The following is a 57,671-nucleotide window of genomic DNA, read 5'->3' on the forward strand; positions in this document are numbered from 1 at the left end:
GTCCCAAGGGTTGGGCTGTTCGCCCATTAAAGCGGTACGCGAGCTGGGTTTAGAACGTCGCGAGACAGTTCGGTCCCTATCCGCTGCGCGCGCAGGAGACTTGAGAGAGGCTGTCCCTAGTACGAGAGGACCGGGACGGACGAACCTCTGGTGTGCCAGTTGTTCTGCCAAGGGCACGGCTGGTTGGCTACGTTCGGAAGGGATAACCGCTGAAAGCATCTAAGCGGGAAGCTCGTCTTGAGATGAGGTCTCCCACCCTTTGTTGGGGTAAGGCCCCCGGTAGACGACCGGGTTGATAGGCCGGGAGTGGAAGCACAGTAATGTGTGGAGCTGACCGGTACTAATAGGCCGAGGACTTGACCATAAATGTTCGCGTCGACTATGCAACTCTCGAACCACAAGCAGGTTCGCTAGAGTTACGGCGGTTATGGCGGAGGGGAAACACCCGGTTACATTCCGAACCCGGAAGTTAAGCCCTCCAGCGCCGATGGTACTGCACCGGGGACGGTGTGGGAGAGTAGGACACCGCCGGACAATCTTTATACCGAAGGCCCCAGCCAGTGATGGTTGGGGCCTTCGACGTTTCAGTGGTTGTCTATTTAGCCCGGCCAGGATTGGCCGGGCTTTCTTCGTTCCGGGGGAGTGGGTTGAGCCCGGCTACTGCGGCCGGGCTTTCGCCGTTCCCTGGGTGGCGTTCTCGGGCCGGTGCTGGTGGTGGTTCCGCGGGGGCGCATTGCCTGCCAGCTGTGCGGCTGGCCTCCGCCGTTTCGAGGGGTTGTGGGATGAGCTCGGCTGGCATGGCTGGGCTTCTGCCGTCTCCGGGGTGTTCGCGGGCTTGCGCGAGTGGTAGGCGAGGTTCCGCCACGGCGCGTTCTTGGCTCGGCCATGTGGTCGGGCGTCACTACTTCACGGGTTGTGGAGCGAGTCCGGCCGCTGTGGCCGCGCACTCGATGTTTCCGGGCTGTTCTGCGAGTCTGCGCCAGTGGTGGCGCTTCCGCGTGAGCGTTGTCTGCCCAGCTTTGCGGCCGGCCTTCGCAGTTGTGGGGTGAGCCCGGCTGGCATGGCTGGGCTTTCGTTGTTTCCGAGCTGTTCTGCTGGCCTGCGTCGGTGACGGAAGCCGGGCTCTCCAGAGGTGTGTCCTACTCGCTGCGTGACCGGGCTTTCAAGCGCTTTGGGTTTCCGTGGACCTGGCGTTGGTGGGTGGTGGCGGGCTCCGCGCGCATGTGCTTGGCTGACCGGCCACGTGGCCAAACTTTATCGTTTCACGGGTTGTGGATTAGACCCAGCTACGGTGGTCGAGCTTTCGTCCTGTCCGGTGTGGTGTCTGCGGGGCTTGCACTGGTGGGTTCTGTGCAGGCGCTTTTTGCCCAGCCACTGCGGCCGGGCTTTCTACATGTCATGAGTGATCACAGGCGGCGCAAGCGCGCTGGCAGTCCAGCCGGGGAGCAGGCGCAGACCCTCCGTCCAGGCAGGACGGCCTCGTGCGATCTGGGGCGATGCTGAGGCTTAGGCGCATGGCCGAGGGGCTGGCCTGCTGAGGGGAAGACATCGAGATCTCGGCCCATCCCTTGCGGTCGGGCTTGCGTCGTTGGCGGTGTGGAGCAGCGCTGGTGGTGGTGCCGGGGTTCGGGGTGTAGGTGTACTTCCTGCCCACCATGTGGCGAGGTTCGTCGTTCTGCGGAGGTGTCTGTGGCACTGAGCCGGTGGTAGTCGGGCTCCGCGGAGGTGCGCCTTGTCTGGCCACCGCGCCCAGGCTTTCGCCGTTTGAGGTGTCCGCCGGCCTGGATCTGGTGGTGGCGTCGGGTACCCATAGCGTGCTTGTCTGCCTGGCCATGAGGCTGAGCTTTCATCCTTTTCATGGGCCTTCGGACTGAAGTCGGCCACGGCAGCCGGGTTTTCTGGGGCGGTTCAGGCGAGGATCGGGCGCAGTCTTCCTGCCAAGGCGGGCCGGTCTCGGATGCGACTGTGTTCAGGGTCGGAGTCGCCAGGGCAGGCGGCGGTTCTTGGCCGCTGAGGTCAGGTTGCCGGCACGCCATCGGTGTGAGCTGAGCATCAGCTGTGAGGGTCGGCTTGCGGGATCGTGTGTTTCAGCCCGGCCATACAGCCGGGCTTTGTGCGTTCTGCGGCTGATCTCCGAGCTGGGGCGATCTGTTCAAGGAAACTCCGGCATACAGCCAGGAGTAGGCCCCTGCAGACTTCGACTGTTGGTCCTGCCTGGGATCTTCTGAGGCCACACTCCCTCGCAGGCTGATCAGATGCTCACCCGTCCCGGGCCAGCTGCAGTAGTTGTTCGAGCGTGTCGCTTACCTTGCCTCCTGCGAGTCCAGCTACGGCCAGGTCTCCCGCTCGATGGCTCCCGGCTATCGACCTTAGACGCTCGCCTCCGCGGCCAGCTTCAGCACATGGTTCGCCGCAGTCCTCGCCCCGTCGGTTCGGATCTCCTCCGCCAGCCCGGCAGCGTTGTTCGCGATGTCAGGCCACAACGCTTCGCTCAGCGCCACCGTCAGAGACTCGGCCGTCGGGACACCAGGAGGATGCGCGATGCCCACGTTCAACCGGTGCACCCGCTGCGCCCAGTAGTACTGGTCATACACCTGCGGAACCACGACCTGCGGTGCCCCGGCCAGTGCGGCCGCCGTCGTCGTCCCGGCGCCGCCGTGGTGGACGACCGCCGCCACGCGGGGGAAGAGGGCCTGCTGGTTCACTTCGCTGATCGACAGCACATCTGGGCCGGGTGAGTCGGGCAGCAGGTCGGCCCAGCCTCGGGAGAGGATGGCTCGCCGTCCGGTCGCCCTGGCCGCTTCGAGCATCGCTTCGGCCACCCCGTGAGGGGCACGGATGCTGCCGAAGCCGAAGTACACCGGTGGGTCGCCGGCGTCCAGGAACGCCGACAGCTCGGCCGGCAGGGGGCGGTCGTCGCGCAGGATCCAGGCCCCGGTCTGCACTACCCCGACGGCAGGCTCGGGCCACGGGCCCAGGGTCGGGTCGGCGGCCAGTAGAGGGTGGTCGGCGAAGATGTGGGCGCGTACGTCCGTCACGGGGCTCAGGCCCAGGGTCGTGCGGTGGTGGTTGAGGGCGGCGCCGAAGGTCGACGTGAAGCGGGCGGCGTCTTCGGCCCACAACGTGCGGTTGTCGCCGTCGACCGGGGGTCGACCGGGCGGGGTGTGATGGGCGGAGGGCAGCACGATCGGGCAGAAGGCCGTGAAGACGTACGGGATCTTGAGGACCTCGGCGACCGAGCGGGCGGCCACCTGGATGGCGGTGGCGGCCACGATCAGGTCGCAGTCCTTCGCCGCCGTCATGACCGTCTCGAACTGGGTCGTCACCGAGGCTTCGGTCAGGCGGCGGAGTTGCTCCGGGGTCGGTGGGGTGGTGCCGGCGGTCAGGGTGCGGAGTTCGGGGCCGATCGGGGTGACCGTCAGGCCGAGGCCTTCGAGCCAGTCGCGGAAGTCGGGTGGGACGCACAGGTGCACGTCCTGGCCGAGGGCGCGGAGTTCCGTGGCCAGTGCCGCCAGCGGCTGGACGTCGCCCCGTGAGCCGATGGTGGACAGCAGTACGCGCATGGGTTTTCCCCCTGGAAGTGGTTCGGGCCACCGATTGTGCGGGGTCAGGGGGGTCTTGCGGCAAGCCCGGGAGTCGGCTATAGGTTGAAAGTGGCGGGGAGTGTGAGGTGCCCCCGCAGTCTTCGCCTTCGGTGCCCGACGGGCATTCCCGCATATATGGCGCTCCGGTGGGCACGGGTAGTTCCCATGTTCTGTGCAATTCGTCCGGGGGATCCGGTTGGTCACGCTCTGTGGTCGGAGTTCGTTGTCCAGCGAATTGATTCGGCACTCGAATAATCTGTTTAGCGAATGCCGCATTTCCGCCACAATGGTGCTCATCGTCGATCTGGTTATCTGACCTTCCAGCAGGCGGAAGCTCGTCGGGTTACCCTTGAATGGCTGGTCGGTAAACGAATCTACGGTGCAGGCGCGCATGTCACGGGGCTACTGACGACCCGCGACAAAGAGAATCCCATGTATAGGCGTGTCGAGTCGCCATAAGAGAATGGTCGGTTAGCGTCCCTTGTGTCGGGACAAACCCGGAAAGGACGAAGCCGATGGGGGCAGTGCGCAAGGTAGCGACCTACCTTGGCCTGGGCGGAGCCGAGCAATATTCGGAAGAGCCCTATGGGGAAGAGGAATACGACGACGATTGGATGCCGGCCTCCGAAAGGGCGGCAAAACGCTGGCAGCCGGCGGGCGAACCGTCGCGAATCGTGATGGTACGTCCGAGGAAGTACGACGACGCGCTCACCGTGGGCCGTCACTTCCGCGAGGGCCACACGATCGTGATGGACGTCGCGACGATGTCGACCCTGGAGGCGACCAGAATGGTCGACTTCGCGGCCGGCCTCGCCTATGGCTGTGAGGGTCGCATCGAGCGGATCGCCGACAAGGTGTTCCTGCTCACGCCGTCGAACGTCGAGGTGACCACCGCTTAACGGTCACTTCGCCGAGCGGGTGGAGAGGCGACGCCGAGGCCTCTCACCACCCACCCCTGCCGGCCCCTCCGCCGGCCGCACACGTGACACCGTCCGACACTCAGGGGAATGTTCCGACCAGCCCCGACCGACCAATTCGACCCGGCTTGCGATGGGATTCCGCAGGCCGGGTCTCTCGTTTCTCCGGCCTTTCAGCCGGCGCGTGGCCCCCGCTTCAGCAGGCGTCCTACTTCTGCTACGTCGGCGATGGCCTGATCTCTCCGGGTTTTGGCTTCTCGTGCGTATTCGTGCAGGGCCCAGACCGCCGACGTGGCGAGTTCGTGGAGTTCGGCCACCTGTGCGTTGACCAGGGCGAGATCGGCTTTCTCGCGGGCGCGGAAACGCCACAACAACCACGCCCCGAAAGCACCCATTCCGACTCCGACGACCGCCAGAATCATCGAGAAGACGAAACCGAGCGTGAAGACGACCAGGCCGCCGAGCGCCGCCAGATAACCGGGCATGGGCGACGGACGCCGCGGAATGTAGCCGGCCATGATGCGGCGTTCGGCGTCGGCCATCGCGTCGACGTCGGGGCCGTCGGGACGCAGCGTGATCGAGTGGCCGAGGATCGGCAGGACCAGCGTCTCGGGCTGCTCGGCGTCGGTGCGGTCGGACAGGTGGGCGGCGGCGGTGCTGATCGCGGGCGCGGCGACGTGGAGCGCGAGCGCGGCGAGGTAGGGGTCGGCGCCGGGCTTCAGGTCGTCGAGCAGGTGGCCGTGCAGGGAACTCAGCGGGCCCTCGGGCTCGGGGGAGCCGACGAGGGCCGACAACACCGCCATCGGTTCGGTGTCGGGCCACACCGCACGGCTCTGCGGCAGCGCGCCCGTGGGCGGCGGTACGGAGGTGATCTCCTCGCACCGGTGGCGGAGCTTGGCCAGCCGGGCGGCGGCCTGCACGGGGCCGCCCAGCGCCGGGATCTGGGCCAGCTCGGGGAAGTCGTTCAGCGACGGCGGGACCACCAGGCCGGGTTCGGCCGGGACGAGCGCCTTGAGCCACACGTCGTCGTCGCGGAGCACCTCGACCGCGTCGAGCTTGCGCAGCACGAAGATCTTGCCGGCCGGGCCGTAGGCCCCCCGGGCGGCGGCCAGCCACAGGGCGCGCTGGCCCGCGGTCACGGGGTGTTCGGCGGACAGGTCGCCGAAGGCGGTGCCGAGCCACGAGGCGTGGATGCGGTCGCCGTGGCCGCAGACGGCTAAGGCCAGGCACAGGAACAGCGCCGTCTTGGCGCCGTCGAGCTGGGCCGCCTCAGACAGCGGCTCCATCGCGTCGTCGCCGCTGAGGATCAGCGCCAGGGCGCGCACGGCCGGGGAGAGCCAGTAGCCCGGGACGTCGATCGCCCCGGGCGGTGACGGGGGCGGGCCGCCGTCGGCGGTGAGGTGGACGAGTAGCGCTTCGGCGTAGCGGTGCAGCTCAGTGGTGTCGGCGCTACCGGACGACCCCGGCCGGGCTGTTACATCCATGCTCACGCGCTGACTCCCCCACGGCAGGTGGACGTCCGCTTTACGCACCGCAGACGCTCCCTTGACCGCGCCCACACTAGACGGCCGTGACCTGTTCGTGTTCTGAGGCGCGCCGATCCGTGGATTTACATCCGCTCGGGCGCCGTGATCCCCAGGAGGTCGAGGCCCTGGACGAGCACCCGCATGGTCAGCTGCGACAGCGCGAGCCGGGACTGGCGCGCCTCGTCGGAGTCGGCCTTGAGGACCGGGTTGTTGTCGTAGAAGGTGGTGAACGCGCTGGCCAGGTCGAACAGGTAGGCGCACAGGCGGTGGGGCTCGTTGCGCGCGCCCACCTCGGCGACGATCGGGCCGAAGCCGAGCAGTTCGAGGGCCAGGGCGCGTTCGGCCGGGTGGGTGATGACGATCGGCCCGTAGGAGCCTGCCGGGTCGAGATCGCCGCGCCGGAAGATGGAGCGGATGCGCGCGGCGGCGTACTGGAGGTAGGGGCCGGTGTTGCCGGTCAGGGCGAGCATGCGGTCGAAGTCGAAGACGTATTCGCTGTCGTGGCTGACCGACAGGTCGGCGTACTTGACCGCACCCATGGCGACGGCGTGGGCGATCTCGGTGCGGGTGGCGTCGTCGTAGTCGCGCTCGGCCAGGACGGCGGTGGCCCGGGTCTCGGCCTCGTCGAGGAGTTCGAGCAGCTTGATGGACTTGCCGGCCCTGGTCTTGAACATCTTGCCGTCGCTGCCGAGCACGCTGCCGATCTGGATGTGCTCGGCCGAGACGTGCTCGGGCAACCAGCCGGCCAGCTTCGCCGAGGCGAACAGCATCTGCATGTGCAGCGACTGGGTGACGCCGATGACGTAGAGGATGCGGTCGGCCTTCAGGTCCTGGACCCGGTAGCGCATGGTGGCCAGGTCGGTGGTCGCGTATCCGTACCCGCCATCGGATTTTCTGATCATGAACGGGAGCGGAGCGCCCTCGCGCCCGGTGAAGCCGGGCGGGAAGACGCACAACGCGCCGTCGCTGATCTCGGCGATGCCGCGCTCCTGCAGGTCGTCGCAGACCTGGGCGAGGGCGTGGTTGTACATGCTCTCGCCGGCGATGTCGTCGTCGGTCAGGGTGACGCCGAGCTGGACGTAGACCTTGTTGAAGTAGCGGACCGTGGCGTCCATGAAGATGCGCCACAGGCGCATCGTCTCGGGGTCTTCGGCCTGGAGGGTCACCACGCGGGCGCGGGCCCTGCGGTTGAACTCGGCGTCGCCGTCGAACTTGGCGCGGGCGGCCTGGTAGTAGTCGTTGCCGTTGCCCGCTTCGAGCTGGGCGACCGCCGCCTCCTCGCCCATGTCGAGGAGGTGCTCGATGAGCATGCCGAACGGGGTGCCCCAGTCGCCGAGGTGGTTCTGCCTGACGACGCGGTTCCCGAGATGCTCCTGTACGCGGACCAGCGCGTCGCCCACGACAGTGGTGCGCAGGTGGCCGACGTGCATCTCCTTGGCGGCGTTGGGCGCGGAGTAGTCGACCACGACCGTCTTCGACGGGAGTTCGCGGGCCACCCCGAGCCGGTCGTCGGCCAGCACGGCGGCGGCCTCGGCGGCGATCCAGGCGTCGTCGAAGCGCAGGTTGAGGAAGCCGGGGCCGCTCACCTCGACGGTGCCGGGCAGGTCGAGGTTGGCGGCGATCTCCTGGGCCACATCTCGCGGCGCGCGCCGGAGTCGCTTGGCCAGGCTCATCGCGACGTTCGCCTGGTAGTCGGCGAACTGGGAGGGCCTGATCAGCGGATCCTCGGCGGCGTATTCCTGGCCGAACGCGGTGGCCAGCGCCTGCTGGACACGCTCGGCGAGCACGAGTTGTGGGTCGGTCATACACCAAAGCCTAGCGACGCGAAACCGTCGTCGTCGCCAGGGTTACCGCCGGTCGGAGAACCACAACCGGTGCGACCGGGGGATGGCCGCGATGCGCTCGCCGACCTTGCCGACGACGCTCTCGGCGGCCAGCCGGGAGGCCAGTTCGCAGGCCGCCGCGACGCCCTTGGCGCGGGAGGAACCGTGGGCGATCACGACGCAGCCGTTGAGGCCGAGCAGCACCGCCCCGCCGTGGGCCTCGGGGTCGAGACGCTCGTAGAGGCCGCGCAGGCGGGGCCGCTGGAGGAGGCCGCCGATCTTGGCGACCGCGCTGCCGTCGACGGCCTGGCGGATCTGGCCGAAGGCGTAGCGCACGCTGCCCTCCATGGTCTTGAGCGCCACGTTGCCGGTGAAGCCGTCGGCGACGATGACCTCGACGCGGCCCGTCAGCAGGTCGTGGCCCTCGACGTTGCCGGCGAAGCGGATGCCGGGGGCGGTCTCCAGCAGCTCGTGGGCGCGTTTGACGACCTTGTTGCCCTTCTCGGCCTCGGCGCCGATGGTGAGCAGGCCGACGCGGGGGTTGTCGTGGCCGAGGGCGGTCGCGACGTAGGCGACGCCCAGGTGGGCGAACTGGACCAGCATCTCGGGCTTGGCGTCGGCGTTGGCGCCCGCGTCGAGCAGGATCGTCGGGTTGGGCACGGTCGGCAGCGCGACCGCGATGGCGGGGCGCAGCACGCCGGGCTGGGTCTTGAGGCGCAGTTTGGCGGTGGCGACGACGCCGCCCGTCGAGCCCGCCGACACGACCGCCGACGCGTCGCCCCTGCGGACGAGGTGGCAGGCGACGGCGATGCTGGACCGGGGGCGGCGGAGGCTGGCGAGCGCCCCCTCGTCCATGGAGATCGCCTCTTCGGCGCGGACGATGGGGATCTCGGACGCGGCCCCGTAGCGGGACAGGAGGTCGTGGAGCGGCCGGGGCTGGCCGACCAGTACGACCGGGATCCCGAGCTCCCTGACGGCCACGACGGCCCCCGCGACGATCTCTTCTGGCGCGTGGTCGCCGCCCATGGCGTCGAGCGCGACCGGCGACGATACGGCCACGGCGCCATCCAATCGATCCGGGAATCTCAGTGAATGGTAGGCGGGGCGGGTCGGTGCGCCGTCCGTCGGCTCGCGTTATCCGCGCAGATTCGGGTCCCACACTTTTCGGGACACGATGACCTTGGAGAACGCGGCGTTGCCGGTCACCCGGATCACCGGGCCGTCGTCCTTCTCGCCGCCCGAGACGATCCGTTTCGCGAAGACCGCGCTTCCGTCGTCGATGACGTTGGCGTTGTCGGGCACCCGGATGATCACCTTGCTGAACGCGGCGCTGATGTCGACGGTGATCTCGCGGCCGGGCAGTACGGCGTCGCTCAGGTCGATGATCAGCGCGCCGAACCGGGCCTGAAGGCGGAGGTGGCGGCCGGGCACCCAGCGGCCGTTCTTGATGACCTTGCTGAACGCGGCGGTGATGTTCTTGCGGCCGACGTCGGGCGCGGCCGTGTGCGCGACGGTCGAGGGGAGGTCCTTGGTGATCGGGACCAGTTCGCCCATCGTGACCGCGCCGTAGGTGGCTTCGAGGCGGTCGGCGTGTTCGGCCGTGGTGAGGCGGCCGCTGGCGAGCCCTTCGGCGATGATCGCCGCCACCCGGTCGCGGTCGGCGTCGGAGGCGCGCTGACCTGGGTCTTCTGTCATCACATGTCCCAGATTACTCGCATTCGAGATATGTCGCGAGAGGCAAAAATCATGACTACGGTCTTTACCAAATCCTGAATTCGGCTGTCGGGATGGGCCGATACCGGTATAGAGGATGCCCAGACGCCTGAAGGGCCTCCTTGGTTTACACGAGATCGGAAAAACTACCGAGAAGGGAAGGCCGAGTGATCTTTAACGAGGGAACCCGCGGCTTCCGGGCATACACGACGAAACATCTCGACGACCTGCTTCGCGAGAAGGCCGGGTTCGGCGAGGAGGCGCGGCTACGGGTCCGCGCGGTGGCGACCGTGCTGCCGTTCCGCACCAACGCCTACGTCGTCGACGAGCTGATCGACTGGTCCGCGGTCCCCGACGACCCGATCTACCGGCTCGTCTTTCCTCAAGAGGACATGCTGCCCGAAGCGGATGTCTCCCGTCTGGCGAACCTCATCAGGACGAACGCCCCGGTCAAGCAGTTGACCGCGGCGGCCAACGAGGTGCGCATGGGGCTCAACCCCCATCCGGCCGGTCAGCTCGACCTGAACGTGCCCAAGATCGGCGACGAGCCGGTGCCCGGCATGCAGCACAAATATCCTGAGACGGTGCTGTTCTTCCCCAAGCAGGGGCAGACCTGCCACGCCTACTGCACCTACTGCTTCCGCTGGGCGCAGTTCATCGGCGAGCCCGACCTGAAGTTCGCCTCCGGCGACGTCGACGCGCTCGTCGGCTACATCCGACGTCACCCCGAGGTGACGTCGGTGCTGTTCACCGGCGGCGACCCCATGATCATGGGGGAGCCGGTGCTGCGCCGCTACGTCGAGCCGCTGCTGGAGATCCCGCAGATCGACTCGATCCGCATCGGCACCAAGTCGCTGGCCTACTGGCCCGGCCGGTTCGTCACCGACCCCGACGCCGACGACACGCTCAAGCTGTTCGAGCAGGTGGTCAGGTCGGGCAAGAACCTCGCGTTCATGGCGCACTTCTCGCACCCTCGGGAGCTCGAACCCCAGGCGGTGGGTTCGGCGGTGCGGCGCATCCTCGACACCGGCGCCACGGTCCGGACCCAGGCGCCCCTCATCCGCACGATCAACGACGACGCGGCCACGTGGGCGCACATGTGGCGCCGGCAGAACGCGATGGGCATGGTGCCCTATTACATGTTCGTCGAGCGGGACACCGGGCCGCAGGACTACTTCGCGGTGCCGCTGGCCGACGCGTACGAGACCTTCAGAGACGCCTATGCCCAGGTCTCCGGTCTCTGCCGGACGGTCAGGGGACCCTCGATGTCGGCCACCCCCGGAAAGGTCTGCGTCGACGGCGTGACCGAGATCAACGGGCAGCGCGTGTTCGTGCTCCACTTCATCCAGGCCCGTGACCCCGGCCTGGTCGGCCGGCCCTTCTTCGCGCGGTACGACCCCACGGCCGTCTGGCTGACCGACCTGCGGCCCGCGTTCGCCGACCGCTTCCCCTTCGAGCCGGCCGCTCCCGTCGCGGCCTGACCCCAAGGAGACGGAAAACAATTGCCCCCGGCCCGGGAGCCGCGTTTACCGTGCCTTTCTCCCGGGCCGGATGTGAATTCCCATCATGTGCCGCCAAGTCGGGCGCCCTCCGGCCTCTTGGCGTTGTGACTCCCGGTCATCGGGCCGTTTCCCATGGTGATAGAAATTCGGCCTAGCCAATCGGCCGGCGCGAACCCGCGCCGGTTACGCGGGGGTTCTCGGTTCCCGTTCCCTGACCTGGGACGGGACTCAGGAGGCATAAACATGAAGCGAATGATCAAGGCAGCCATCGTCGTCGCGACCTTCGGCGTCGCAGCGATGTTCGCCGCGCCCGCTCAGGCCGCGGACGACCCGATCTCCAGCCTGCTCAACGGCGCGGCCGCGGGCAACCCGGTCGCGGGCCTGCTCGCCGGCGGCGGCAACCCGCTCGCGGGGCTCACGAACGGTCTCCCGACCGGCGCGGTCACGGGCGCCCTCCCCGGCGCGCAGCTGGCCGGTGTCACCGGCGCGCTCCCGGTGGCGACCCCGATGTCCGCGCGCAGCAACGACGTCTCGACCCAGCTCGCCCCCGCGCTGGACGCCCTCACCGGCGCCGCGGGGCAGATCGCCGGTGGCGCCGACCAGATCAGCGGCGCGAGCAAGGACCTGACCGGTTCGGCCACCCAGGTGAGCAAGGCCGCCCAGGGCCTGTCGGGTGCGGTCAAGAACATCGTCTCGGGCACCCGCTAAGTGCCTCTCGGACACGTTGGCGTGGCCACGTCAACGTTTCCGTACCTCTGACATGTGAAAACGGCCGGTGCCTTCGCGAGGCACCGGCCGTTTTCAGTTTGCCCAGGGGCGCACCGAGGTGCGCCTGGCGATCTGTGCCTGCAGTCTGGCCATCTGCCAGTGCAGTTCGATGAGCTGCTCGGTCAGCAGGGCAGGTGAAAGTTCAGACGGGTCTTCGTCGGCCAGATGATCGATGGCCGTAACCAGCTCACTCATCCCGCCCTCCCAGTTCATCGGCGTTCCTTAGATCGAATCCCCGTTCGAATCATAATGGAACACCGGGCGCAGCGGCATCAGCTTTCGTACACCGGTGCGATGAATCCGCGCGCCAGGGTGTGGGCGGTGATGTTGAAGCCCACCACGGCCGGGTTGGAGTCGGGGTCGACGCCGAGTTTGTCGGTGTCGAGGGCGTGCACGGCGAACAGGTAGCGGTGCGGCAGGCCGGGGGGCGGCGCGGCGCCGCCGTACTCCTTGCGGCCGTAGTCGTTCTTGGTGTGGACGGCGCCCTCCGGCAGGCCCGCGAAGCCGGGGCCGTTGCCGGCGCCTTCGGGCAGTTCGGTGACCGAGGCCGGGATGTCGAACACCAGCCAGTGCCAGAAGCCGCTGCCGGTGGGGGCGTCGGGGTCGAAGCAGGTGACCGCGTAGCTCTGGGTGCCCTCGGGGGCGCCCGACCAGGTCAGGCGCGGGGAGACGTTCTCGCCGGAGAAGCCCCAGTCGTTGAAGACGTGGCGGTCGGGCAGCGTCGCGCCGTCGGACAACCCGGCGGACTCGACGGTGAGCGCCGGGACCTCCGGCAGGTGGTCGTAGGGAATGGGTGCTGGCGTCGGCATGGCGCACTCCGCTCGGGATAGGTCGCGATCTTCCTGCGGGCCTATCCTCTACCACTCACGCCTTGTTGTAGGCGCCGATGACCTCGGCGGGGTCGCCGTCCATCTTGATCTTGCCCTTGTGCAGCCAGATGACCCGGTTGCAGGTCTCCTCGATGACGTCGAGGTTGTGGGCGACCAGGAAGACGGTGCCGGCCGACTCGCGCATCTGCATGATGCGCTTCTGCGACCGCTTGCGGAACTCGCGGTCGCCGGTCGCCAGCGCCTCGTCGATCAGCAGCACGTCGTGGACCTTCGCCGACGCGATGGCGAACCGCAGGCGGGCGCCCATGCCCGACGAGTAGGTCGACATGGGGAACTGGACGAACTCGCCGATGCCCGAGAAGTCGACGATCTCGTCGTACTTGGCCCTGACCTCGGAGGGGGTCATGCCCATCGCGTAGCAGCCGAGGGTGATGTTGCGCTCGCCCGTGAGCTCCTTCATCAGGGCGGCGTTGACGCCCAGGAGCGAGGGCTGGCCGTCGGTGTAGACGGCGCCGGAGTGGGGCGGCAGCAGGCCGGCGATGGCGCGCAGCAGGGTGGACTTGCCCGAGCCGTTGCGGCCGATGATGCCGATCGCGTCGCCGTGGCGGGCCACGAACGAGACGCCCTTCACCGCGTGGACCTCGCGCATCTGCGGGCGGCCCTGGCGCTTCACCAGCCGCAGCAGGGCGGTGGCGGCGTTGCCCTTCTCCTCGGCCGAGGTCGCGCCGTAGACCTTGTAGACGATGTGGAGGTCGTCGACGATGACGGTCGGAGTGCCGGCGGCCGACGGCTTCGTGGTCGCCTCCTGCTCTTCGGCGGTCAACGGCCACACCCTTTCCATCGCCATCGGCTTCGCCTCAGCCACGTCCGTACCTTTCTTCGGCGCGCCAGAAGTACCAGAATCCGATGACGAGGGCGAACACGGCCCAGAATATGGCAGTCGTCCAGGCCCACTGGGGCGGGGTGTGGCTTTGGATGAGCAGGTCACGCATGAGCTCGATGTAGGCCGCGGCCGGGTTGAGCTCCATGATGTACTGCACGAACGCCAGTGACTCGGGCAGGTCGGCGACCCGGTCGGGGATGCTGAAGAAGACGCCCGAGGCGTAGAGCCAGGTCCGCATGATGAACGGCAGCAGCTGGTTCATGTCGCGGGCGAAGGCGCCGACGCGGGCCATGAAGAGGCTGGCTCCGATGTTGAAGGTGAGCTGCAGCACCAGCGCGACCGGGATGAGCAGCCAGTAGAGGGTGATCGGCTCGCCGGTGAGGACCACGATCCCGATGAGCACCAGCATCGACCACAGCAGCTGCTGGAGTTCCTGCACCGCGTAGGCCAGGGGCAGCGCGGCCCGGGGGAAGTGCAGCGCGCGGATCAGCGACAGGTTGTTCGAGATCGACTTGGCGCCGCCGCTGACGGTCCGCTGGGTGAAGGTGAAGATGAAGACGCCGGTGATCAGGAAGGCCGTGTAGTTGGAGATGTCCTTCTTCTGATCGAGGATGACGCCGAACATCAGGTAGTAGACGCCGGCGTTCAGGAGCGGCGTGAGGAGCTGCCAGAGCTGGCCCAGCATCGACTGGCTGTATTTGGAGACGTTGCGCGACGTCGCGTACTTGAGCACGAAGTGCCGTCGGGCCCAGAGCTGCCCGACGTAGAAAGGCAGGCTCGGGCGCGCGATCGCGCGACGGAGGCCGTGACGCTTCGCGAGCGCGGCCAGCGATTCCGTCGCTGCGCCGCCCTGCGCGTCCGCGACGGCGGAATCCGGCTGGCTCATGGCAAGGACTCTATTGGATGCTGGTGAACGAGAAGCCTGCGATGGTCACCTGTTGGCTCCTCGTGGGGGTTGGGTGAAGCGGCCGGTGGCGGGGGTGCCACGGCTTGGTCAAAGGTAGCCCACCACGTCCTGATATGGGGACAACGCCACGATCGGTACGGCAAAGCACGTACCGTGTCTTTACCAGTCTCGGGACATGTGTACCTTTATGGGAGTTTTGGAGCCAGTTAAGAGGTTTGAGGCGACCTTCTTGGTATGCGTGTGACGCCCGACTGACGCACGTGTGACCGAACTGCAACGCAGCAGAGACAACACTGCGGTGTGTGGTGAGGGATGCTCGCGGACGACTGGCAGGGCGTCAGCTCGTTTGACCGTGTCTGCAAATCCGAGGTCCTCACAAGGGGCCCAGGGGGTGCCGGCCTGGACATCTCGCAGCTCAGCGCCAACGCCCATCCTTTGAGGGAGGATCTACTCACTATGCGCGTATTCAAGGGCGCACAGATCATCGCCGGCACTGCCGTGTTGGCGCTCGGCCTGGCCGCCTGTGGTGGCGGCGAAGAGGCCCCCAACCCTGCCGCGGGTGGCGAGGGATCCGCCGCCGCGCCGATCGTGGTCGAGATCGCCGAGCCGCAGCACGAGCTCGTCCCCGGTAACACCGCGGAGACCAGCGGCGCCGAAGTGCTCAACGCCCTGTTCATCGGTCTGGTCAACTACGACGCTGACAAGAAGCCGATCAACCAGATCGCCGAGTCCATCACCTCTGACGACCAGACCAACTGGACGATCAAGCTGAAGGACGGCTACAAGTTCCACGACGGCACCCCGGTCGACGCCCAGAGCTTCGTCGACTCCTGGAACTACACCGCCAACGGCGCCAACGCGTACGAGGCCAACTACTTCATGGGCTCCATCGCCGGCTACGGCGAGATGAACCCGGTCGACCCCGACGGCGACGGCCCGAAGGCCGCCCCCGCGGCCACCGCGACCACCCTCTCCGGTCTGAAGGTCGTCGACCCGCTGACCTTCACGGTCCAGCTGGCCAACCCGTTCTCGGGTTTCCCGACGATGCTGGGCTACACCGCCTTCTACCCGATGCCCAAGGCCGCCTTCGGCCCTGACGGCAAGGTGACCGCCGCCTACGGCGAGTCGCCCATCGGCAACGGCCCCTTCAAGATGGCCAAGCCGTGGAAGCGCGGCGTCGAGACCCGCATCTCGCTGGTCCGCAACGACGACTACGCCGAGGCCAAGGCCAAGGTCGAGGCCGTCGACTTCGCGATCTACACCGACCTGAACACCGCGTACCGCGACCTGCAGGCCGGCAACATCGACATCATGGACCAGCTGCCCGCCGAGGTCATCGCCTCCGCCAAGGCCGAGCTGGGCGACCGCTACATCGAGCAGCCCTCCTCGGGCATCGGCTACCTGGGCTTCCCGACCAAGGTCGGCGCCGACTACGCCAAGAGCGCCGAGCTGCGCAAGGCCATCTCGATGGCGATCGACCGCAAGACCATCACCGAGCAGGTCTTCTCCGGCACCCGTGTCCCGGCCGACGACTTCATCTCCCCGGTCGTGGCCGGCTACCGTCAGGGCGCCTGCGGCGAGGCCTGCACCTACGACCCGGTGAAGGCCAAGGAGCTGTGGGACGCCAACGGCGGCCCGCAGGCCGGCTCGATCGAGCTGGGCTACAACGCCGACGGCGGCCACAAGGAGTGGATCGAGGCCGTCGCGAACAACCTCCGCACCAACCTCGGCGCCACCGTTGAGCCGAAGCCGGTCGAGAAGTTCGCCACCATCCTCGACGACCTGGGCGCGGACAAGTGGAAGGGCCTCTTCCGGATGGCCTGGATCATGGACTACCCGTCGCCGGAGAACTACCTCAAGCCGATCTTCGCGGCCAACGCCGGCTCCAACTACTCGGGCTTCAACAACAAGGAGTTCGAGGAGCTGCTGAAGAAGGCCGACTCGGCTCCCACGGTCGAAGAGGGCATCGCGTCCTACCAGGCCGCTGACGACATCCTGCTGAAGGAACTGCCCTACATCCCGGTCTACTTCTACCAGACCAACGGCGCCTTCTCGTCGAACGTGAAGAACGTCAAGATCGACCCGTTCGAGCGCATCGAGATCGCGAACGTCGAAAGGGCCTAGGACGGCATCCAACCCGGGCGGCGGAACCCCTTGAGCCGCCCGGGATGGACCTTCACTCTTGGGGCAGCCCTACTAGTTGGTTGCGGTGGGGCTGCCCTTCGTCATGATCGGGAGACCGAATGGGCCGCTACGTTGTCAGGCGCCTGCTCCAGGCGATCCCTGTGCTGCTTGGCACCACGTTTCTCATCTTCACGCTCGTCTACTGGCTCCCCGGCGACCCCATTCAGGCTCTCGCCGGAGACCGGGCCGTCGACCCGGTGTTCCGGGCCACGATGCGTGAGATGTTCCATCTGGACGATCCCCTGGTGGTCCAGTACGGCTACTACATCCAGGGCATCTTCTCCGGCGACTTCGGAACGACCTTCCGCGGTCTGCCGGTTTCCACCATTTTCGAAGGCAAGTTCCAGATCACCTTGAACCTGGCCATGACGGCCCTGGTCATCGAGGCGATCGTCGGCATCGGCCTGGGTCTCGTCGCCGCCCTGCGCCGCGGCAAGGCCACCGACACCGCGATCCTGGCCTTCACCCTGCTGCTGGTGTCGATCCCGACGCTGGTCAGCGGCTTCGTGCTCCAGCTCGTGCTGGGCCTGCAGCTCAAGACGTCCACGGGCATCGACTTCTTCCCCGTGGCCGGCACCTCCGCGGGCTGGCGCAGCTATCTGCTGCCGGGCATCGTGCTGGCCGGGACGTCGATCGCGTACCTGACACGGCTGACGCGAACCAGCCTGATGGAGACGTTGCGGGCCGACTACGTGCGGACCGCGATCGCCAAGGGCATGCCCCGCCGCCGGGTGCTGGGCAGACACGCCCTGCGCAACTCGCTGATCCCGCTCGTCACCTATCTGGGCGCCGACCTCGGCGCGCTGATGAGCGGCGCGGTGATCACCGAGACCATCTTCAACCTGAACGGCATCGGCCGCCAGCTCGTCGACTCGGTCTACCTGTCGGAGAACTCGGTCGTCGTCGGCATCGTGACCGTCCTGGTGCTGATCTTCATCGCCGCCAACCTGATCGTCGACCTGCTGTACGCCGTCCTCGACCCCAGGATCCGCTATGAGTGACACGCTCACCGAGCAGAAGCCCAAATCGGTCAAGCCGCCGAAGCAGAAGAAGCCGGCGAGCCTGTGGTCGGACGCGTGGTACGACCTGCGGCGGAGCAAGGTCTTCATCATCGCCGCCGTCATGATCGCCGTCCTCGTGGTCATGTCGATCATTCCGGGTCTGTTCTCCTCGGTCAACGCATTTGATCCGAGCACGTGCGACCTGACCAAGGCGCGGCAGGGCGTGAGCGGGCTCCACTGGTTCGGCACCGACAACCAGGGGTGCGACACCTACTCACGGGTCATCTACGGCGCCCGGATCTCGATCATGGTCGGCGTGTTCTCCACGCTGGTGACCACGCTCATCGGCGGTCTGCTGGGCCTGCTGGCCGGGTTCTACGGCCGCTGGACCGACACGATCCTGTCGCGCGTCGCGGAGATCTTCTTCGCGATCCCCTCGACCCTGGGCGCGCTGCTGATCCTGGCCCTGGTGGGCCGCGACAACGCGGGCATCTGGACCGTGGTGCTGGCGCTGTCGGTGCTCGCCTGGCCGATGGTGCTGCGCATCATGCGGGCGGCGGTCATGTCGGCCAAGAGCCAGGACTACGTCCTGGCGGCGCGGGCGCTGGGCGCGGGTCCGGGCCGGCTCATGAGCCGGCACATCCTGCCCAACGCGGTGGCCCCGGTGATCGTCGTGGCGACCATGAACATGGGCGTCTTCATCGCCGCCGAGGCCGCGCTGTCGTTCCTCGGCGTCGGCATCCAGTCGCCCGACATCTCGTGGGGTCTGATGATCGCCGACGCGCGCAACCGGTTCCTCCAGGCCCCGGAGGCGCTGCTGTTCCCGGCCCTGTTCCTGAGCCTCACGGTGCTGGCCTTCGTCATGCTCGGCGACGCCGTCCGCGACGCTCTCGACCCGAAGCTTCGATAGGAGGGGCGTACATGAAGAACCCGTCCGTCGACACGCACCTGCTTCCGGCCGACAGCGGCACGATCGGCACCGAGCCGCTGCTCGCGGTCGACAACCTGCACGTGGAGTTCACCACGCGGCAGGGCGTGGCCCGCGCGGTCAACGGCGTGTCCTACTCGCTCAACGCCGGGGAGACCCTCGCGGTGCTGGGCGAGTCGGGCTCCGGCAAGTCGGTGACGGCCCAGGCCATCATGGGCATCCTCGACATGCCGCCGGCGCGCATCCCCAAGGGTGAGATCCGCTTCCGGGGGACCGACCTCCTCCAGCTGTCGGAGGCCCAGCGCAGCCAGATCCGCGGCCAGCAGATCGCGATGATCTTCCAGGACGCCCTCTCGGCGCTCAACCCGGTCTTCACCGTGGGCTGGCAGATCGCCGAGATGTTCCGCGTCCACAAGGGCATGTCGAAGAAGGCGGCCTACGCCAAGGCGATCGAGCTGATGGACCGGGTCCGCATCCCGGCCGCCAGGCAGCGCGTCAACGACTACCCGCACCAGTTCTCCGGCGGCATGCGCCAGCGCATCATGATCGCGATGTCGATCGCGCTGGACCCCGAGGTGCTGATCGCCGACGAGCCGACGACCGCCCTGGACGTCACCGTGCAGGCCCAGATCATGGAGCTGCTGGCCGAGCTCCAGCGCGAGAGCAACATGGGCCTGATCCTGATCACCCACGACCTCGGCGTCGTCGCCGACGTCGCGGACAAGATCGCGGTCATGTACGGCGGCCGCATCGTCGAGAACGCCCCGGTGCACGACATCTACGGCAACGCCGCGCACCCGTACACGAAGGGCCTGCTCGAGTCGATCCCCCGGGTCGACATGAAGGGCCAGGAGCTGTACGCCATCAAGGGCCTGCCGCCCAACCTGCTCGACATGCCGACGGGTTGTGCCTTCCACCCCCGCTGCCCGTTCCGCCAGGACAACTGCGTCACCGACGTCCCGGCGCTGCACGAGATCAGCGGTACGCGCAGCAGCGCGTGCCACTACTGGAGGGAGGTCCTCGATGGCACCGCAGGGTGACCCCATCCTCGAGGTCCGCGACCTGGTCAAGCACTTCCCGCTGACGCAGGGCATCGTCATGAAGCGCCAGATCGGCGCGATCAAGGCGGTCGACGGCGTCAGCTTCGACCTGCGCCGGGGCGAGACCCTCGGCGTGGTCGGCGAGTCGGGCTGCGGCAAGTCGACGCTGGCCAAGCTGCTGATGGCGCTGGAGAAGCCGACCTCCGGGTCGGTCAAGGTCAACGGCGAGCTCGTCGACGTCCACAAGGGCAGCAACCTGAAGCGGTTCCGGCGCAACATCCAGATGGTGATGCAGGACCCGTACACGTCGCTGAACCCGCGTATGACGGTCGGCGACATCATCGGCGAGCCCTACGAGATCCACACCGAGGTGGCGCCGAAGGGCGACCGCCGCAAGAAGGTGCAGGACCTGCTGGAGGTGGTCGGCCTCAACCCCGACCACATCAACCGCTACCCCCACCAGTTCTCCGGTGGTCAGCGGCAGCGCATCGGCATCGCCCGGGGGCTGGCGCTGCAGCCCGAGATCATCATCTGCGACGAGCCGGTCTCCGCGCTCGACGTGTCGATCCAGGCGCAGGTCATCAACCTGCTGGAGCGGCTGCAGTCGGAGTTCGGGCTGGCGTACATCTTCATCGCGCACGACCTGTCGGTGGTGCGGCACATCTCCGACCGCGTCGCGGTGATGTATCTGGGGAAGATCGTCGAGATCGGCAAGGACACCCAGATCTACGACAAGCCGAGCCACCCCTACACGCAGGCGCTGCTGTCGGCGGTGCCGGTGCCCAACCCGGAGGGCCGGGAGTCACGGGAGCGGATCATCCTGCAGGGTGACCCGCCGTCGCCGGCCAACCCGCCGTCGGGGTGCCGGTTCCGGACCCGGTGCTGGAAGGCGCAGGAGATCTGTGCCGTCGAGGAGCCGCTGCTCCAGATCCGTCCCGGTACGGACCACGAGAGCGCCTGCCACTTCGCGGAGGCCCACGACGTGGTGCACGCCTCGTAGTCGGTTACGCGCAGTAACGGGAAAGGCCCCCGCTGGATCCAGGCGGGGGCCTTTTCGCATGTGGTGCTCGAGAACTAGCGGACCGACACGGCGCTGACCGGCAGCAGGCCGGTGACGGAGCCGACGCCCGGGAGGCCCGGGACCGAGGGCAGCGACGGCAGCGGGAGGCCGTTGGTGGCGCCGCCGACGACCTGGCCGACCAGGCCGGGCAGGCTCTTGACCAGGCCACAGACCGGCGAGAGCAGGGTGGCCAGCACGGGGAGGCCAGTGAGGTGCTCGGGCGACGACACGCACTGCGTGTTCAGCAGGTTGGTGACGGGCGTGTCGGCGTGCGCCATGCTGGCGGGGGCGACGACGACGAGACCAGCGGCGGCCGAGGTGACGACGATGCGGCGGATCATATGTGTTTCTCCCTGAGGTATGTCCGGGCGGCTGAGCACGCGGATGACTACTCTGTGTAGTCGTAGACATGTCTACCCGGTCTTTCGTAAGGGGAGGACCCCCCATCCGGTCAGGGAGCGGCAAGGAAGCCGCAATGGTCAGGCGCGAAGCGCCAGCCTCGCCACCAACGCGGCGACAAGGAGTAACAGGGCAGACCAGATCAACGGCCCCGAACCGGTAGATTCCGACGGGCCCGCGACGCTCGCCTGCCGCGGCCGCATCGCCATCGTCGCCCGCCGGGGCGCGCCGGCCACCAGCAGCGCCCGCCGCGCGTTGGCCACCCGGTGCCCGAAGGCGTCGTCGCGCCGCCCCGTGTTGTGCCAGACCGCGCCCTGCAGGATCGCCCGCCGCACGTCGCTCACGCCCAGGCCGGGATGGCGGGCCCGCACCAGTGCGGCGATGCCCGCCACGAACGCGGCGGCCGAACTGGTGCCGTCGCCGACCACGTAGGAGCCGCGTGCGTCGGCGCTGACGATGCCGGTGCCGGGGGCGGTCACCGAGACGTAGTTGCGCCGGTTGGAGAACGGGGCCGGGCCGAGCCGCTGGTCGACCGCGCCGACCGCGATCGCCCCCGGGTAGGCGGCCGGATAGGTGGGCCGGTTGGCGCCCGCGCCGTCGTTGCCGGCCGCCGCCACCAGGACCACGCCCTTCGACAGGGCGTAGCGGACCGCCGCCGCCTCGTCGGGGCTGCCCTCGTAGCTGCCGCCGGCGCCGCCGAGCGACATGCTGACGACGTCGGCCCCGTGGTCGACGGCCCAGCGGATGCCCCGGGCGACCGCGCCCCGAACCTGCCGGGCGACGTGCGGGTCGGTGCGGGCCGGGTCGTGAGTCTCCAGGGTCACCCGGATCGACAACACCGTCGCGCGGGGGGCCACCCCGACCACCCCGAGGTCGCGGCCCGGCCCGTGGCCGCGCCCGGCGATCAGGCTCGCCATCGACGTGCCGTGATGGCCGGCGTGGACGGTCCCGGCCCCCGTCAGGTCGGGACCCTCGACGACCGCGCCGGCGAGGTCGGGGTGGCGGGCGTCGACGCCGGTGTCGAGGACGGCCACCGTGACGCCCTCGCCCCGGCTGAGCTCCCACGCGGCCGGTACGCCCATGACCTCCAACGGCCACTGCCGCTCCCGGGCCGCCGCCCCCGGATCGTCGGCCACCGCGGGCGGCGCGACGACGAATCCGGCGAGCAGGCAGACCACGGCAAGCAGCGGGAACGGCTTGGCCAGGAAGGTCACGGCGGCCTATTCTGGCACGCTCACGCCGCCGAATCTGACCTTTCCGTGAACATTCAAATACAGTGCGTTATGTCCGGGCGGGCGAGAGACGTACATGCGCACCCGGCGGCAGGCCCAGCCGCTGGGCGGCGTCACCGGCGTTGACGGCCACGGCCACCAGGCCGGCCGAGTCGGTGAAGGCCACCAGATCGCCCGGCGGCACCGCCGCGAACGTGTCGCGGTAGGGCATGGCCAGCTGCCGGCGGCCGAGCCAGACGGCCAGGGTGTCGCCGTCGCGCACCCCGAGGAAGCCGAGGTCGGCGGCGGTGATGGAGAGCTGGACGTTGCCGTGGCGGTCGACCGAGAGCACCTCGCCCTCGCACGCGCCGTCGCGCAGCCGGGAGGTCGGCTCGGGCAGCGTCACCAGCTCGCGCGGCGGGATCGGGGTGCCCAGCCCGGCCACCTCGCGGCCCGCCACCACGTGGGCGGCGACCGGGCAGAAGATGTCACGCCCGTGGAAGGTCCGGGACACGGGCTTCAGCCAGACGTCCTCGTTGGTCAGCTCGTAGGCCGCGGTCGCGCCGCCGACGGCGTGCACCGCCCACGAGAGCACCCCGTTGTCGGGCCCCACGAACACCCGCCCGCCCGCCTCGATCGCGACCGCCCGGCGGGTGCTCGACCCCACCGACGGGTCGACCACCGCGATGTGCACTCCGCGGGGCAGGTAGGGGATCGTCTGGGCGAGGATCGCGGCCCCGCGCCGGACGTCGCCCGCAGGGACGAGATGGCCGACGTCGATGATCCGGGCTTCGGGGGCGATGCCGGCGATAACGCCGTGACACGCGGCCACGAACCCGTCTTCGAGACCGTAGTCGGTCAGGAGAGTGATAACAGGCGTCACACCTGGTGACATTACGTCGCCTCCCCGGAAAATGGCGACAGTTAGCATTGCCCGTGTGGACGGTCTCTCCCCTCAAGACAGGGACATCCTCGCGTTCGAGGGCGGCTGGTGGCGTCATCCGGGCGCGAAGGAGCAGGCGATCAAGGACACCTTCGGCATGTCCACCACCCGCTACTACCAGGTGCTCGCCGGGCTGATCGACCGCCCCGAGGCGCTCGCCGCCGATCCGGCGCTGGTCAACCGCCTGCGCGAGCGTCGCGACGCCCGGCGCCGGGGACGCGGCCGGTCAGCCTGAGTTCAGATCGCGTTAACCTGCGATTGACAGAGTGACCGTCGCACGACGAAAGGGGCGAAACGTGGGGGACATGCCGGACGTCCGGACCGAAAGCGGCCGGGCCGGTCTTGAGGCGATGGTGACCGACCCGGGCGGCGCCGTCATCGGCCTCGACTTCGACGGCACCCTGTCCCCGATCGTGGCCGACCCCTCCGCCGCCTGGATCCACCCCGCCGCGCCCTCGGCCCTGATCCGCCTGGCCGAGGTGGTGCGCCGCATCGCCGTGGTCACCGGCCGCCCGCCCGGCACCGCCCTGGCCCTGGGCGACACCCCCGACGGCCCCGACCTGGTCGAGGTCCCGGGCCTGGTCATCCTTGGGCAGTACGGCATCGAGCGCTGGGAGGGCGGGGAGATCACCTCGCCGCCCCCGCCCGCCGGGCTGACGACGATCCGCGCCGCGCTGCCCGGCCTGCTGGCGGGCCACGAGGGCGTAACGATCGAGGACAAGGGACGCGCGCTGGCCGTCCACACCCGCGGTTGCCCCGACCCCGACGCGGTGCTGGAGGCGCTGCGGACGCCGCTCGTCGCGCTGGCGGCCGAGAACGGGCTGGTCGTCGAGCCCGGCCGCAAGGTGCTGGAGCTGCGCGGGCCCGGCGTCGACAAGGGCAAGGCGCTCAAGGAGCTGCTGATCGCCGAGCGGGCCCGCTCGGTCATGTTCGTCGGCGACGACCTGGGCGACCTGGCCGCCTTCGAGGCCGTCGCCTCGGTGAACATCCCCGGCCTGCGGGTCTGCTCCGGTTCGGCCGAGGTGACCGCGCTGGCCGAACAGGCCGACGTCGTGGTCGACGGCCCCGACGGCGTCGTCGCGTTCCTCGAACAGCTCCTCAAGTCGATTGCAAGCCGCGAGCAGTAGCGTCGGCGCCATGATCTCCAGAACCCTGGCGGCGGCCGCCGCCGGCCTGGCCCTGGCTGCGCTCGTCTCCTCCCCGGCCGCCGCCGCTCCCGGCGTCAAGCAGGTCCACCTGCGCAACGGCCTGACCATCAAGATCCCGTCGACCTGGAAGGTCTACAAGGTCGCCAAGGACTACACGCGCGTGGTCACCGGGGCGTGCGCCACTGCCGGGACCCGCGACTTCGGCTACCGCGACTCGGGCTGCCGCAGCTTCTGGGTGTTCGGCCCGGCCGCGATCAGAGTCGGGCACGAGACCTTCAACCCCTACGACCCGAGCCGCCCCTACAGCCCCGCGACCGACGTCGGCCCCTGCGTCTACAACAAGAAGTTGTGGATGAGCTCGTTCCGGACCAAGCCCGTGGTCAAGGGCTACAAGCTCGTCGGCGCCGGCCACAACGCCCACTACCGAGAGTGGACGGGCAACTGCGTCTACGGGCCGCCCAAGTACAACTACGCGGGCAGCTTCACCCAGCGCGAGTGGTACCTGCCGAAGTCGAAGATCCTGGTCGTCGACCAGTGGAAGACGCCCGGCCTGGCGACCATTCTCAGAACTGCGACCTGGAACTGAGCAGGCCGCCGGCCGCGAGGCCGAGCAGCGCGGGGGCCAGCAGGAACGCCGCGTGGGTGCCGAAGGCGTCGCCGAGCGCGCCGAGCACGAACGGCCCGGTGCCCGAGCCGACCCCCGCCCACACCGAGGCGATCCCGCTGGCCTGGTCGGGCCGCCCGCCCGAGGTCTCGATCATCCGGGCCAGGCCCAGCGGGAACAGCATGCCGATCCCGGCGCCGCTGATCGCCAGCCCGGCGTAGCCGACCGCCACGGAGGTGGTGGACCAGAACACCGCCCAGCCGGCGACCGTGACGGCCATCGTGCCGAGGAACACCTGCCAGACCGGGTAGCGCAGGGTGAGCGCGGCCCCGGCGAAGCGTCCGGCGGCGATGCCGCAGAGCATGGCGGTCAGGCCGGTGGCCGCCTCGGCCAGGCTCAGGCCGGTGCGCTGGGAGAACAACTCGGCGGCGAACAGGTTGAAGGTGAACTCGGTGGCGACGCAGCACAGCAGCACCGCGCCGGCGAAGTGGAACCGCCAGCTGAACGGCTGCTTCGACCGCTGGGCGGCGTGCTCGGCCGGGATCTCGGGGAACCAGACCCGGCCCATCGCGAGCGCGAGCACGGCGGTGAGCACGACCGGGATGAACATGGCCGCCCGCCAGCCCAGCACCGACTCGGCCAGCAGGCTGAACGCGTAGGTGGCCGAGATGCCCGCGAGCACGCCGACGGCGTTGGCCTCGCTGATCGACGCCGGTCCGGCGGGGCCGTGGTGGTCGCTGAGGGCGGCCATGGAGACGTACAGGGCGATGGCGGCGAAGCCGCCCGCGATCGTGTAGCCAGCCAGCGTGAACGGCAGGGTCGGGCCGAGGCCCACGAGCAGCACGCCGGCGTTCATGCCGCCGATGCCGACCCAGACGGCGAACCGGCGGCCGTAACGGCGGGTCAGCCAGGGGAGCGACAGGCCGGTCAGGATGCTGCCGACGGCCATGCCGGTGCCGTGGAGCCCGGCGACCGCCTGGGTGACCTCGAGTTCGGCGCGCAGCGTGGGGAGCGCCGACGACAGGCCGTAGAGGTAGGTGGCGAAGGTCGCCAGCATCAGGTAGACGAACCAGGTGGGCCGGTCCCTCGTGAACGTGATCGCAGGCGTGGACACCGGCATTTCCCCCGATATAGATCGTTATATCGGGAAACGGTACAACGTCACGTCAGGGCGGCCAACTGGTCGGCGAACCACCTTTCCGGGGGCATCGCGGTGGCCGCCCGGCGCAGCCGCGTGCAGCGTTCGGCCCGTTCCTTGTCGGGCATGACCAGGCCCTCGTGCAGGGCGGCGGCGGTGCCCGAGACGTCGTAGGGGTTGACCAGGAGCGAGTCGGGGCCGAGTTCGGCCGCCGCGCCCGCCTCGCGCGAGAGCACCAGCACGCAGCGCGGCGACAGGATCGGCCCCTCTTTGGCGACCAGGTTCATGCCGTCGCGGATCGGGTTCACCAGCAGCACGTCGGCCATGCGGTAGGCGGCCAGCGAGCGCGGATAGTCGTCCTGCATGTTGAGGATCAGCGGGTCCCAGTCGTCGGTGGCGTACTCGTCTTCGATCTCCTTGGCGCAGCGCTGCACGGCCGCGGTGTATTCGCGGTATTCGGGCAGGTCGTGGCGCGAGGGATAAGCGAAGGCCAGATGGACGACCTTGCCGTGCCACTCGGGATGCTCGGCCAGGAACTCGCGGTAGGCGAGCATGCCGCGCACGATGTTCTTCGACAACTCGGTCCGGTCGATGCGCACGATCAGCCGCCGGTCGCCCACCTGCTCCTTGATGGCCAGCATGTGCGACTCGACGTCGGGCTCGAACGCGCGGGCCACCAGCGCGTCGCCGTCGACGCCGAGCGCGTGCACGCCGATCCGGGTGAGGCGGCCGTCGAACTCCACCGTCTTCGCCGCGCGGTCGACCCGGGCGTCGAGCACCGCCTCGCAGCAGTCCATGAACGCCGCCGCCCACCGGTCGGTCAGGAACCCCGCGTGGTCGGCCCCCAGCACGCCCTGCAGGATCTCGGCCGCGATGCCGTCGGGCAGCAGCGAGAAGTATTCGGGCGGCGCCCACGGCGTGTGGGAGAAGTGGGCCACCCGCAGGTCGGGCCGGTCGACGCGGAGCATCGCCGGGGCCAGCGTCAGGTGGTAGTCCTGGATCATCACCTTCGCGCCGTGGGCCGCCTCTTCTGCCAGGGCCAGCGCGAACGCGCCGTTGTACTCGCGGTAGGACTCCCACTCGCGGTGGAACCGGGTGTCGAAGGTGGGCGCGAACGGGGTGTTGTAGAGCAGGTGGCTGACGAACCACAGGGTGGAGTTGGCGACCGCGTTGTAGGCCCGGTGGAAGACGGCCGGGGGGATGTCGAGCATGCGTACCGGGCCGGTGTCGTAGCCCGCGCGGTCGATGCGGCCCTCGGGGGCGAGCCTGACCGCGCTGCGGTCGCCGTCGGAGAGCGCGGCGCAGATCCACAGGTGGTCGTCGCCCCGGGCGACGTCTGACAATCCGGACACCAGCCCGCCGCCGCCTCTCCGCATCGTCAGCGCGCCGTCATCCGAGAGGATGAACGAGACGGGCCCGCGGTTGGAGGCGATCAGCGTTGAACTCACGGTGGGCACACCCCAGATGGCCGGAGGACTAAGAAAAGATGTCGTCGGCAATAGGATGTCAGGAAACCCCCGGCCGCCGAAGAATCGGGGCAGTCAATGCCGCTTGACGAGACCACCGAGGAACTGGCCCGCACCGCGGCCACCGGCGACCACGTCGCCCTCGGCGAACTGCTGCGCCGCGTCGAACCCGACGTGCTGCGTCACTGCGAACGCCTGCTTCCCTACCGCCAAGACGCCGAAGAGGCCTGTCAGGACACCCTGCTCGCGGTGGCCCGCAACATCGGCCGCTTCGAGGGGCGCTCCCGGTTCTCCACCTGGCTCCACATCGTGACCGCCAACTGCGCCCGCACCACCTACCGCACGCTCAAGCGGCGTGCGGCCGAGCAGTCGAGCGACGACCTGGCCGAGCAGCGGCCCGATCCCCACCGGGTCAGCGTGATCGCCGGCGCCCGCCTCGACCTGCTCGACGCGATCGAGGCGCTGGAGGCCGAGAAGCCCGACCTGGCCCGCGCGCTGGTGTTGTGCGACATCGTCCAGCTCGACTACTCCGACATCGCCGCGCAGCTCGGCATCCCCCTCGGCACCGCCAAGAGCCGCATCCACCAGGCCAGGAAGCACATCCAGGCGTCGCTCGGCGACGGCTATCTCGGTAGGTGAGATGCCGATTCGGACTCTGAGGAGCCCGGGGTACAGTTTTCAGGACAACTGAATATTTGCTCATCCAGAGGGGTGGAGGGACCGGCCCTGCGAAGCCCCGGCAACCATTCCGACTCAACTCGCTACGTGGCGGGGCCGGTCGGAACAGGTGCCAATTCCGGTCTGTGATCAAGGCGGTCGCAGGCGAAGATGAGGGAAAGGCCTCGCTTCATGGCGCTTCAGCACGATTTCGGACCCGCCGTCGCCCTCTCCTGCCGCGAGTGTGGCGCCCGTTACGACCTCGGTCCGATCTTCGCCTGTCAGGACTGTTTCGGGCCACTTGAGGTGGCGTACGACTTCGGAACCGTGACCCGCGAGGACATCGCCGCCGGTCCGGCCAACATCTGGCGTTACAAGGCCCTGCTGCCCGTCCCGGCGAACGTCGCCGACAAGCCCAACCTCCAGCCCGGCTGGACCAAGCTCCACCACGCCGGCAACCTCGGCGCCGAGCTCGGGCTGCGCGACCTCTACGTGAAGGACGACTCGGGCAACCCGACCCACTCGTTCAAGGACCGCGTCGTGTCGATCGCGGTCGAGGCGGCCCGCAACTTCGGGTTCACCACGCTTTCCTGCTCCTCGACCGGCAACCTGGCCGGCGCCGTCGGCGCCGCCGCCGCGCGGGCCGGGCTCGACTCGTGCGTGTTCATCCCGTCGAACCTCGAAGAGGCCAAGATCGTCGTCGCCAGCGTCTACGGCGGCAAGCTTGTGGGCATCGAGGGCTCCTACGACGAGGTCAACCGCTTCTGCTCCGAGCTCATCGGCGACCCGCTGGGCGAGAAGTGGGGCTTCGTCAACGTGAACCTGCGGCCCTACTACGCCGAGGGCTCCAAGACGCTGGCGTACGAGATCGCCGAGCAGCTCGGGTGGCGCATCCCCGAGCAGATCGTCATCCCGATCGCCTCGGGCTCCCAGCTCACCAAGATCGACAAGGGCTTCAAGGAGCTCATCGCGCTCGGGCTGGTGGAGGACACCCCCTACAAGATCTTCGGGGCGCAGGCCGAGGGCTGCTCGCCGGTGTCGGCGGCGTACAAGGCCGGGCACGACGTCGTGCGCCCGGTGAAGCCCGACACGATCGCCAAGTCGCTGGCCATCGGCAACCCGGCCGACGGGCCCTACGTGCTCGACATCGCCCGGCGGACCGGCGGGGCCGTCGAAGACGTCACCGACCCCGAGATCGTCGCCGCGATCCGCCTGCTGGCCCGGACCGAGGGCGTGTTCGCCGAGACCGCGGGCGGCGTGACGGTCGGCGTGCTGCGCAAGCTGACGGAGGCCGGGGTGATCGACCCCGACGCGACCACGGTGGTCCTCAACACCGGCGAGGGGCTCAAGACCCTCGACGCCGTCCAGTCGGAGGCCCGTCCGACGGCCGTCATCCGGCCGTCTCTCGACGCGTTCCGCACGGCTTTCGCCAACTAATCTAACTGTTCGTCAAGGAGGGCCAACAATGAGTGTTTCCGTGCGGATTCCGACGATTCTGCGGACGTACACCGGAGGCGCGGCCGAGGTGGCCGGCGAAGGGGCGACGCTGCGCGAGGTGTTCGAGAAACTCGACGCCGACTACCCCGGCATCGGGGCCAGGATCCTCGACGAATCGGGCAAGGTGCGACGTTTTGTCAACGTCTACGTCGGAGAAGAGGACGTCCGATTCTCCGAAGGTTTGGACACTCCAACCCCGGCGGGCGTACAGATTTCGGTGATCCCGGCCGTAGCCGGAGGGTGACCTTCCGCAGCCTTTCCCGCACCCACGTACTCCTACAGTGCGTGGGTGTTTCTATGTTTACCTGCACTTCTATCGTTATCGAAGCTTAATGAGTGCCATGGCATATGGTGCAATTCTCAACCAACCAATCACTAACCGAAAAAGAAGCCCTCTCGCTTTGGGCGAACGACAACAAGTCAGGGGCCGATTGACTCTGTTGTCCCACGCCTTGGCATGTGTATGGTCGAGAACGATCGACGTAGCCGGGGAGAACGGCACGAAAGGTCACGGACCAGCGGTGGAATGGGCGGGTCCGTTGCCAGGCCCAGCAAGAGGAGTCGGAAAGTGGCGCAGGGCACCGTCAAATGGTTTAACGCGGACAAGGGCTACGGCTTCATCGCGGTAGACGGTGGTAAGGACGTTTTCGTCCATTACTCGGCAATCATGATGGACGGCTACAAGGCCCTCGAGCAGGGCCAGCGTGTGGAGTTCGACATCACGCAGGGACAGAAGGGCCCGCAGGCGGAGGCTGTCCGGACCGTCTGATCCCCTCAGACCGCGAACCTTTTCGGCCCCATCCGCGTGAGCGGCCGCGAACGGTTCGGCTGTAACCAACCCCACCACCCCAGCGACCTGGAACCCGGCCCGCAGCCTGCGGGCCGGGTTTCTGCTGCCGCCCCGCCTGACCTGCCCCTCTCGCTCTCCGGCTTGCACTCGCGTAGGTAGAGTGCTAAACAGTTGGTTGGCACTCCCCGGCCGGGAGTGCCAACCAATACGGATCGAGGCGATGGGGCCTGCCAAGGGTGTGCGGGCCTTGCCGTCGCGGGCGTCGGCTCGGTCCCTCTTTTTCGAAGCCACCCTGCTACTGGGAGGTCCAGCCTTATGGCAGCCAAGATGATCGCGTTTGACGAGGACGCCCGGCGCGGTCTCGAGCGCGGCATGAACCAGCTCGCCGACGCCGTCAAGGTGACCCTCGGCCCCAAGGGCCGAAACGTCGTGCTGGAGAAGAAGTGGGGCGCCCCCACCATCACCAACGACGGTGTCTCGATCGCCAAGGAGATCGAGCTCGAAGACCCGTGGGAGAAGATCGGGGCCGAGCTCGTCAAGGAAGTCGCGAAGAAGACCGACGACGTCGCGGGTGACGGCACCACCACCGCCACCGTGCTCGCCCAGGCGCTGGTGCGCGAGGGTCTGCGCAACGTCGCCGCCGGCGCCAACCCGATGTCCCTGAAGAAGGGCATCGAGGCCGCCGTCGAGCGCGTCAGCGAGGAGCTTTCCAAGCTCGCGAAGGACGTCGAGACCAAGGAGCAGATCGCCTCCACCGCCTCGATCTCCGCCGGTGACGTCGAGATCGGCGAGCTCATCGCCGAGGCGATGGACAAGGTCGGCAAGGAAGGCGTCATCACCGTCGAGGAGAGCAACGCCTTCGGGCTCGAGCTCGAGCTCACCGAGGGTATGCGCTTCGACAAGGGCTACAACTCGGGTTACTTCGTGACCGACCCCGAGCGCATGGAGGCGGTCCTGGAGGACCCCTACATCCTCGTCGTCAACTCGAAGATCTCCGCCAACAAGGACCTGCTGCCGCTGCTCGACAAGGTCGTGCAGGCCGGCAAGCCGCTGCTGATCATCGCCGAGGACGTCGAGGGCGAGGCCCTGGCGACCCTGGTCGTGAACAAGATCCGCGGCCTGTTCCGCTCGGTGGCCGTCAAGGCCCCCGGCTTCGGCGACCGCCGCAAGGCAATGCTGGGCGACATCGCCACGCTGGCCGGCGGCCAGGTCATCTCCGAGGAGATCGGCCTCAAGCTCGAGTCGACCACGCTCGACCAGCTCGGCCGCGCCCGCAAGGTCGTCGTCACCAAGGACGAGACCACCATCGTCGACGGCGCCGGTGACGCCGAGGCGATCGCGGGCCGGGTCAACCAGATCCGCGCCGAGATCGACAACACCGACTCCGACTACGACCGCGAGAAGCTCCAGGAGCGCCTCGCCAAGCTCGCCGGCGGCGTCGCCGTCATCAAGGCGGGCGCGGCCACCGAGGTCGAGCTCAAGGAGCGCAAGCACCGCATCGAAGACGCCGTCCGCAACGCGAAGGCGGCCGTCGAAGAGGGCATCGTCCCCGGCGGTGGCGTGGCCCTGCTGCAGGCTTCGGCCAAGGCGTTCGACAAGCTGGAGCTGTCGGGCGACGAGGCGACCGGCGCCGCGATCGTGAAGAAGGCGCTCGAGGAGCCCCTGAAGCAGATCGCCGTCAACGCCGGCCTCGAGGGCGGCGTCGTGGTGGAGAAGGTCCGCAACCTGACCCCGGGTGAGGGCCTCAACGCCGCGACCGGCGAGTACGTCAACATGTTCGACTCGGGCATCATCGACCCGGCGAAGGTGACGCGCTCCGCGCTGCAGAACGCCGCGTCGATCGCGGCCCTGTTCCTCACCACCGAGGCCGTCATCGCCGAGAAGCCGGAGAAGAACCCGGCTCCCGCGGGCGGCGGCATGCCCGGCGGCGGGGACATGGACTTCTAAGTCCATCCCGTTCAACAGATGAGGCGGTCCCTTCCGGGGCCGCCTTCTTCTGTTCTCCGGTACGTCAGAAGTGCCGCACCCAGCGGCCCCACTGTTCCTGCATGACGTATCCCGTCGCCGCCCACGCGGGGTGGGCGTCGGTGTTGTCGTGCAGGACCATCGCGTCGACGCGGAACGCGCCGAACGCCTTGAATCGCTCCTCGGCGGCGGCGATGAGCTTTCTCGCGATGCCCGTGCGGCGGTGCTCGGGTGCGACGGCGAGCCGGTAGAGGTGGGCGCGCCAGCCGTCCCAGCCCGCGATGACCGTGCCCGCGACGGCGCCGTCGACTTCGTACACGAGCAGGGCCTCGGGGTCGCGTTCGATGAGCGCGACCACCTTCGCGGGGTCGTCGTGGCGGTCGGTGCCCTCGGCGGCGGCGACCCAGAACTTCAGGATCGTGTCGACGTCGGCCAGGGTGGCGGGGCGGATCACAGGGCCTCCGGGAGCGGCTTGGCATGCACCACGGTCAGGGTGGTGACGGCTCGGGTCAGGACGACGTAGAGGCGGGCGGTGCCCCGCGGTTCGGCCTCGACGATGTCGGCGGGTTCCACCACGACGACGTGGTCGTACTCCAGGCCCTTGGCGAGGCCGGCCGGGACGACGAGCACCTTCGCGCCGTCGCCGTCGGGGCCCAGCACGGGCGCGCCGAGCGCGGTCGCGAACGTCTCCGCGTCGGCGTCGCGGACGATGACGCCCACCGAACCCTCGCCCGCGGCGCTCACGGCGTCTCTCACGCCTCCGATGACATCGGAGGTCTCCACCAGCCTCAGGGATCCCGCACCCGGGCGCAGCGAGCGCGGCGCGGCCAGTTCGGGGGCGATGCCGGGCAGCAGGCGGGCGGCGAAGTCGAGCACCTCGCGCGGGACGCGGAAGCCGAGGGTCAGTTCCGTCACCAGACCCTCGGCGAAGCCGAGATGCCGCAGCACGGTGGTCCACGAGCGGGCCGACCACGGCGTGGTGCCCTGCGCGAGGTCGCCCAGGATGGTCGCCGAACCGGTGCGGCAGCGGCGGCCGAGGGCGCGCAACTGCATCTCCGACAGGTCCTGCGCCTCGTCGACCACGAGGTGGCCGTGGGAGGGGGTGCGGTCCATCAGGTCGGCGAGCTCGTCGAGCAGCGCTCCGTCGGCGCCGCTCCACTTCGCGCTCCGGTGGGACTTGTAGGGCTTCGTCCAGAGAAGAGCGGCCTGTTCCTCAGGGGTCAGGTCGTCTTTGGCGGCCCTGGCCAGGAACGCCGCGTCGGAGAGCAGCCGGAAGAGCACCTGCTCGGGCGTCAGCTTCGGCCAGACCTGGTCGACCACGGCCTTGACCGGCTTCGAGCGCGCCACGGCGTCCTGCACGCGGTCGTCGGGGGACTCCCCGCGCCGTTCCATCTGGACGAGCACCTGGTGCGCCAGCCGCTGCGCCAGCGTCGCCCGGCCGGGGTTGTAGCGGGTGGTGCCGCGCAGCGACGCCACGGTCTCGCGCACCTCGTGGTCGGCCACGCGGTAGCGGTTGGCCCCCTTGGTGACCAGCACCCCTTCGACCGGCTTCACCACGTGGAGCCACAGGGCGCGCGTCAGCACCCGGGCCATCCGCGCGTCGCCCTTGACCGCCGAGACGGCCGGTTCCTCGGGGTGGGCGTGGTCGCCCAGGATGCCCGCCACGGTCGTCTGGTCGACCTTCACCTCGCCGAGCGCGGGCAGCACCGAGGAGATGTACGACAGGAAGGCGCGGTTAGGGCCCACGATCATCACGCCGGCGCGAGACAATTTCTCGCGATGGGTGAACAGCAGATAAGCCGCGCGGTGCAGGCCCACCGCGGTCTTCCCCGTGCCCGGCGCCCCCTGCACGCACACGGTGACGCCGAGGTCGGCGCGCACGATCTCGTCCTGGTCGGGCTGGATCGTCGCCACGATGTCGCGCATGGGGCCGGTGCGCGGGCGCTCGATCTCGTCGGTCAGGATGCGCGAGGGGCCGAGGTCGCCGCCGTGGGCCAGGTCCTCGTCTTCGAACGCGGTGAGCTCGCCGCCCTGGTAGCCGAACCGCCGGCGCCGGTCGACGCCCATCGGCTCGGCCGGGCTGGCCTGGTAGAACGCCCGCGAGACGGGGGCACGCCAGTCGATGACGAGCGCCCGGCCGCCGCCGTCGTGCACGTGCCGGCGGCCGACGTACAGGAGCGGCGGGAGGTCGTCGTCGGCGTCGCGGTCGAGGCGGCCGAAGAACAGCGGGGTGTCGGGGTGGTCGGCGAGCGCCGCGACCCGCTGGTCGAGCAGCCCCTGGAGCACCTGCTGCGAGACCCAGTCTCCGGCCATGTCCGACGACAACGACTGCGCGTGCTCCCGCATGGCGCGCAGGGCCGCCCGCGACTCGTCGAGGTGCCGCCGTTCCTCCGCGAGGTCGTCGGCCGGGGGTATGTCGGGGGCGAGGGTGTGCTGGGGCATGACGGAGTGCCTCCTGCCGGAGTGGTTCGGGTGGGCGAACCGGCCAGCTTAGTCGTCCGCCGAGGCCAGGCCAAAAGGTTTATGGGCCGACTGACTCACGTCGTGGCTGGGTAGGAGGGCAGAGGTGTTCCGTGGCCCGATCCCGCTCCCGCCCGCGCTGCCCGCCGCCGTCATGCTGCTGCTCGCCGCATTGTGGGGGCTTTCCGTGTACGCGGGCTGGGGTCTGGAGGCGTTCTGCGCCAGCGGCGAACCGGCCGACGACTGCGGCGGCCGCATGGCCCTCGTGACGGCCGTCTCGTCGCTTTTCGCGGTCGTCGCGACGGCGCTCACGATCGGCGCGTGGCTGACGTGGCGCGCCCGTCTTCTCGTGTACGCAATCGCCGCCTGGATGGCGGCGGAAGGCGTACTATTCGTCGGAGGTCTGGTCGCGCAGTAATCTCGCGAATACCCTCCGAAGTCTTAATCAATCGGTATGGGAAAAGCCCTAGAAAAGCGCGGCAAATTAGGTGATTGCCCAGGACAATGGGGGTATGCCCGAACCTGGGCGTTGATGCCATCTTTGGCTGTGGGGGCCAAGGGCACGAGGGGGTGATGAGGTTGTCTCGGGCCTACGGAATTTCGTGGACTTAAGTATGTTTTCTAAGTAGACCCGGCGGGAGTTGTCCCGCCGGGTCTTTTATTTACGTCAGGACGTCGTCGGCGTCGATGATCTGGTAGGCGTAGCCCTGCTCGGCCAGGAAGCGCTGCCGGTGGGCCGCGAAGTCCTGGTCGACGGTGTCGCGGCTGACGATCGAGTAGAACCGCGCGCCCCCGCCGTCGGCCTTCGGCCGGAGCACCCGGCCGAGGCGCTGCGCCTCCTCCTGGCGCGAGCCGAAGGTGCCCGACACCTGGATGGCGACCGCCGCCTCGGGCAGGTCGATCGAGAAGTTCGCCACCTTCGACACGACGAGGACCTGCAGCTCCTTGTCGCGGAACGCCTGGAACAGCCGCTCGCGCTCCTTCACCTTGGTCTCGCCCTTGATGACCGGCGCGTTCAGGTGCTCGCCGAGTTCGTCGAGCTGGTCGATGTACTGCCCGATGACCAGGACCTGCTCGCCGGCGTGCTTCTTCACCAGCGCCTCGGTGACGCGCAGCTTCGACGGGGTCGTGGCGGCGAAGCGGTAGCGCTCGTCGGTGTCGGCCATCGCGTAGGCGAGCCGTTCGTCGTCGCGGAGCGTCACGCGTACCTCGACGCAGTCGGCCGGGGCGATGTAGCCCTGGTTCTCCATCTCCTTCCAGGGCGCGTCGTAGCGCTTCGGGCCGATGAGGGAGAACACGTCGCCCTCGCGGCCGTCTTCGCGCACCAGCGTGGCCGTCAGGCCCACCCGGCGGCGTGCCTGGAGGTCGGCCGTCATCCGGAAGATGGGGGCGGGCAGGAGGTGGACCTCGTCGTACACGACCAGACCCCAGTCGCGCGCGTCGAACAGCTCCAGATGCCGGTAGACGCCGCCGCGCTTGGCGGTCATCACCTGGTAGGTGGCGATGGTGACCGGGCGGATCTCCTTCTTGGTCCCGGTGTACTCGCCGATCTCGTCTTCGGTCAGGCTGGTGCGCTTGATCAGCTCGGTCTTCCACTGGTGGACGCTCACCGTGTTCGTGACCAGGATCAGCGTCGTCGCCTGGGCGTGGGCCATCGCCGCCGCGCCGACGATCGTCTTGCCCGCGCCGCAGGGCAGCACGACCACGCCCGAGCCGCCGTGCCAGAACGCGTCGGCGGCCTCCTTCTGGTAGGGCCGCAGCGACCAGCCCTCCTCGGTCAGGGCGATCGGGTGGGCCTCGCCGTCGACGTAGCCGGCCAGGTCTTCGGCCGGCCAGCCGAGCTTCAGCAGCATCTGCTTGATGTTGCCGCGCTCGCTCGGGTGGACGGCCACCGAGTCGCCGCCGAGCCGCTCGCCGATCATCGGCTGCACCTTCTTGGCGCGCAGCACCTCTTCGAGCACCGCCCGGTCGGTGCTGGTCAGCACGAGCCCGTGGACGGGATGCTTCTCCAGCCGCAGCCGCCCGTAACGCGCCATCGTCTCGGCGACGTCGACCAGCAGCGCGTGGGGGACGGGGTAGCGGCTGAACCCGATCAGGGCGTCGATCACCTGCTCGGCGTCGTGCCCGGCGGCCCGCGCGTTCCAGAGGGCGAGCGGGGTGATGCGGTAGGTGTGGACGTGCTCCGGCGCGCGCTCGAGCTCGGCGAACGGCGCGATGGCCCGTCGGCACTCGTCGGCGCGCTCGTGGTCGACTTCCAGCAGCAGGGTCTTGTCGGACTGGACGATGAGCGGCCCGTCGTTCACGGGTGGAGCCCCCTAATCAGTTGACGTCGGCGACGCCGGTGATCCGGTGGAGTACGAAGCGGTGGATGGCCGCCCTCGTCTCGTCGTACGCCGTCAGGTAGCCACCCTCTATTCTCGCGGGTTCGAGGATCCGGCTCGTGGCCTGACCTTGTGAGTCTAGGTAACCGATCCAAACCCGGGAGCCCTGCTTGATGGCCTCCTGGAGCGCCGAGATCGTCGCCGTCGCCGGGGTTCGGGGCACCGCCCCGCCCGGCTCGCCCACCGGGTCGGGCCGGGACAACAACGCGCGGTCGCCGGCCCGCAGCGCCCGGATCGCCGCCGTGACCACCTCGGCCTCGGGCGCGGCCAGCCCGTTGACCTGCCTGACCGGCTGCGCCTCGGTCCGCCGGGCGTCGGCCCGGGTGATCAGCACGTCGCCTTCGAGCGACTCGGCCACCGGGGCGTAGCCCATCGCGCGCAGCGAGTCGAGCATGGTCGCCCGCGACGCCTTCGACACCAGCACGGTCGGGGCCAGCCGCCGCATCCGCAGCACCCCGGCCCGCCGGTCGGCCAGCAGTTCGTCGAGCACCGCCGGGTCGTCGCAGCGCAGATAGGACGACGCCGACCCGACCCGCAGCCGGCCGTGGCGCCGGGCGACGTCGGTCACCAGGTAGGACAGCGGCTGCGGCACCGGCGTGGTCGAGTGGCGGGCCAGCGTCGCCAGCACCTCTTCGGCGCTCTGCCCGGCGTCGAGCACCCGCCTGATCGAACCCTCGGCGAACCGGTAGACGGTCGCGCCGCCCTTCGACTCGACGTCGGCCGCCAGCCCCAGCCACCGGTCGAGCTCCCCGGTCAGCGGGCCGGGGGCGACGGCGGTCAGGTCGGCCTGCAGCACCACGTGGTCGACCGGCTCGGGCAGCAGCGGGGCCAGCAGGTCGGCCGCCTTGACGCCGGTGAGCACCGCCCGGCCGTGGGGCGACATCACCCCGAGCCCGGTCAGGCCCATGACCTCGGCCTCGCGCAGCACGAACTCGGTCAGCCGCGCCAGATGGGCGCCCCTGCGGCGGGGGCGCTCCCAGGTCAGCCGGGCCAGCACCGACTCCTGCGACGGCGCGAGCTCGGTCGCCGCGACGACCGTCAGGACCCGGCGGCGGATCTCGGCGGCGGCCCCCCGGCGCAGGTCGGGATGGAGCACGTTGAGCAGCCGGTCGCGGTCGTCGCGGCTCCCGGCCAGGCCCGGCACCCGGTCGAGCGACAACCAGGCCCGCGCGACGGCCTCCCAGCGGTCTTCGGTCTGGCGGGCCCGCCACAGGTCGTAGGAGAGGGTCGGCAACCACTCGGCGTCGGCCGGGCCGCCGGCCGCGATCAGCCCGGCCGCGTGGGCGACCTCGATGATCAGAGCGGCCGTCCATTCGGGCACGTCGAGCTGCTGGGCCGCGCGCCGCAGGTCGCGGATCGCCAGGCCGCCCGTGCGCAGCACCCCCGGCGGGTCGACGCTCCAGAGCTCGCAGAGCTCCTCGACCGACCGCACGAAGCTGAACGCCTGACCGGCGGCGGTGCGCGAGGCGAGGTCGGCGCGGCGGGTGACGCCCTCGAGCGGCGGCGGGACCGGCGACAGGTCGCGGTGCAAGCGGTCGTCGCGCAGCACCAGCCCGACCTCGCGCGGCAGCGTCACGGTCTCGTCGCCGATCGCGCCCAGCAGGCCCCGGGCCAGCAGCTGCTCGATGGGCGACTGGGCGGTCTCGACCGACACCTCACGCCGCGCGTTGGGCACCCGCCCCGACGGCGGCCCCCAGGCCAGCTCGTCGAGCGCCGCTCTGGCCTGCGGTCCGACCTGCGCGATCAGTTTCCTGACGGCACGGGGATCGGCCAGCGTGATCGCGCGCTCGTCGTGGCGGAAGACCCGGTCGGCCGGCTGGCCGAGCCCGGCGGGCGGGTCGAGAGCGTCCTGGACGCCGGGGGCGAGCCTGCGCTCGTCGTCGACCAGGGCCATCTCGGTCAGCGTGGCCAGCGCCCGGCCGATCGCCTCGTCGGTGCCGGGGGCGTCGCAGGTGGCCCGGCGGATCGCCGGTGAAAGCTGGTCGGGCGGGAAGACGACGAGGGTCTCGGCCACCGCGAGGGTGAAGCCGTCGAGCCGGTCGAGGGCCCGGCCGACGGCCGACGGGGTGCCCGCTCGGGCCGCCAAACCCGGCACATTCGCCGGAACCGGGGTGATCAGCTCAGGTCGGGACATGGCGAGGACGCGCAGTTGCTCGTCGCTCCGGCTGCGCAGCCACTCGGTGAACCCCTCGCTCATCCTTTCCATCGTAGGAGCTCGCATGGACTGCGACGCTGGGGCACTATGACGGAGTGATCGAGCGAGCCGACCAGCTCGTGCTGGAATTCGTGAGCCGGGTGGCCGACGCCGCCCACGGCCGGATGCGCCCCGAGGAACGCCTCGATTACGTCCGGCGGGTCCGCGAACGGGTCGACCAGGAGCGCAAAGGCGACGAGAACCCCAAATCGGTCGCCCGCCTCCTGGCCCGTTTCGGCACCCCAGAGGACATGGTCGACCGCGAGGTCCGCCGCTTACGCGGCGACCTCCCCCCGGAACCCCCGGCCCAGCAGACCCGCCCGATGAGCGCCCTCCGCCGCACCTTCCCCCCGAACCCCGACTTCCGCCGCGGACGGCCCGGCCCAGCCGGCGGCCCGCAATCGGGTTCGTCGCGTTCGGGCGGATCCGGAGCGAGCCTGTCGGGTTCGAGTCAGCCCGGTTCGGGTCGCTCTGAGCGGAACGAGTTGCCGCAGCCGATTGTGATCAGTCCCACTCGGCGGGTCTGGAGGGCCGGGGCGCCCGGGGGGCGGTTGGTGCCGCGGTGGAAGCGGCGGCCGACGCCCGACGCCTGGTCGATCCTGCACGGGCATCGGCGGGAGGTCGTGGCGCTGGCGTTGCTGGCGCTGGCCGCGTTGCTGGTGCCGATCAGGTTCCCGACCGTGGCGATCTTCCCGGTGCCGGGGATCGTGTGGGCCGTCGGGGCGGTCGTGACGTTGTCGTGTCAGGGGTGGAACATGCCCGACCGGCTGGCCGGGCTGGGGGCGCCCGTGCTGGCGTGGGTCTTCGGGGGCGGGATCCTCGCGCTGACCGGGCCCGAGCGGACCTCCGTCGAAGGGTTGCTAACGCGCTTCAACGAGGTCGCCGGCATCGCGTTCATCATCGGCACCGCCGTGGGGCTGACGTGGTTGCTCTACCGGCTCTTCGACCCACCCGTCTCCACACACGCCCGGCGGTAGCAGGCCGAGCGCCAGCCTGATCCAGGCCGACACGAAACGTTCGGTGGCGACCCGGCCGGGCGCCTCCCCGGTCGTGTACTCGATCAGCCGGAAGTTGATGATCGAGCCGCCCAGCACCGAGCCGACCCCGGCCCAGTCGACCTGGGCGTCGAGGTATTCGGGCTGGCAGGCGAACCATTCGGTGAGCGCGTCGAACATGGGCTGGAGCAGGCCCTCGGTGACCACGGCGACCAGGTCGGGGAACTGCGACAGGTCGCGGAAGAAGATCTGGGCGAGCCGGCGCTCCTCGTCCATCTTGCCGAGGCCCGCGTGGCACATCGCGGCCAGCCGGACCTCGATCGGCTCGGTCTGGGCGACGTCGAGCGTGATCTCGTTGCGGGCCGCGCGGTCGGCGACGGCGGCCGCGAGGACCTCGTACTTGGACTTGAAGTGCCGGTAGAGCCCGCCGGCGCCGGGGGACAGGCCGGCGGCGGCCTCTATCTCGGCCACCGAGGTCGCGTTGTAGCCGCGCTCGGCGAACAGCCGTAGCGCTTCCTCGATGATGCGACCCCGTGTGCTCATCTGTACCTCCCGCGAGGGACAGCGTAGACCGCCCAGCTTTAAAAGGAAGATCCACTTCGCGGCGGATCGCGCACTTTGGCATCCTTGATCCGTGCACAGCATGGGGATCAACGTCGGTTTCGACCTCGACCTGACGCTCGCCGACACACGCGCGGCCATCGCCGCCGTCTACGAGGCGATGCTGCCGTCGCTCCAGACCCCCATCGACGTCGCCGTCGCGGTGTCGCGGATCGGCCGGCCGCTGGAGGTCGAGCTGGCCGAATGGTTGCCGGCCGACGAGATCCCGGCCGCGGTGACGCTCTACCGCTCCCTCTACCCGGGCATCGCGCTGCCCGCCACCGTCGCCATGCCGGGCGCCCACGAGGCGCTGGCGGCCATCCGCGCCGCCGGGGGCCGCATCATCGTGGTCACCGGGAAAAACCCGCTCGACGCCCGGCGCACGGTCGACGCGCTCGGCCTCGACGTCGACGAGATCGCCGGATCGGTCTTCGGCGCCGACAAGGGCGCCGCCATCGCCGCCTTCGGGGCGGCGGTCTACGTGGGCGACCACGTGGCCGACGTCGAGGCGGCCCGCGCGGGCGGGGCGATCAGCGTGGCCGTGGCGACGGGCGGCTGCACCGCCGCGCAACTGGCCGAGCAGGGCGCCGACGTGGTCATGGCCGACCTCACCGAGTTCGTGTCCTGGTACACCACCCGGACGTCGATTCCCGCGTAATTTGACGGCCTTTCGGCGGTCACCTGGTAGCCCTAGTGGGCATAACCTACATCCATTCCCTTCCACGACAGTTTGAACGAGGTCACTCCTGTGCCCAGCGGCAAGGTCAAGTGGTACGACGAAACCAAGGGTTTCGGTTTCCTCACCCGCGACGACGGCGGTGAGGTCTTCGTGCATTCATCCGCGCTGCCCAAAGGCGTGGAAGCCCTCAAGCCCGGCCAGAAAGTCGAGTTCGGGGTCGCCGAGGGGCGGCGCGGCCAGCAGGCGCTGTCGGTCAGGGTGCTGGAGCAGCCCCCGACCCTGGCGAAGGCGCCGCGTCCGAAGGGGAAGCGCAAAAAGCCCGACGAAATGGTCGTCATCGTCGAAGACCTGATCAAACTGCTCGACGAACTGTCGACCTCGTCCTACCAGAAGGGCAAACTCCCCGAACCCGTCCACGCGAAGAAGGTCGCGACCGTGATTCGCGCAATTGCGGACGACATTGACGCCTAAAAAGGATTGGTCAAAGGTTTCGTGTCCCCCGCCGCGGCCGGTGGCTGAGCCACCGGCCGCAACGGCACGGTGACGGCGGTCGACGTCGAGGCCACCTTGCGCCTGCGCCGCATGACCAGCAACCAGCCCAGCGAGAGCACCAGCACCGCCGCCATCACCGACAACCCCGCGGTGCCCTGCGCGAACAGCGACAACATCAGGCCGATCAGGCCGCCGAACACCCAGGCGATCTGGAGCAGCGCCTCGACCACCCCGAAGGTCGACGACCTGACCTCCTCGCCGATCTCCCGCTGCACGATCGCGTCGAGCGCCAGCTTGCCCAGCCCCTGCGCGAACGCGCCGATGAGGGCGACCGCGACGGCCGTCCACAGACTGAAGAAGAAGGCCGTCACGAGCGTGGTGAGCGTGGTCAGCGCCAGCGTCGACAACACGATCAGCTGCGGCGGGTAGGACTTCACCCACGACGCCACGGCCGCGCCGAACAGGCCGCCGCCCCCGGCGGCCGCCGCGAGCAGGCCGAGCGTGATCTCGGGGGCCAGGCCCGGCAGGTGCTTGTCCTGGACGAGGAACAGCAGGAAGAACACCAGGAACCCGGCCTGGATGCGGATCGCCGCGTTGGCCCGCATCGACTCGGCCACGATCGGCCCGACGTTCAGCAGCGCCCGCACGCCCGGCGGCTTCGCGGCCTCCTCCTCGTCGGGGGAGTCGACGTGGCGGGGCAGCCGTACCGCCACCACCCCGGCCGTCAGGAACAGCACCATCGCGATCCGGAGCACCCACTCGGCGCCCAGCCAGGCCACCAGGCCCGCCCCGAGCCCGGCCGCGCCGCCCGCCGCGACCAGCGCGAACAGGGCCACCCGGGCGTTGGCGGTGACCAGCCCTATGTCGGCCGGCAACACGCTCGGCATGATCGCCGCCCGGGACACGTTGTAGGCCTTCGACAACACCAGCACCGCCAGGGCGGCCGGGAAGAGCGAGAGCGTGTCGCCGTAGACGACGCTGGAGGCCATGCCCCAGCAGAGCAGGCCGCGGGCGAACAGGGTGCCCGCGATGACGTAGCGGCGGCCCGACCGGAAGCGGTCGAGCACCGGGCCCACGAAAGGGGCGACGACGGTGAACGGCACCATCGTGACCAGCAGATAGAGGGCGACCTGGCCGCGCGCCTGCCCGACGGGCATGCCGAAGAACAGCGCCCCCGCCAGCGCGACCGTGATGAACGCGTCGCCCGCGCTGTGGACGGCGGTGACCTCGATGAGACGGCCGAGGCCGGTCCGGTCGGCGCCCTTGGAATGGGTCAGCCGCCGGCTGGCCCGCCCGACGCTGCCCGCGGCCCGTCCGACGCTGCCCGCCCCGCGGCCGATCGAGCGGCCGGTCCGGGCGCTCGCGGACATGATCGCGCGGCCCGCGTCACGGACCTTGCCCCAGGCACCCGCCACCCCATCCGCTCCTCTCGTGTCGAATTTCCAGTCTTACCGACGTACTCGGGTGCTGTCCGCTCCCGAGGAGGGTGAAAATCGCTCCTCAGGTAGGTGAAAATGGAGTGTGAGCCGTACCCGCGTGAGAACCCCCGCCGCCGACCAGGCCTGCGCCGCCGCCGTCGAGATGGCTCGTTCGGCGGCCGAGGAGATCGCCAGGCCCGGCGAGGTCGGCGAACACCTGGGTTTCGACGCGGAGGGCGACCGGGTGGTCACCCACTATTTCGCCTGCCTCGATCGAGCATACGAGGGCTGGCGCTGGGCGATCACAGTGGCCCGTGCTTCGCGTGCCAAGGCCGTCACCGTCAGTGAGACCGTGCTGCTGCCCGGCAAGGGCGCCCTGCTGGCGCCGACCTGGGTGCCGTGGAGCCGCCGTCTGCGCCCCGGCGACCTGGGCCCCGGCGACCTGCTGCCGGCCGAGGCCGACGACGACCGGCTCGCGCCCGGCTTCACCGCCGAGGCCGAGGCCGACGACGAGACCGACCACCAGATGCTCTTCGAATACGGCCTGGGGCGGGCCCGGGTGTTGTCGGCCATCGGCCGCGACCTGGCCGTCAACCGCTGGCACAGCGGCGAATCGGGCCCCGATTCCCCGCTCGCCACGGCGGCCCCCGCCCAGTGCTCCACCTGCGGTTTCTACTGGCCCCTCGCCGGCGCGCTGCGCCTGGGCTTCGGGGTGTGCGCCAACGAGTTCGCCCCCGACGACGGTAAGGTCGTCGCCGCCGATCATGGTTGCGGCGCCCACTCCGAGGCGGCTCCGGCGCCGTCGGCGGCCGTCGAGGCTCCGCAGCCGATCCTCGACGACCTGGGTTACGACCCCATGCCGGAAGGCTGACCTCCCTTAACTCCCGGAAGCGTGTGATGAACGACTTCTTCGGCACCACCCGCATGCGTGAAAACGTCCTCGCCGCCTGGACGGCCTCGCCCGCCCGGTTCCGCGAGGACGCCAATGCCGAGGAGGACTTCGCCCTCGGCGGTTACCGCGACCGCCTGATCGTCGAACTGGCCCAGAACGCCGCCGACGCCGCGTTGCGCGCCGGGGTGCCCGGCCGGTTGCGGCTGACCCTGCGCGAGGGCGTGCTCGAGGCCGCCAACACCGGCGGGCCGCTCGACGCCGCCGGGGTCGAGGGCCTGTCGACGCTCCGGGTCTCCGGCAAGCGCGACGAGGCCGGTGCGGCCGGGCGTTTCGGCGTCGGCTTCGCGGCCGTCGTGTCGGTCAGCGACGAGCCCGCCGTCGCCTCGCGGGCGACCGGCGGGGTGCGCTGGTCGCGTTCCCTGACGACCGAGCTGGTCGCGGCGGTCCCCGAGCTGGAGCGCGAACTGGCCGGGCGCGAGGGCCACGTGCCACTGCTGCGGTTGCCGTTCCCGGCCGAGCTGACGGTGCCCGAGGGCTTCGACTCGGTCGTCCGGCTGCCGCTGCGCAACGCCGCGGCCGAAGACGCCGTCCGGCGCATGCTCGAGGAGACCAGCCCGGCGCTGCCGCTGGTCATGCCCGCCCTGTCGGCGATCGACATCGAGGTCGACGGCGTCTGGCGCAGCGTCACCGCCGCCGGGTGGCACGTCGTCGAGGCGTCGGGCGAGTTCACGCCCGAGCAGGTGGGCGACCTGTTCGCCGACCGGCCGACCGAGGAGCGGGCGCGTCCGTTCTGGCAGGTGCGGTGGGCGGTGCCGATCGCCGGGGCGGTGGCCCACGGTCAGGCGCGGGCGTGGGGCGACCAGGCCCGGCGCGACGGCGAGGCGCTGCCGCTGCCGAAAGACGTGCCGTCGTCGGTCCATGCGCCGACGCCCTCCGACGAGCCGCTCGACCTGCCCGCCCTGCTGATCGCCACGTTCCCGCTGGCCACCGACCGGCGTCACGTCGCGACGGGGCCGCTGACCGACTTCCTGGTACGCCGCTCGGCCGAGGTCTACTGCGACCTCCTGCGGTCGCTGCCGCGTACGCCCCGGCTGCTCGACCTGGTGCCGCAGGTGCTGGCGAAGGGCGAGCTCGACGCGGCGATCCGGGGCGAGATCCTCGCCCTGCTGCCCGACCTGCCGCTGCTGCCCGCGATCTCGGCCCCCGAGGAGCCCGCCGAACGCTACGCCGAGGTCGTCAACGCCCGGCGCGCGGCCGACGGGCTGGCGCCGCTCTCCTTCGCCGACGACGAGGAACTGGTCATCGCCGGGCGCGACGCCCGGGTGGTGGCCGGGCCCGGCGAGTTCCTGACGATGATCGCCGACATGGTGCCCGGCCTGCTCCCGGCCGGGTGGCCGGTGCGCCACCACGCGCTGCCGGGCCTGGCCATCCGCCGGGTCGAGCTGGCCGACGTGATCGACATGCTCACCGGCGACGCGGTGAAAGACCGCGACCCGGCCTGGTGGCGGGCGCTCTACCAGGTGCTCCCGGCCGACGACCTCGAAGCGGTCGGGGCCGTGGCGGTGCCGCTGGCCGACGGCCGGCTGGTCCGGGGCGCGCGCGGCACGCTGATCCTGACCGACGGCGAGAAGGCGCTCGACGCGGCGCTGCTCGCCCCGCTGGGCCTGCGGATCGTCCACCACGACGCCGCCCACCCGCTGCTGCTGCGGCTGGGGGCGGCCGAGGCGACGCCGCGGACCGTCCTCGACGACCCGCTCACCCACGCCGCCGTCACCGAGTCGGCCGGGTCGGCCGACCCCGAGCCGGTCGCCCAGGCCGTGCTGGCCCTGGTCGACGCCGCCGGGCTGACCGCCGGTGAGGCGCCCTGGCTGGCCGCGCTGGCCCTGCGCGGGGCCGACGGCGAGGTCTACGCCGCCGGCGACCTGCTGCTCGAAGGCGGCGACCTGGCCAAGCTGATCGACCAGGAGGCCCCCTTCGCGGCGCCCGACCTGGTCGAGAAGTTCGGCTCGCGGGTGCTGGCCGCCGCGGGCGTGCTCGACGGGTTCGCCGTGGTCAACGACGCCGACGTGGTGCTCGACCCCGACGACTGCGACCACGACCTCGACCGCGAAGACGAGTGGCTCGACGCGATCCTCGACCTGCTGCCCGAGCTCGACGTGCCGCCCGTGGCGCGCGAGTTCACCGCGATCCGCGACCTCGAATACGTCGCCGACTGGGCCGCCGCGCTGCCGCTGCTGGCCCGGCCGCCGCTGCGCGCCGCCCTGCAGCCCATGCGGGTCTTCGCCGGCGGCGAGGTCCACGAGGTGCCCTCCTACACCGGCTGGTGGCTGGCGCACCACCCGGTGATCGACGGGAAGCCGCCGACCTCCCTGCGGTTGCCGTCGGCCGACCCCCTGCTCTTCGGCCTGTACGCCGACGCGCCCCCCGTCGCCGACGAGTCGGCCCTCACGATGATCGGGGTGCGGTCGACCCTGGCCGACCTGCTCGCCTCCCACGGCGGCCCCGAGGAGCTCCTCGACCTGATGGCCGACGCCGCGCGGCCCGTCGACCGGGCCCAGCTGCGGGCCCTGTGGAAGGCGCTGGCCGAGGTCGGCCCCGAACGGGTGAGCCCCCCGGCGGCGATCAGGGCGGTGCAGAACGGCGAGATCGTGGTCGCCGACGTCGACGGCGAGCTCGAACCGGTCGTCGTCGAGGCGCCCGACCTGCTCGCCCTGGTGGCCGACCGGCCGCTGGTGCTGGTCGGGTTCGACCAGGCCGAGGCGCTGTCGGAGGTGCTCGACCTGCCGCTCGTCGGCGAGGTCGTCACGGGCGACGTCACCTCGTCGGGTGAGGAGACCCCGGTTCCCCCGCAGGTGCGCAGGCTGCTGCCGGGGGCGCCCGGGTCGTACATGAAGCATGAGGAGCTGCTCGTCGACGGCAGGCCGGTGCCGTGGCGGTTCTTCGAGGGCCGGGTGCACGCGTCCGGCGTCGAGGGGCTGGCGCGGGGGCTGGCGTGGGCGGCGGGGCAGTGGGGCGACCGGCTCGCGGTCGAGGCGCTGCTGCGCGATCCCGATCGGGTGCCGCTGCTGCTGGCCGAGGCCGACCTCGACGGCTGAAACACTGAAAAGGTGGAACGTCACCTGATCAGTCACATCGCGCACACCGACCACCCGATCGCCGCCCCGGTGAGCGGCCAGACGATCACGCGGATCCTGCGCCGGGCCAAGCTCGGCGCCCAGCCGCGTGTGCTCGACCTCGGCTGCGGCCACGGCGTCTGGACGCTCCGCGCGCTCGCCATGCACGAAGACGCCACCGCCGACGCGGTCGACCTGCACCGCGAGGGCCTGGAGTCGTGCCGGATCATGGCCGAGCGGCAGGGCCTCGACCACCAGCTCACCCTGCACCACACGTCGGCGACCGACTACAAGAACGGCCTCTACGACCTGGTCATGTGCGTCGGCGCGACGCACGCCTACGGCGGCCTGGTCGAGACCGCCAATGCGCTCAAGGAGCACCTGAAGCCGCGCGGCCTGGCGCTGATCGGCGAGGGCTTCTGGGAGGTGCCGCCGAACGCCGAGACGCTGATCACGCTGGGCGCCGAACCAGGGGAGTACGCCGACCTGGCCGGCACGGTCGAGCGCGCCGAGAGCGCGGGCTACGCGACGGTCTACGCCTACACCAGCGAACTGTCGGAGTGGGACGACTACGAGTGGTCGTGGACCGGCAGCCTGCTGCGGTGGGCGGCCGACCACCCGGGCCCCGACGGCGACACGGCGCGGGCGGCGGCGCTGGCCCACCGCGACATGTGGCTCAAGGGCTACCGGGGGGTGCTGGGTTTCGTGACGCTTCTGCTGAAGCGGACGTCCTGACCTTCCGGTCGCGCCGCCGGACGAACCAGAGCCCGAAGAAGCCCATGCCGATCCCGGCCACGCAGGTCCACGAATACCAGCTCTGGTCGGGCCGGACGATCAGCAAGACGATGAGGGCGATCGCCCACAGGACGATGCCGACCGTGATCGTGGCGGAGTCGTTGGTCTTGAGGGGCTCTGGATCGGGCCGCCGCTGCTGGGTCACCCTGTCACCCTAAATCCGGCAGGTCACAGATGGCCCACGTGAGGTTCGACGCGGGTCGCGTACGAAAGCGCAACGAAAAAGTCACGTCGGCGACCTGGGTCTTTTCCCTGGTGGTAAGGGGTGTCACTCTGCGCGGGTGAGTGACGTCAAAACCCCCCAAAGCAGTAGTTTCCTCGACACCTACTTCAAGATTTCGGCTCGGGGCTCGTCGGTCGGCGCGGAGGTCCGTGGTGGTCTGGCCACGTTCTTCACGATGGCCTACATCGTCGTGCTCAACCCGATCATCCTGGGCTTCGTCCAGGACGCCGACGGCCAGTTCCTCGGTGACGGATCGGCTCCGAACCTGTCGCTGATCGCCGTCGCGACGGCGCTGGTGGCCGGCCTGCTGACCATTCTGATGGGCGTGGTGGCGAACGTGCCCTTCGCCCTGGCGGCGGGTTTGGGCCTCAACGCGTTCGTCGCCTACGGCATCGCCTCCCAGGTCTCCTGGGAGGACGCCATGGGCCTGGTGGTCCTGGAGGGCCTGGTCATCCTGGTCCTGGTGCTGACCGGGTTCCGGACGGCCGTCTTCCACGCCATCCCGGCCAGCCTGAAGACCGCGATCTCGGTGGGCATCGGCCTGTTCATCGCGCTCATCGGCTTCGTGGACGCCGGATTCGTGCGCAAGACGGCCGCCCCCGCGCCGCCCCTGGAGCTCGGCATCGGCGGCGGCCTGACCTCGTGGCCGATCCTGGTCTTCGTGGTCGGCCTGCTCGGCACCGTCCTGCTGGTGGCCCGCAAGGTGAAGGGCGCGATCCTGATCGGCATCGTCGGCGCGACGATCTTCGCGATCGTCGTCCAGGCGATCGGGAACATCGGCCCGGCCGTCGACGGTGACAAGACCAACCCGCAGGGCTTCGGCCTCAACGTGCCCGCGCTGCCGGGGCTCGACCAGATCTTCGCGCTGCCCGACTTCTCGCTGATCGGCCAGTTCAGCCTGTTCGGGGCGTTCACCAAGCTGTCGGTCGTGCTGGCCGTGCTGCTGGTGTTCACGCTGCTGATCACCGACTTCTTCGACACGATGGGCACCATCGTGGGCGTCGGCAAGCAGGCGAACCTGGTGCAGGCCGACGGCACGCTGCCGAAGACCAAGGAGATCCTGCTGGTCGACTCGATCGCGGCCGCCGCCGGCGGCGCGGCGTCTGTGTCGTCGAACACGACCTACATCGAGTCGGCCTCGGGCGTCGGCGAGGGCGCGCGGACCGGGCTCGCCTCGGTGGTGACCGGTCTGCTGTTCCTCGCGTCGATGTTCCTCGCGCCGCTGGTCAACATCATCCCGTACGAGGCCGCGGCGCCCGCGCTGGTGGTCGTCGGCTTCCTGATGATGACCTCGATCCGGGAGATCGACTTCACCGACCTGGAGATCGCGATCCCGGCGTTCTTCACGATCGTGCTGATGCCGTTCACCTACTCGATCGCCAACGGCATCGGGGCGGGCTTCATCACGTTCGTGCTGATCAAGGCGGTGAAGGGCAAGACGTCCGAGGTGCACCCGCTCATGTGGCTGGTGGCCGTGCTGTTCACGATCTACTTCGCGCTCGGCCCGATCAAGATCCTCTTCGGCTTCTGAAACTTTCAACTATTTGCCGATAGATTGCCGGATCTCCGCAGGACCACCCGTGTCGCGCGGCTGGTGCATTGACCGTATTTTGCGGCCAATTCTAGCCTTCCGTGCGACACGGGAGTTACCGAAAGGTTTCGGAACAGGAGATCCAGTGCGTACCTCTAAATGGCGATCTCTGATGGCGGCGGCCTGCGCCCTCGCCACGGCCGCCGCGACAGTGCTCGTCGCCACGCCGGCTTCGGCCAGCGCGGCGCTGCGGGTGCACGCCCAGGCGCGCGGCAAGTTCATCGGCACCGCGCTGGCGACCTCGCCGCTGGCCAACGAGACGGCCTACCGGAACATCGCCGGGAGCGAGTTCAACCAGATCACGGCCGAGAACGCGATGAAGTGGAGTGACACCGAGCCGAACGACAACCAGTACACGTTCTCCGGCGCCGACCAGATCGTCAACTTCGCCACCGCGAACAACCAGCAGGTGCACGGCCACACCCTCGTCTGGCACAACCAGACGCCGGGCTGGGTCCAGGGCCTGTCGGCCACCAACATGCGCAACGCGATGAACGAGCACATCGCGACGGTCGTCGGCCGCTACGCCAACAACCCCGCGGTCGTCTCGTGGGACGTGGTGAACGAGGTCTTCGAGGAGAACGGCAGCTTCCGCTCCTCGTTCTGGTACAACACGCTGGGCTCCAGCTTCATCGCCGACGCCTTCCGCGCCGCCCGCGCCGCCGACAGCGACGCGCGCCTGTGCATCAACGACTACAACGTCGAGGGCATCAACGCCAAGAGCACCGCGATGTACAACCTGGTCTCGCAGCTGCGGTCGCAGGGCGTGCCGGTCGACTGCGTGGGCTTCCAGTCCCACCTGTCCACCCAGTACGGCTTCCCGAACGACCTCCAGCAGAACCTCCAGCGGTTCGCGAACCTCGGCGTCCAGGTCAGGATCACCGAGCTCGACGTCCGCATCCAGGGCTCGCGCACCTCGGCCAAGGACACCCAGCAGGCGACCTACTACACCAACGTGGTGAACGCCTGTCTGGCCGTCACGGCCTGCGCCGGCGTGACCATCTGGGGCTTCACGGACAAGTACTCGTGGGTCCCGGACACCTTCCCGGGTGAGGGCTCCGCGCTGATCTACGACAACAACTACTCGCAGAAGCCGTCGTACACGGCGGTCCACAACGCCCTCGACAACGGCACTCCGAGCGACACCACCGCACCTTCGACACCGGGCGCCCCGACCGCGTCCAGCGTCACCTCGTCGGGCGCCTCGTTGTCGTGGACGGCCTCGACCGACTCGGGCGGCTCCGGTCTGGCCGGATACAACGTGTACAACTCCTCCGGTACGCAGATCGCGACGTCCACCACCAACTCGGTGACCCTGACGGGGCTGTCGGCCAACACGGCCTACACGGTCTACGTCCGGGCGCGTGACGGCGCGGGCAACCTCTCGGGGAACTCGACCTCGGTCACCTTCACCACCACGGGCGGCAGCAGCGACACCACCGCCCCCACCACCCCCGGCACCCCCACCGCTTCCAGCATCACCTCGTCGGGCGCCAGCCTGTCGTGGACCGCGTCGACCGACTCGGGCGGCTCGGGCCTGGCCGGGTACAACGTCTACAACTCCTCCGGTACGCAGATCGCGACGTCCACGACGAACTCGGTGACCCTGACCGGGTTGTCGGCCTCGACGGCGTACACGGTCTACGTCCGGGCGCGTGACGGCGCGGGCAACCTGTCGTCGAACTCGACGTCGGTGACCTTCACCACCACGGGCGGCACCTCGGGCGGCTGCTCGGCCACGGCCACCATCCAGACCCAGTGGGGCGGCGGCTACGTCGTCCAGCCGGTGACCGTGACCAACGGCAGCTCCGCCCGCACCTCGTGGACGGTGACCTTCACGCTGCCCTCCGGCCACACCCTCGTCGGCTCCTGGAACGCCACCCTCACGGTGTCCGGGAACACGGTGACGGCCCGCAACGCCAACTACAACGGCAACCTCGGCTCCGGCGCGAGCACGACGTTCGGCTTCCAGGTGGCGCGTCCCAGCAGCGACACCTCGACGGCGTCGGGTTACACCTGCGCCTGATTCTTGACCCGGGCACGGCCTCCATCGGGGGCCGTGCCCGGCCTTTTCGGGGAAGGTATCCCTGAGCAGGAATGCCATGGTGTGCCATATAGTTAGCAAAGGTAATGACTCATGCTAACGAATCCTCAGAACACGGATCCGGCTGCGAACCTGCGCAGCGACGCCGGTCTGGCGTCCGCGCTGCGCGTGTCGCTGGCCCGGCTGACCCGTCGCCTGCGCAAGCAGGCCGTGGGTCACATCCTGACGCCCACGCAGCTCGCGGCCCTGGCCGCCGTCGAGCGGCACACCACGATGACCCCCGGCGAACTGGCCGAGCACGAGAAGGTGCAGCCGCCTTCGATGACCAGGGTGGTCACCCATCTGGAGGAACGCGGCCTGCTGGCCCGCTCCCCGCACCCCACCGACCGTCGTCAGGTGACCCTGTCGGTCACCCCGGAGGGCGCCTCGCTGCTGAAGGAGGAACGCCGCCGCAAGGAGGCCTGGCTGGCCCAGCGCCTCGGCGAGCTGACACCCGAGGAGAAGGCGATCCTGCGCAGGGCCGCCCCCATCCTGGAAAAGCTCTCCCAAATGTGAGAAGGCTGCGCACCGCGGCCGATCTGGCGAAGTGGACGGGCGCTGGGGCGGTTCGGGAGCCCGGCCCAGCACCGGCCGACGACGCCTCCGGCATGTTCCGGTCGTTGCGGAACTTCAACTACCGGCTCTTCCTCTCCGGCAGCGTCGTCTCCAACGTCGGCACATGGATGCAGCGCACCGCCCAGGACTGGCTCGTGCTGAGCCTGACCGGAGGGTCGGGCACCGCGCTCGGCATCACCGTGGCGCTCCAGTTCCTGCCGGTCATGCTGTTCGGCATGTGGGGCGGCGTGCTCGCCGACCGGTTCCCCAAGCGGCGGCTGCTGATGACCGCCCAGTCCCTCATGGCGGCGCTCGCGCTGGCCATGGGCGTGCTGACCGTCACCGGCCACGCCGAGGTCTGGCACGTCTACGTGATGGCCTTCACCCTCGGGCTGCTGGCCTGCGTCGAGGTGCCCACCCGGCAGTCGTTCGTGGTCGAGATGGTCGGCCGCGACGACCTGTCGAACGCCATCGCCCTCAACAGCTCCTCGTTCAACCTGGCCCGCGTGGTCGGCCCGGCCGTCGCCGGGCTCCTGATCAACTGGCTGGGCGGCACCGGCCCGCTGTTCCTGGTCAACGCCCTCACCTTCGCCTTCACCATCGGCGGCCTGCTGCTGATGCGCACGGCCGAACTGCGCACCCCCGAGCCGGTCAAACGCGGCAAGGGCCAGGCCAGAGAAGGTCTCCGTTACGTGCTGGGCAACCCCGACCTGCTGCTGCCCGTCCTGATGGTCGGCTTCGTCGCGGTCTTCGCGCAGAGCTTCTCCACGTCGATCGCGCTCATGGCGACCGAGGTGTTCGACGCGGGGGCGTCGGCGTTCGGGATCGGCAGCAGCGCCTTCGCCATCGGAGCCGTCGTCGGAGCCCTCCTGGCCGCCCGGCGGGTCACCCCATCGCGGCGGATCATGGTCGGGGCCGGGGTCGCCTTCGGGGCCGCCCAGATCCTGGCGGCGGTCACGCCGGCGTACTGGGCCTTCCTGATCGCGCTCGTCCCCGCCGGGCTCGCCATGATCACCGTGCAGACGATGGCGAACTCGACGCTCCAGCTCGGGGCGTCCAACGAGATGCGCGGACGGGTGATGGGGATCTACGTTCTGGTCTTCACCGCCGGCGCCCCGATCGGCGCCCCGCTGATCGGCTGGATCGCCGAACTGGCCGGTCCCCGGGTCGGGATCATGGTCTCCGGCCTGCTCAGCCTGACCGGGGTGGCGCTGGCGGTACTCATCACGAGGCTGGTCGCGGCCCGCAAGGCCATGACCCTGAACCCGGCCGCGGCGACGATCGCGGTCTGAGGATGGTCAGCGGCACCCCATGGGCTTGGCTAGGCTCGACGCCGTGGAACGTCCCCGCCGCTGGCTGCTGCCGACCGTACTCGGCCTGCTGATGCTGCTCGTCGTCGTGGGCGCACTGGTCGGATGAGTGGGCCTGCTTGACGGCCGCGGGCCGGGACCGCTCTTGACGCTTGAGCCGCAGGGACTGTGGGGTGCCGACCCGGATCGAGCGTCCATGATCGTGTGTTGTCATCGGGGGCGGCTGGAGCTCCGCCTGGAAGGGTCAAGTGTGACCCTCCGCACCGCGCCCGGCTTGCGCTGAAGGACGCCTGCACCGGTTGACCGGCGAGGCGCCGTTGACGGCCCGCGCCCGGGTTGTGAAAGTTTCGCGTCCCAGGGCGAGGACGGGGGTGTAGGCGCAGATCGGCGAGCGGGTGATCCCTCGGTGATTGATCCCGGCGCGATCGGCGCTTTCGATGGGGACGAGCCGGTAGTCCCGTCCCACCCGGGAGCGTGCGATGCCCAAGCAGCTGTCCTCGGCACTGTCCATCGTGCTCTGCGCCGTCATCGCCGCCACGGCGCTCGTCGTGACCCAGCCGGCAGCTGCGGGGGCGGGCGGGTTCGACTTCAGCCGGCCACAGGTCGTCGCCACGGGGCTGCGGGTGCCCTGGGGCATGGCCTTCCTCCCCGACGGCAGCGCCCTCGTCACCGAACGCGACGCGACGACCCTCGTGCGGGTCCGTCCCGGCGCCTCGCCCGTGCAGGTGGCCATCGTCCCGAACGTGTACCCCGGAGGTGACGGGGGCCTGCTCGGCATCGCGGTCTCTCCCACGTTCACGCAGGACCAGTATGTGTACACGTACATCAGCTCCGCCGCCGACAACCGGGTGGTGCGCTTCCGGCTCGGAGCACCCTCGATCCAGCAGGTGATCATCGCCGGGATCCCCCGGGGACAGTCCCGCAACGGCGGGCGCATCGCGTTCGGCCCCGACGGCATGCTGTACGTGGCCACGGGCGACGCGGGCTACCCCCCGAACGCCCAGAGTTCGACCCTCGGCGGCAAGATCCTGCGCATCACCCGCGACGGCGGGGTCCCCGCGGACAACCCGTTCGCCGGCTCACCGGTCTACAGCTACGGCCACAGCAACGTCCAGGGGCTCGCCTGGGACGAGGCCGGCCGCCTGTACGCCACGGAGTTCGGCCAGAACCACACAGACGAGATCAACCACATCCGGCCGGGTCACAACTACGGCTGGCCCGCCTGCGAGGGCCCGTGCAGCAGCCCGAGCTTCACCAACCCCCTGGTGACCTGGAGCCAAACCGAGGCGTCCCCCAGCGGCCTGGCGTACGCCAACAACACGCTCTTCGCCGCAGCCCTCGCGGGCAAACGCCTGTGGACGGTCCCGGTCAGCGGCGGCAACGTGGCGGGCACTCCGGTGGCCGAACTGCCAGGACCGGGCCGGCTGCGCACGGTGGCGCTCGGTCCGGACGGCTGGCTCTGGGTGTCGACGAGCAACCGCGACGGCAGGGGCACGGTACGTTCCGGCGACGACCTGATCATCCGAATCCCACCGGTCATTCCCTCCGGTCCGTCGCCATCGGGCCCGGGGGTATCCCCGTCGGCCAGCGCTTCACCGTCGCCGGGCGGGCCCAGCCCTTCACCATCGCCGGGCGGGCCCTCACCATGCCCCTCTCCTGGGTCCACCCCTTCACCGTCGCCGACACCCAGCCCGTCGCCGTCGCCGAGCGCATCGCCCTCGCCCAGCCCATCGCCCTCGCCCAGCCCCTCGCCCTCGCCCAGCCCATCGCCGTCAGCTAGCCCGTCGCCCTCGCCTAGCCCGTCGTCGAGCCCTTCGCCCTCACCCAGCCCATCGCCGTCCCCGAGCCCTTCGCCGTCGCCGAGCGCATCACCCTCACCTAGCCCGTCGCCCTCGCCTACTGCATCGCCGTCGCCCAGCCCATCGCCGTGCCCCTCGCCAACGCCCAGCCCATCTCCCTCGCCCAGCCCCTCGCCGTCACCTAGCCCATCGCCGTCGCCCAGCCCTTCTCCCTCGCCCAGCCCGTCACCTTCGCCCAGTCCTTCGCCGTCCGCGAGTGCGCCCTCGTGTGAAGCGACGATCCGGTTCGTTCTGCAGTGGACGACCGCCTCCTGGGGCGAGCTGACGGTGCGCAACACGGGAACGTTGCCCATCACCTCGTGGACCGTCACCTTCAAGGTGCCCACCGGGCTGACCTACGTGCAGTTGAACGGCTACCACCCGACAGGAGCCACGGTGACCGTCACTCAGAACGGCTTACTGCCGCCGGGCAATCTGGTGACGGTGCCGTTCGGGATCGGCTGGCAAGGCGGCACCGTCGGGAGTCCGGCACCCGTCACCTGCACGGCGAGATAACGCGTCAGTTGTGGGATCAAGGTGGAGGTTGTTCATCCGCCGCGTTTGCGAGTTCCTTCCATGGGGTCCAGCCGTCGGGACGCCGCGTCGGCTGCCCCGGCGTGAGGGCTGTCCCCAGTCCACCTGCCACCACCTCCTCGGTCGACGGGTCGGCCCGTGCCAGAGAGTCGGCCAGTTTCCTCGACCTAGTCATCGGCGCGCGCCGCCGGGAGAGGGGCTGGCCTGCGACTACACCTTCTTGCACCTCATCGTCCACGAGTCGGAACACGTCCAGGTGAGAGGGCTGGCCTGGAGTCCACTCCAGGTTCCTATGGTGGAAGCATGGACTACGCGCAGCTCGGTCGTACCGGCCTCAAGGTCAGCAAGCTCTGCCTGGGCACGATGAACTTCGGTCCGCAGACGTCGGAGGAGGACTCCTTCGCGATCATGGATCGTGCCCATGAGCTGGGCATCAACTTCTTCGACACCGCCAACGTCTACGGATGGGTGAAGGGCGAGGGCGTCACCGAGCAGATCATCGGCCGGTGGTTCGCCCAGGGTGGCGGCCGCCGGGAGAAGACCGTCATCGCCACCAAGCTCTACGGCTCGATGGGCGACTGGCCCAACGACACCTTCCTTTCGGCGCTGAACATCCGCCGCGCCTGCGACGCCTCGCTGAAGCGCCTGCAGACCGACTACATCGACGTCTACCAGGCCCACCACGTCGACCGGAACACCCCGTTCGAGGAGTTCTGGGAGGCCATGGAGGTCCTGCGCCAGCAGGGCAAGATCCTGTACGTCGGCTCGTCGAACTTCGCCGGCTGGCACATCGCCAAGGCCCAGGAGACCGCCCGCCGCCGCAACTTCCTCGGCCTGGTGAGCGAGCAGTCGAAGTACCACCTGCTGGAGCGCTCGGTCGAACTGGAGGTCCTCCCGGCGTGTGAGGACTACGGTCTGGGCGTCATCCCGTGGAGCCCTCTGGCCGGCGGCCTGCTCGGCGGCGTCCTGCGGAAGATCGACAAGGGCCGCAGCGCCACCGAGGACATGCTCCAGAACCTCGAGAAGGTCCGCCC

Annotated in this window: 50 protein-coding genes, 2 rRNA genes and 1 riboswitch (1 of these 53 running past the window's edge); of the genes, 31 read left to right on the top strand and 21 right to left on the bottom strand. The window is 69.6% G+C overall.

The window, feature by feature from the left end:
- Together AW274_RS30770 and rrf are read left to right on the top strand one after the other, a co-directional pair.
- Positions 1 to 364 (top strand): 23S ribosomal RNA (locus AW274_RS30770); the annotation flags it as partial.
- Between the two features lie 53 nt (positions 365 to 417).
- Positions 418 to 534 (top strand): 5S ribosomal RNA (gene rrf / locus AW274_RS30775).
- A gap of 1,835 nt (positions 535 to 2,369) precedes the next feature.
- Here the strand turns inward: rrf and AW274_RS30780 are convergent.
- Complete coding sequence (locus AW274_RS30780) at positions 2,370 to 3,563, bottom strand: glycosyltransferase (protein WP_062439555.1); 1,194 nt, start codon at positions 3,561 to 3,563, stop codon at positions 2,370 to 2,372.
- A gap of 536 nt (positions 3,564 to 4,099) precedes the next feature.
- On the opposite strand from AW274_RS30780, the gene AW274_RS30785 reads away from it, so the two are divergent.
- Complete coding sequence (locus tag AW274_RS30785) at positions 4,100 to 4,483, top strand: cell division protein SepF (protein WP_062439558.1); 384 nt, start codon at positions 4,100 to 4,102, stop codon at positions 4,481 to 4,483.
- Between the two features lie 191 nt (positions 4,484 to 4,674).
- Here AW274_RS30785 and AW274_RS30790 read toward each other — a convergent pair whose 3' ends face one another.
- The 4 genes from AW274_RS30790 to AW274_RS30805 form a co-directional block, all read right to left on the bottom strand.
- Positions 4,675 to 5,985 (bottom strand): hypothetical protein, encoded by a 1,311-nt coding sequence (locus AW274_RS30790; RefSeq protein WP_232320588.1) that lies wholly within the window; start codon positions 5,983 to 5,985, stop codon positions 4,675 to 4,677.
- 125 nt (positions 5,986 to 6,110) lie between these two features.
- Positions 6,111 to 7,832 (bottom strand): arginine--tRNA ligase, encoded by a 1,722-nt coding sequence (argS, locus tag AW274_RS30795; protein WP_062439562.1) that lies wholly within the window; start codon positions 7,830 to 7,832, stop codon positions 6,111 to 6,113.
- Between the two features lie 42 nt (positions 7,833 to 7,874).
- Positions 7,875 to 8,909 (bottom strand): phosphate acyltransferase PlsX, encoded by a 1,035-nt coding sequence (plsX, locus tag AW274_RS30800; RefSeq protein WP_083975090.1) that lies wholly within the window; start codon positions 8,907 to 8,909, stop codon positions 7,875 to 7,877.
- 75 nt (positions 8,910 to 8,984) lie between these two features.
- Positions 8,985 to 9,545: a DUF1707 domain-containing protein gene (locus AW274_RS30805; RefSeq protein ID WP_062439565.1), complete on the bottom strand. Its 561-nt coding sequence runs from the start codon at positions 9,543 to 9,545 to the stop codon at positions 8,985 to 8,987.
- Between the two features lie 185 nt (positions 9,546 to 9,730).
- Here AW274_RS30805 and AW274_RS30810 point away from each other — a divergent pair, with 185 nt between their 5' ends.
- Complete coding sequence (locus AW274_RS30810) at positions 9,731 to 11,044, top strand: KamA family radical SAM protein (RefSeq protein ID WP_062439568.1); 1,314 nt, start codon at positions 9,731 to 9,733, stop codon at positions 11,042 to 11,044.
- Between the two features lie 273 nt (positions 11,045 to 11,317).
- Entirely contained in the window at positions 11,318 to 11,773 is a 456-nt protein-coding gene (locus tag AW274_RS30815) for a hypothetical protein (RefSeq protein WP_062439572.1), read from the top strand.
- Between the two features lie 93 nt (positions 11,774 to 11,866).
- Here AW274_RS30815 and AW274_RS30820 read toward each other — a convergent pair whose 3' ends face one another.
- Genes AW274_RS30820 through AW274_RS30835 form a run of 4 tightly spaced genes read right to left on the bottom strand, consistent with a single transcriptional unit; the run spans position 11,867 to position 14,432 of the window.
- Positions 11,867 to 12,046 (bottom strand): hypothetical protein, encoded by a 180-nt coding sequence (locus tag AW274_RS30820; protein WP_062338642.1) that lies wholly within the window; start codon positions 12,044 to 12,046, stop codon positions 11,867 to 11,869.
- 59 nt (positions 12,047 to 12,105) lie between these two features.
- Positions 12,106 to 12,642 (bottom strand): YbhB/YbcL family Raf kinase inhibitor-like protein, encoded by a 537-nt coding sequence (locus AW274_RS30825; protein ID WP_062439576.1) that lies wholly within the window; start codon positions 12,640 to 12,642, stop codon positions 12,106 to 12,108.
- 55 nt (positions 12,643 to 12,697) lie between these two features.
- On the bottom strand, positions 12,698 to 13,504 hold the full coding sequence (locus AW274_RS30830) for an ABC transporter ATP-binding protein (protein WP_083975183.1): 807 nt from the start codon (positions 13,502 to 13,504) through the stop codon (positions 12,698 to 12,700).
- Positions 13,505 to 13,520: 16 nt separating this feature from the next.
- On the bottom strand, positions 13,521 to 14,432 hold the full coding sequence (locus tag AW274_RS30835) for an ABC transporter permease (protein WP_062439579.1): 912 nt from the start codon (positions 14,430 to 14,432) through the stop codon (positions 13,521 to 13,523).
- A gap of 477 nt (positions 14,433 to 14,909) precedes the next feature.
- Between AW274_RS30835 and AW274_RS30840 the strand changes: the two genes are divergently transcribed.
- The 5 genes from AW274_RS30840 to AW274_RS30860 all read left to right on the top strand — a co-directional run bounded on the left by AW274_RS30840 (position 14,910) and on the right by AW274_RS30860 (position 20,606).
- Complete coding sequence (locus AW274_RS30840) at positions 14,910 to 16,577, top strand: peptide ABC transporter substrate-binding protein (RefSeq protein WP_062439581.1); 1,668 nt, start codon at positions 14,910 to 14,912, stop codon at positions 16,575 to 16,577.
- Between the two features lie 119 nt (positions 16,578 to 16,696).
- Complete coding sequence (locus tag AW274_RS30845; RefSeq protein WP_062439583.1) at positions 16,697 to 17,638, top strand: ABC transporter permease; 942 nt, start codon at positions 16,697 to 16,699, stop codon at positions 17,636 to 17,638.
- Positions 17,631 to 18,548, top strand: a complete 918-nt coding sequence (locus AW274_RS30850; RefSeq protein WP_062439586.1) for an ABC transporter permease — start codon at positions 17,631 to 17,633, stop codon at positions 18,546 to 18,548. Before AW274_RS30845 ends, AW274_RS30850 begins: the two co-directional genes overlap by 8 nt.
- A gap of 11 nt (positions 18,549 to 18,559) precedes the next feature.
- Positions 18,560 to 19,606, top strand: coding sequence for an ABC transporter ATP-binding protein (locus AW274_RS30855; RefSeq protein WP_062439589.1), 1,047 nt, complete (start codon positions 18,560 to 18,562; stop codon positions 19,604 to 19,606).
- A complete protein-coding gene (locus AW274_RS30860) occupies positions 19,590 to 20,606 on the top strand; it encodes an ABC transporter ATP-binding protein (protein WP_062439592.1) in 1,017 nt (338 codons plus the stop codon). The genes AW274_RS30855 and AW274_RS30860 overlap by 17 nt, the downstream gene beginning before the upstream one ends.
- 74 nt (positions 20,607 to 20,680) lie before the next feature.
- Here AW274_RS30860 and AW274_RS30865 read toward each other — a convergent pair whose 3' ends face one another.
- The 3 genes from AW274_RS30865 to AW274_RS30875 all read right to left on the bottom strand — a co-directional run bounded on the left by AW274_RS30865 (position 20,681) and on the right by AW274_RS30875 (position 23,159).
- Positions 20,681 to 21,007 carry a hypothetical protein gene (locus tag AW274_RS30865; RefSeq protein WP_062439594.1) on the bottom strand — a complete coding sequence of 109 codons (327 nt, stop codon included), beginning with the start codon at positions 21,005 to 21,007 and terminating at the stop codon, positions 20,681 to 20,683.
- A gap of 138 nt (positions 21,008 to 21,145) precedes the next feature.
- Positions 21,146 to 22,279: a S8 family serine peptidase gene (locus tag AW274_RS30870; RefSeq protein ID WP_062439598.1), complete on the bottom strand. Its 1,134-nt coding sequence runs from the start codon at positions 22,277 to 22,279 to the stop codon at positions 21,146 to 21,148.
- Positions 22,280 to 22,346: 67 nt separating this feature from the next.
- Positions 22,347 to 23,159, bottom strand: a complete 813-nt coding sequence (locus AW274_RS30875; RefSeq protein ID WP_232320527.1) for an SAM hydrolase/SAM-dependent halogenase family protein — start codon at positions 23,157 to 23,159, stop codon at positions 22,347 to 22,349.
- Between the two features lie 55 nt (positions 23,160 to 23,214).
- Here AW274_RS30875 and AW274_RS30880 point away from each other — a divergent pair, with 55 nt between their 5' ends.
- The 3 genes from AW274_RS30880 (at position 23,215) to AW274_RS30890 (ending at position 24,953) form a co-directional block, all read left to right on the top strand.
- Entirely contained in the window at positions 23,215 to 23,454 is a 240-nt protein-coding gene (locus AW274_RS30880) for a DUF3263 domain-containing protein (RefSeq protein WP_062439604.1), read from the top strand.
- 70 nt (positions 23,455 to 23,524) lie between these two features.
- A complete protein-coding gene (gene otsB, locus AW274_RS30885; protein ID WP_062439607.1) occupies positions 23,525 to 24,346 on the top strand; it encodes a trehalose-phosphatase in 822 nt (273 codons plus the stop codon).
- Positions 24,347 to 24,356: 10 nt separating this feature from the next.
- Complete coding sequence (locus AW274_RS30890; protein WP_062439610.1) at positions 24,357 to 24,953, top strand: hypothetical protein; 597 nt, start codon at positions 24,357 to 24,359, stop codon at positions 24,951 to 24,953.
- On the opposite strand, the gene AW274_RS30895 is transcribed toward AW274_RS30890, so the two are convergent.
- Both AW274_RS30895 and AW274_RS30900 read right to left on the bottom strand, forming a co-directional pair.
- Positions 24,931 to 26,085 (bottom strand): MFS transporter, encoded by a 1,155-nt coding sequence (locus tag AW274_RS30895; RefSeq protein ID WP_198169501.1) that lies wholly within the window; start codon positions 26,083 to 26,085, stop codon positions 24,931 to 24,933. The two genes, AW274_RS30890 and AW274_RS30895, sit on opposite strands and share 23 nt — an antisense overlap.
- 47 nt (positions 26,086 to 26,132) lie before the next feature.
- Positions 26,133 to 27,557, bottom strand: a complete 1,425-nt coding sequence (locus AW274_RS30900) for an alpha,alpha-trehalose-phosphate synthase (UDP-forming) (protein WP_083975185.1) — start codon at positions 27,555 to 27,557, stop codon at positions 26,133 to 26,135.
- A 96-nt stretch (positions 27,558 to 27,653) separates the two neighbouring features.
- Here AW274_RS30900 and AW274_RS30905 point away from each other — a divergent pair, with 96 nt between their 5' ends.
- The 5 genes from AW274_RS30905 to groL all read left to right on the top strand — a co-directional run bounded on the left by AW274_RS30905 (position 27,654) and on the right by groL (position 32,466).
- On the top strand, positions 27,654 to 28,214 hold the full coding sequence (locus AW274_RS30905; protein WP_062439620.1) for an RNA polymerase sigma factor: 561 nt from the start codon (positions 27,654 to 27,656) through the stop codon (positions 28,212 to 28,214).
- A 57-nt stretch (positions 28,215 to 28,271) separates the two neighbouring features.
- A riboswitch (SAM riboswitch) is annotated at positions 28,272 to 28,410 on the top strand.
- A complete protein-coding gene (thrC, locus tag AW274_RS30910; RefSeq protein WP_062439622.1) occupies positions 28,404 to 29,669 on the top strand; it encodes a threonine synthase in 1,266 nt (421 codons plus the stop codon). It overlaps the preceding riboswitch by 7 nt.
- Before the next feature lie 28 nt (positions 29,670 to 29,697).
- Complete coding sequence (locus tag AW274_RS30915) at positions 29,698 to 29,973, top strand: MoaD/ThiS family protein (protein ID WP_062338680.1); 276 nt, start codon at positions 29,698 to 29,700, stop codon at positions 29,971 to 29,973.
- Between the two features lie 324 nt (positions 29,974 to 30,297).
- Positions 30,298 to 30,498 (top strand): cold-shock protein, encoded by a 201-nt coding sequence (locus AW274_RS30920; protein WP_030452168.1) that lies wholly within the window; start codon positions 30,298 to 30,300, stop codon positions 30,496 to 30,498.
- Positions 30,499 to 30,834: 336 nt separating this feature from the next.
- Positions 30,835 to 32,466 carry a chaperonin GroEL gene (groL, locus tag AW274_RS30925; RefSeq protein WP_030452167.1) on the top strand — a complete coding sequence of 544 codons (1,632 nt, stop codon included), beginning with the start codon at positions 30,835 to 30,837 and terminating at the stop codon, positions 32,464 to 32,466.
- A gap of 64 nt (positions 32,467 to 32,530) precedes the next feature.
- On the opposite strand, the gene AW274_RS30930 is transcribed toward groL, so the two are convergent.
- The gene (locus tag AW274_RS30930) at positions 32,531 to 32,938 is read right to left on the bottom strand and encodes a GNAT family N-acetyltransferase (protein WP_062439625.1); all 408 of its coding nucleotides are present in this window, start codon (positions 32,936 to 32,938) and stop codon (positions 32,531 to 32,533) included.
- Positions 32,935 to 34,926, bottom strand: a complete 1,992-nt coding sequence (locus tag AW274_RS30935; protein WP_062439628.1) for a HelD family protein — start codon at positions 34,924 to 34,926, stop codon at positions 32,935 to 32,937. Before AW274_RS30935 ends, AW274_RS30930 begins: the two co-directional genes overlap by 4 nt.
- 124 nt (positions 34,927 to 35,050) lie before the next feature.
- On the opposite strand from AW274_RS30935, the gene AW274_RS30940 reads away from it, so the two are divergent.
- Positions 35,051 to 35,362, top strand: coding sequence for a hypothetical protein (locus tag AW274_RS30940; RefSeq protein ID WP_062439633.1), 312 nt, complete (start codon positions 35,051 to 35,053; stop codon positions 35,360 to 35,362).
- Positions 35,363 to 35,606: 244 nt separating this feature from the next.
- On the opposite strand, the gene AW274_RS30945 is transcribed toward AW274_RS30940, so the two are convergent.
- On the bottom strand, positions 35,607 to 37,247 hold the full coding sequence (locus AW274_RS30945; RefSeq protein ID WP_062439636.1) for a DNA repair helicase XPB: 1,641 nt from the start codon (positions 37,245 to 37,247) through the stop codon (positions 35,607 to 35,609).
- A gap of 16 nt (positions 37,248 to 37,263) precedes the next feature.
- Entirely contained in the window at positions 37,264 to 39,522 is a 2,259-nt protein-coding gene (locus AW274_RS30950; protein WP_062439639.1) for a helicase-associated domain-containing protein, read from the bottom strand.
- 53 nt (positions 39,523 to 39,575) lie between these two features.
- Here AW274_RS30950 and AW274_RS40670 point away from each other — a divergent pair, with 53 nt between their 5' ends.
- Positions 39,576 to 40,496: a hypothetical protein gene (locus AW274_RS40670; RefSeq protein WP_062439643.1), complete on the top strand. Its 921-nt coding sequence runs from the start codon at positions 39,576 to 39,578 to the stop codon at positions 40,494 to 40,496.
- Here the strand turns inward: AW274_RS40670 and AW274_RS30960 are convergent.
- Positions 40,380 to 41,057, bottom strand: a complete 678-nt coding sequence (locus AW274_RS30960; RefSeq protein ID WP_063813746.1) for a TetR/AcrR family transcriptional regulator — start codon at positions 41,055 to 41,057, stop codon at positions 40,380 to 40,382. The genes AW274_RS40670 and AW274_RS30960 overlap by 117 nt on opposite strands.
- Before the next feature lie 100 nt (positions 41,058 to 41,157).
- On the opposite strand from AW274_RS30960, the gene AW274_RS30965 reads away from it, so the two are divergent.
- A complete protein-coding gene (locus AW274_RS30965; protein ID WP_062439647.1) occupies positions 41,158 to 41,772 on the top strand; it encodes an HAD family hydrolase in 615 nt (204 codons plus the stop codon).
- Positions 41,773 to 41,862: 90 nt separating this feature from the next.
- Positions 41,863 to 42,264: a cold-shock protein gene (locus AW274_RS30970; protein WP_062338697.1), complete on the top strand. Its 402-nt coding sequence runs from the start codon at positions 41,863 to 41,865 to the stop codon at positions 42,262 to 42,264.
- On the opposite strand, the gene AW274_RS30975 is transcribed toward AW274_RS30970, so the two are convergent.
- Positions 42,261 to 43,700: an MFS transporter gene (locus AW274_RS30975; protein WP_232320530.1), complete on the bottom strand. Its 1,440-nt coding sequence runs from the start codon at positions 43,698 to 43,700 to the stop codon at positions 42,261 to 42,263. The two genes, AW274_RS30970 and AW274_RS30975, sit on opposite strands and share 4 nt — an antisense overlap.
- A 106-nt stretch (positions 43,701 to 43,806) precedes the next feature.
- Between AW274_RS30975 and AW274_RS30980 the strand changes: the two genes are divergently transcribed.
- The 3 genes from AW274_RS30980 to AW274_RS30990 are packed head-to-tail and all read left to right on the top strand — an operon-like array spanning position 43,807 to position 48,443.
- Positions 43,807 to 44,574 (top strand): DUF3027 domain-containing protein, encoded by a 768-nt coding sequence (locus tag AW274_RS30980; protein WP_062439650.1) that lies wholly within the window; start codon positions 43,807 to 43,809, stop codon positions 44,572 to 44,574.
- A 26-nt stretch (positions 44,575 to 44,600) separates the two neighbouring features.
- Entirely contained in the window at positions 44,601 to 47,690 is a 3,090-nt protein-coding gene (locus AW274_RS30985) for a sacsin N-terminal ATP-binding-like domain-containing protein (protein ID WP_062439653.1), read from the top strand.
- Positions 47,691 to 47,702: 12 nt separating this feature from the next.
- Positions 47,703 to 48,443, top strand: coding sequence for an SAM-dependent methyltransferase (locus AW274_RS30990; RefSeq protein ID WP_062439657.1), 741 nt, complete (start codon positions 47,703 to 47,705; stop codon positions 48,441 to 48,443).
- Here AW274_RS30990 and AW274_RS43050 read toward each other — a convergent pair.
- Entirely contained in the window at positions 48,385 to 48,648 is a 264-nt protein-coding gene (locus AW274_RS43050) for a DUF2530 domain-containing protein (RefSeq protein ID WP_083975095.1), read from the bottom strand. The two genes, AW274_RS30990 and AW274_RS43050, sit on opposite strands and share 59 nt — an antisense overlap.
- Before the next feature lie 136 nt (positions 48,649 to 48,784).
- Here AW274_RS43050 and AW274_RS30995 point away from each other — a divergent pair, with 136 nt between their 5' ends.
- The 6 genes from AW274_RS30995 to AW274_RS31030 form a co-directional block, all read left to right on the top strand.
- Positions 48,785 to 50,257: an NCS2 family permease gene (locus AW274_RS30995; protein ID WP_062439661.1), complete on the top strand. Its 1,473-nt coding sequence runs from the start codon at positions 48,785 to 48,787 to the stop codon at positions 50,255 to 50,257.
- A 145-nt stretch (positions 50,258 to 50,402) separates the two neighbouring features.
- On the top strand, positions 50,403 to 52,343 hold the full coding sequence (locus tag AW274_RS31000; RefSeq protein ID WP_232320532.1) for an endo-1,4-beta-xylanase: 1,941 nt from the start codon (positions 50,403 to 50,405) through the stop codon (positions 52,341 to 52,343).
- A gap of 111 nt (positions 52,344 to 52,454) precedes the next feature.
- Positions 52,455 to 52,916 carry a MarR family winged helix-turn-helix transcriptional regulator gene (locus AW274_RS31005; RefSeq protein WP_062439672.1) on the top strand — a complete coding sequence of 154 codons (462 nt, stop codon included), beginning with the start codon at positions 52,455 to 52,457 and terminating at the stop codon, positions 52,914 to 52,916.
- Entirely contained in the window at positions 52,913 to 54,247 is a 1,335-nt protein-coding gene (locus AW274_RS31010) for an MFS transporter (protein ID WP_232320534.1), read from the top strand. Before AW274_RS31005 ends, AW274_RS31010 begins: the two co-directional genes overlap by 4 nt.
- Positions 54,248 to 54,744: 497 nt before the next feature.
- Positions 54,745 to 56,619: a PQQ-dependent sugar dehydrogenase gene (locus AW274_RS39635; RefSeq protein WP_083975097.1), complete on the top strand. Its 1,875-nt coding sequence runs from the start codon at positions 54,745 to 54,747 to the stop codon at positions 56,617 to 56,619.
- Positions 56,620 to 56,940: 321 nt separating this feature from the next.
- A protein-coding gene (locus tag AW274_RS31030; RefSeq protein ID WP_062439685.1) for an aldo/keto reductase crosses the window boundary here: on the top strand, positions 56,941 to 57,671 show its 5' portion. Its footprint extends 241 nt past the window's final position; 731 of the gene's 972 nt are visible here — the first part of the coding sequence; the start codon lies at positions 56,941 to 56,943; its stop codon lies off the right edge, out of view.

The organism is Herbidospora daliensis, from assembly GCF_001570585.1.
Classification (GTDB): domain Bacteria; phylum Actinomycetota; class Actinomycetes; order Streptosporangiales; family Streptosporangiaceae; genus Herbidospora; species Herbidospora daliensis.

Coding starts and splice junctions, on each gene's coding strand:
- AW274_RS30780 (WP_062439555.1), bottom strand. CDS start 3,563: ATGCGCGTACTGCTGTCCACCATCGGCTCACGGGGCGACGTCCAGCCG.
- AW274_RS30785 (WP_062439558.1), top strand. CDS start 4,100: ATGGGGGCAGTGCGCAAGGTAGCGACCTACCTTGGCCTGGGCGGAGCC.
- AW274_RS30790 (WP_232320588.1), bottom strand. CDS start 5,985: ATGGATGTAACAGCCCGGCCGGGGTCGTCCGGTAGCGCCGACACCACT.
- argS (WP_062439562.1), bottom strand. CDS start 7,832: ATGACCGACCCACAACTCGTGCTCGCCGAGCGTGTCCAGCAGGCGCTG.
- AW274_RS30805 (WP_062439565.1), bottom strand. CDS start 9,545: ATGACAGAAGACCCAGGTCAGCGCGCCTCCGACGCCGACCGCGACCGG.
- AW274_RS30815 (WP_062439572.1), top strand. CDS start 11,318: ATGATCAAGGCAGCCATCGTCGTCGCGACCTTCGGCGTCGCAGCGATG.
- AW274_RS30820 (WP_062338642.1), bottom strand. CDS start 12,046: ATGAACTGGGAGGGCGGGATGAGTGAGCTGGTTACGGCCATCGATCAT.
- AW274_RS30825 (WP_062439576.1), bottom strand. CDS start 12,642: ATGCCGACGCCAGCACCCATTCCCTACGACCACCTGCCGGAGGTCCCG.
- AW274_RS30830 (WP_083975183.1), bottom strand. CDS start 13,504: ATGGAAAGGGTGTGGCCGTTGACCGCCGAAGAGCAGGAGGCGACCACG.
- AW274_RS30835 (WP_062439579.1), bottom strand. CDS start 14,432: ATGAGCCAGCCGGATTCCGCCGTCGCGGACGCGCAGGGCGGCGCAGCG.
- AW274_RS30840 (WP_062439581.1), top strand. CDS start 14,910: ATGCGCGTATTCAAGGGCGCACAGATCATCGCCGGCACTGCCGTGTTG.
- AW274_RS30845 (WP_062439583.1), top strand. CDS start 16,697: ATGGGCCGCTACGTTGTCAGGCGCCTGCTCCAGGCGATCCCTGTGCTG.
- AW274_RS30850 (WP_062439586.1), top strand. CDS start 17,631: ATGAGTGACACGCTCACCGAGCAGAAGCCCAAATCGGTCAAGCCGCCG.
- AW274_RS30855 (WP_062439589.1), top strand. CDS start 18,560: ATGAAGAACCCGTCCGTCGACACGCACCTGCTTCCGGCCGACAGCGGC.
- AW274_RS30860 (WP_062439592.1), top strand. CDS start 19,590: ATGGCACCGCAGGGTGACCCCATCCTCGAGGTCCGCGACCTGGTCAAG.
- AW274_RS30865 (WP_062439594.1), bottom strand. CDS start 21,007: ATGATCCGCCGCATCGTCGTCACCTCGGCCGCCGCTGGTCTCGTCGTC.
- otsB (WP_062439607.1), top strand. CDS start 23,525: ATGCCGGACGTCCGGACCGAAAGCGGCCGGGCCGGTCTTGAGGCGATG.
- AW274_RS30890 (WP_062439610.1), top strand. CDS start 24,357: ATGATCTCCAGAACCCTGGCGGCGGCCGCCGCCGGCCTGGCCCTGGCT.
- AW274_RS30905 (WP_062439620.1), top strand. CDS start 27,654: ATGCCGCTTGACGAGACCACCGAGGAACTGGCCCGCACCGCGGCCACC.
- thrC (WP_062439622.1), top strand. CDS start 28,404: ATGAGGGAAAGGCCTCGCTTCATGGCGCTTCAGCACGATTTCGGACCC.
- AW274_RS30915 (WP_062338680.1), top strand. CDS start 29,698: ATGAGTGTTTCCGTGCGGATTCCGACGATTCTGCGGACGTACACCGGA.
- groL (WP_030452167.1), top strand. CDS start 30,835: ATGGCAGCCAAGATGATCGCGTTTGACGAGGACGCCCGGCGCGGTCTC.
- AW274_RS30935 (WP_062439628.1), bottom strand. CDS start 34,926: ATGCCCCAGCACACCCTCGCCCCCGACATACCCCCGGCCGACGACCTC.
- AW274_RS30950 (WP_062439639.1), bottom strand. CDS start 39,522: ATGAGCGAGGGGTTCACCGAGTGGCTGCGCAGCCGGAGCGACGAGCAA.
- AW274_RS30960 (WP_063813746.1), bottom strand. CDS start 41,057: ATGAGCACACGGGGTCGCATCATCGAGGAAGCGCTACGGCTGTTCGCC.
- AW274_RS30965 (WP_062439647.1), top strand. CDS start 41,158: ATGGGGATCAACGTCGGTTTCGACCTCGACCTGACGCTCGCCGACACA.
- AW274_RS30985 (WP_062439653.1), top strand. CDS start 44,601: ATGAACGACTTCTTCGGCACCACCCGCATGCGTGAAAACGTCCTCGCC.
- AW274_RS31005 (WP_062439672.1), top strand. CDS start 52,455: ATGCTAACGAATCCTCAGAACACGGATCCGGCTGCGAACCTGCGCAGC.
- AW274_RS39635 (WP_083975097.1), top strand. CDS start 54,745: ATGCCCAAGCAGCTGTCCTCGGCACTGTCCATCGTGCTCTGCGCCGTC.